The sequence below is a fragment of the Nocardia sp. NPDC004123 genome (assembly GCF_053603795.1).
The window spans coordinates 57546-114463 of the sequence record NZ_JBSGGG010000031.1; the positions used below are offsets into that span (position 1 = coordinate 57546).

General features: G+C 68.9%; 51 protein-coding genes (2 of these 51 cut by a window edge). 19 read left to right on the forward strand and 32 right to left on the reverse strand.

From position 1 onward, the window contains the following. On the forward strand, positions 1-2440 hold the 3' portion of the coding sequence (locus tag ACWEQQ_RS36570) for an FAD-binding and (Fe-S)-binding domain-containing protein (protein ID WP_452351448.1). The gene continues 338 nt to the left of window position 1, outside the view; 2440 of the gene's 2778 nt are visible here — the last part of the coding sequence; its start codon lies off the left edge, out of view; it ends in the stop codon at positions 2438-2440. Positions 2441-2770: 330 nt separating this feature from the next. Further along, entirely contained in the window at positions 2771-3688 is a 918-nt protein-coding gene (locus ACWEQQ_RS36575) for a DNA-3-methyladenine glycosylase family protein (protein ID WP_452351484.1), read from the forward strand. A gap of 7 nt (positions 3689-3695) precedes the next feature. Here ACWEQQ_RS36575 and ACWEQQ_RS36580 read toward each other — a convergent pair whose 3' ends face one another. Genes ACWEQQ_RS36580 through ACWEQQ_RS36590 form a run of 3 tightly spaced genes read right to left on the reverse strand, consistent with a single transcriptional unit; the run spans position 3696 to position 6689 of the window. Continuing rightward, the gene (locus ACWEQQ_RS36580; protein ID WP_452351485.1) at positions 3696-4970 is read right to left on the reverse strand and encodes an extracellular solute-binding protein; all 1275 of its coding nucleotides are present in this window, start codon (positions 4968-4970) and stop codon (positions 3696-3698) included. Between the two features lie 11 nt (positions 4971-4981). Beyond that, complete coding sequence (locus ACWEQQ_RS36585; protein WP_452351449.1) at positions 4982-5812, reverse strand: carbohydrate ABC transporter permease; 831 nt, start codon at positions 5810-5812, stop codon at positions 4982-4984. Beyond that, positions 5802-6689 carry a carbohydrate ABC transporter permease gene (locus ACWEQQ_RS36590; protein WP_452351450.1) on the reverse strand — a complete coding sequence of 296 codons (888 nt, stop codon included), beginning with the start codon at positions 6687-6689 and terminating at the stop codon, positions 5802-5804. The genes ACWEQQ_RS36585 and ACWEQQ_RS36590 overlap by 11 nt, the downstream gene beginning before the upstream one ends. Positions 6690-6884: 195 nt before the next feature. Here ACWEQQ_RS36590 and ACWEQQ_RS36595 point away from each other — a divergent pair, with 195 nt between their 5' ends. Genes ACWEQQ_RS36595 through ACWEQQ_RS36610 form a run of 4 tightly spaced genes read left to right on the forward strand, consistent with a single transcriptional unit; the run spans position 6885 to position 11736 of the window. Then, the gene (locus tag ACWEQQ_RS36595) at positions 6885-8765 is read left to right on the forward strand and encodes an SCO2524 family protein (RefSeq protein WP_452351451.1); all 1881 of its coding nucleotides are present in this window, start codon (positions 6885-6887) and stop codon (positions 8763-8765) included. Beyond that, entirely contained in the window at positions 8762-9694 is a 933-nt protein-coding gene (locus tag ACWEQQ_RS36600; RefSeq protein WP_452340948.1) for an SCO2523 family variant P-loop protein, read from the forward strand. The genes ACWEQQ_RS36595 and ACWEQQ_RS36600 overlap by 4 nt, the downstream gene beginning before the upstream one ends. Beyond that, positions 9691-10740 (forward strand): SCO2522 family protein, encoded by a 1050-nt coding sequence (locus ACWEQQ_RS36605; protein WP_452340949.1) that lies wholly within the window; start codon positions 9691-9693, stop codon positions 10738-10740. The genes ACWEQQ_RS36600 and ACWEQQ_RS36605 overlap by 4 nt, the downstream gene beginning before the upstream one ends. Positions 10741-10752: 12 nt before the next feature. Then, on the forward strand, positions 10753-11736 hold the full coding sequence (locus ACWEQQ_RS36610; RefSeq protein ID WP_452351452.1) for an SCO2521 family protein: 984 nt from the start codon (positions 10753-10755) through the stop codon (positions 11734-11736). A gap of 30 nt (positions 11737-11766) precedes the next feature. Here ACWEQQ_RS36610 and ACWEQQ_RS36615 read toward each other — a convergent pair whose 3' ends face one another. From ACWEQQ_RS36615 to ACWEQQ_RS36630, 4 genes are all read right to left on the reverse strand, one after another. Next, positions 11767-12594, reverse strand: coding sequence for a hypothetical protein (locus tag ACWEQQ_RS36615; protein ID WP_452351453.1), 828 nt, complete (start codon positions 12592-12594; stop codon positions 11767-11769). 35 nt (positions 12595-12629) lie between these two features. After that, entirely contained in the window at positions 12630-13100 is a 471-nt protein-coding gene (locus tag ACWEQQ_RS36620; RefSeq protein WP_452351454.1) for a GNAT family N-acetyltransferase, read from the reverse strand. Positions 13101-13255: 155 nt separating this feature from the next. Continuing rightward, positions 13256-13486, reverse strand: a complete 231-nt coding sequence (locus ACWEQQ_RS36625) for a hypothetical protein (RefSeq protein ID WP_452351455.1) — start codon at positions 13484-13486, stop codon at positions 13256-13258. After that, positions 13456-13659: a hypothetical protein gene (locus tag ACWEQQ_RS36630; protein WP_040862491.1), complete on the reverse strand. Its 204-nt coding sequence runs from the start codon at positions 13657-13659 to the stop codon at positions 13456-13458. Before ACWEQQ_RS36630 ends, ACWEQQ_RS36625 begins: the two co-directional genes overlap by 31 nt. Before the next feature lie 263 nt (positions 13660-13922). Between ACWEQQ_RS36630 and ACWEQQ_RS36635 the strand changes: the two genes are divergently transcribed. Both ACWEQQ_RS36635 and ACWEQQ_RS36640 read left to right on the forward strand, forming a co-directional pair. Beyond that, positions 13923-14843, forward strand: coding sequence for a helix-turn-helix domain-containing protein (locus tag ACWEQQ_RS36635; protein WP_452351456.1), 921 nt, complete (start codon positions 13923-13925; stop codon positions 14841-14843). A gap of 38 nt (positions 14844-14881) precedes the next feature. Then, positions 14882-15085 (forward strand): DUF397 domain-containing protein, encoded by a 204-nt coding sequence (locus ACWEQQ_RS36640; protein ID WP_452351457.1) that lies wholly within the window; start codon positions 14882-14884, stop codon positions 15083-15085. A gap of 46 nt (positions 15086-15131) precedes the next feature. Here ACWEQQ_RS36640 and ACWEQQ_RS36645 read toward each other — a convergent pair whose 3' ends face one another. From ACWEQQ_RS36645 to ACWEQQ_RS36660, 4 genes are all read right to left on the reverse strand, one after another. Beyond that, on the reverse strand, positions 15132-15287 hold the full coding sequence (locus ACWEQQ_RS36645) for a hypothetical protein (RefSeq protein ID WP_354840902.1): 156 nt from the start codon (positions 15285-15287) through the stop codon (positions 15132-15134). A 130-nt stretch (positions 15288-15417) separates the two neighbouring features. Continuing rightward, entirely contained in the window at positions 15418-16164 is a 747-nt protein-coding gene (locus ACWEQQ_RS36650; protein WP_379384410.1) for a succinate dehydrogenase/fumarate reductase iron-sulfur subunit, read from the reverse strand. Positions 16165-16166: 2 nt separating this feature from the next. Beyond that, the gene (locus tag ACWEQQ_RS36655) at positions 16167-18098 is read right to left on the reverse strand and encodes a fumarate reductase/succinate dehydrogenase flavoprotein subunit (RefSeq protein WP_452340955.1); all 1932 of its coding nucleotides are present in this window, start codon (positions 18096-18098) and stop codon (positions 16167-16169) included. A gap of 40 nt (positions 18099-18138) precedes the next feature. Then, positions 18139-18972, reverse strand: coding sequence for a hypothetical protein (locus ACWEQQ_RS36660; RefSeq protein ID WP_379400718.1), 834 nt, complete (start codon positions 18970-18972; stop codon positions 18139-18141). Positions 18973-19308: 336 nt separating this feature from the next. On the opposite strand from ACWEQQ_RS36660, the gene ACWEQQ_RS36665 reads away from it, so the two are divergent. Continuing rightward, a complete protein-coding gene (locus ACWEQQ_RS36665; protein WP_452351458.1) occupies positions 19309-20610 on the forward strand; it encodes a thiolase family protein in 1302 nt (433 codons plus the stop codon). Positions 20611-20983: 373 nt separating this feature from the next. Here ACWEQQ_RS36665 and ACWEQQ_RS36670 read toward each other — a convergent pair whose 3' ends face one another. From ACWEQQ_RS36670 to ACWEQQ_RS36685, 4 genes are all read right to left on the reverse strand, one after another. Beyond that, entirely contained in the window at positions 20984-21271 is a 288-nt protein-coding gene (locus ACWEQQ_RS36670; protein ID WP_452351459.1) for a hypothetical protein, read from the reverse strand. Between the two features lie 182 nt (positions 21272-21453). Beyond that, positions 21454-22440, reverse strand: a complete 987-nt coding sequence (locus ACWEQQ_RS36675) for an alpha/beta fold hydrolase (protein ID WP_452351460.1) — start codon at positions 22438-22440, stop codon at positions 21454-21456. A 361-nt stretch (positions 22441-22801) separates the two neighbouring features. Beyond that, on the reverse strand, positions 22802-24757 hold the full coding sequence (locus ACWEQQ_RS36680; protein WP_452340958.1) for an acyl-CoA dehydrogenase family protein: 1956 nt from the start codon (positions 24755-24757) through the stop codon (positions 22802-22804). 127 nt (positions 24758-24884) lie between these two features. Further along, a complete protein-coding gene (locus tag ACWEQQ_RS36685) occupies positions 24885-26069 on the reverse strand; it encodes an AAA family ATPase (RefSeq protein WP_452351461.1) in 1185 nt (394 codons plus the stop codon). Between the two features lie 188 nt (positions 26070-26257). Between ACWEQQ_RS36685 and ACWEQQ_RS36690 the strand changes: the two genes are divergently transcribed. From ACWEQQ_RS36690 to ACWEQQ_RS36700, 3 genes are all read left to right on the forward strand, one after another. Continuing rightward, on the forward strand, positions 26258-26515 hold the full coding sequence (locus ACWEQQ_RS36690; protein ID WP_354840935.1) for a hypothetical protein: 258 nt from the start codon (positions 26258-26260) through the stop codon (positions 26513-26515). 220 nt (positions 26516-26735) lie between these two features. Then, on the forward strand, positions 26736-27407 hold the full coding sequence (locus tag ACWEQQ_RS36695; protein WP_452340960.1) for a C40 family peptidase: 672 nt from the start codon (positions 26736-26738) through the stop codon (positions 27405-27407). A gap of 42 nt (positions 27408-27449) precedes the next feature. Next, complete coding sequence (locus tag ACWEQQ_RS36700; protein WP_452351462.1) at positions 27450-27872, forward strand: RNA-binding S4 domain-containing protein; 423 nt, start codon at positions 27450-27452, stop codon at positions 27870-27872. Positions 27873-27960: 88 nt separating this feature from the next. Here ACWEQQ_RS36700 and ACWEQQ_RS36705 read toward each other — a convergent pair whose 3' ends face one another. The 5 genes from ACWEQQ_RS36705 to ACWEQQ_RS36725 form a co-directional block, all read right to left on the reverse strand. Then, entirely contained in the window at positions 27961-29124 is a 1164-nt protein-coding gene (locus tag ACWEQQ_RS36705; protein ID WP_452351463.1) for a cation:proton antiporter, read from the reverse strand. Between the two features lie 27 nt (positions 29125-29151). Continuing rightward, a complete protein-coding gene (locus ACWEQQ_RS36710) occupies positions 29152-29541 on the reverse strand; it encodes a hypothetical protein (protein ID WP_452340963.1) in 390 nt (129 codons plus the stop codon). A 79-nt stretch (positions 29542-29620) separates the two neighbouring features. Then, a complete protein-coding gene (locus ACWEQQ_RS36715; RefSeq protein ID WP_452351464.1) occupies positions 29621-32263 on the reverse strand; it encodes an acyltransferase domain-containing protein in 2643 nt (880 codons plus the stop codon). A gap of 222 nt (positions 32264-32485) precedes the next feature. After that, a complete protein-coding gene (locus tag ACWEQQ_RS36720; RefSeq protein ID WP_354840953.1) occupies positions 32486-32659 on the reverse strand; it encodes a type II toxin-antitoxin system VapB family antitoxin in 174 nt (57 codons plus the stop codon). Between the two features lie 143 nt (positions 32660-32802). Beyond that, positions 32803-33777, reverse strand: coding sequence for an NAD(P)H-dependent flavin oxidoreductase (locus ACWEQQ_RS36725; RefSeq protein ID WP_354840956.1), 975 nt, complete (start codon positions 33775-33777; stop codon positions 32803-32805). 284 nt (positions 33778-34061) lie between these two features. Here ACWEQQ_RS36725 and fadD5 point away from each other — a divergent pair, with 284 nt between their 5' ends. Next, a complete protein-coding gene (gene fadD5 / locus ACWEQQ_RS36730) occupies positions 34062-35627 on the forward strand; it encodes a fatty-acid--CoA ligase FadD5 (RefSeq protein WP_452351465.1) in 1566 nt (521 codons plus the stop codon). Here the strand turns inward: fadD5 and ACWEQQ_RS36735 are convergent. Then, a complete protein-coding gene (locus tag ACWEQQ_RS36735; RefSeq protein WP_452351466.1) occupies positions 35624-38080 on the reverse strand; it encodes a flippase-like domain-containing protein in 2457 nt (818 codons plus the stop codon). The two genes, fadD5 and ACWEQQ_RS36735, sit on opposite strands and share 4 nt — an antisense overlap. 340 nt (positions 38081-38420) lie before the next feature. Here ACWEQQ_RS36735 and ACWEQQ_RS36740 point away from each other — a divergent pair, with 340 nt between their 5' ends. Continuing rightward, complete coding sequence (locus ACWEQQ_RS36740) at positions 38421-39047, forward strand: GDSL-type esterase/lipase family protein (RefSeq protein WP_452340967.1); 627 nt, start codon at positions 38421-38423, stop codon at positions 39045-39047. Here ACWEQQ_RS36740 and ACWEQQ_RS36745 read toward each other — a convergent pair. Continuing rightward, a complete protein-coding gene (locus tag ACWEQQ_RS36745; RefSeq protein WP_452351467.1) occupies positions 38993-40492 on the reverse strand; it encodes a threonine/serine ThrE exporter family protein in 1500 nt (499 codons plus the stop codon). The two genes, ACWEQQ_RS36740 and ACWEQQ_RS36745, sit on opposite strands and share 55 nt — an antisense overlap. Positions 40493-40674: 182 nt before the next feature. On the opposite strand from ACWEQQ_RS36745, the gene ACWEQQ_RS36750 reads away from it, so the two are divergent. Next, entirely contained in the window at positions 40675-41592 is a 918-nt protein-coding gene (locus ACWEQQ_RS36750) for a LysR family transcriptional regulator (RefSeq protein WP_452340969.1), read from the forward strand. A gap of 28 nt (positions 41593-41620) precedes the next feature. After that, positions 41621-42265: a class I SAM-dependent methyltransferase gene (locus tag ACWEQQ_RS36755; RefSeq protein ID WP_452340970.1), complete on the forward strand. Its 645-nt coding sequence runs from the start codon at positions 41621-41623 to the stop codon at positions 42263-42265. Here ACWEQQ_RS36755 and ACWEQQ_RS36760 read toward each other — a convergent pair. Beyond that, positions 42240-43139: an NmrA family NAD(P)-binding protein gene (locus tag ACWEQQ_RS36760; RefSeq protein WP_452340971.1), complete on the reverse strand. Its 900-nt coding sequence runs from the start codon at positions 43137-43139 to the stop codon at positions 42240-42242. The genes ACWEQQ_RS36755 and ACWEQQ_RS36760 overlap by 26 nt on opposite strands. 87 nt (positions 43140-43226) lie before the next feature. Here ACWEQQ_RS36760 and ACWEQQ_RS36765 point away from each other — a divergent pair, with 87 nt between their 5' ends. After that, complete coding sequence (locus ACWEQQ_RS36765; RefSeq protein WP_379400700.1) at positions 43227-43643, forward strand: winged helix-turn-helix transcriptional regulator; 417 nt, start codon at positions 43227-43229, stop codon at positions 43641-43643. A 39-nt stretch (positions 43644-43682) separates the two neighbouring features. Here ACWEQQ_RS36765 and ACWEQQ_RS36770 read toward each other — a convergent pair whose 3' ends face one another. The 3 genes from ACWEQQ_RS36770 to ACWEQQ_RS36780 all read right to left on the reverse strand — a co-directional run bounded on the left by ACWEQQ_RS36770 (position 43683) and on the right by ACWEQQ_RS36780 (position 47961). Beyond that, positions 43683-45236, reverse strand: coding sequence for a phytoene desaturase family protein (locus ACWEQQ_RS36770; protein ID WP_452351468.1), 1554 nt, complete (start codon positions 45234-45236; stop codon positions 43683-43685). A gap of 197 nt (positions 45237-45433) precedes the next feature. Next, positions 45434-46969 carry an FAD-binding protein gene (locus tag ACWEQQ_RS36775; RefSeq protein ID WP_452351469.1) on the reverse strand — a complete coding sequence of 512 codons (1536 nt, stop codon included), beginning with the start codon at positions 46967-46969 and terminating at the stop codon, positions 45434-45436. 89 nt (positions 46970-47058) lie between these two features. After that, positions 47059-47961, reverse strand: coding sequence for an NADP-dependent oxidoreductase (locus ACWEQQ_RS36780; RefSeq protein WP_452351470.1), 903 nt, complete (start codon positions 47959-47961; stop codon positions 47059-47061). Between the two features lie 66 nt (positions 47962-48027). On the opposite strand from ACWEQQ_RS36780, the gene ACWEQQ_RS36785 reads away from it, so the two are divergent. Beyond that, complete coding sequence (locus ACWEQQ_RS36785) at positions 48028-48450, forward strand: winged helix-turn-helix transcriptional regulator (protein WP_452340975.1); 423 nt, start codon at positions 48028-48030, stop codon at positions 48448-48450. A gap of 12 nt (positions 48451-48462) precedes the next feature. On the opposite strand, the gene ACWEQQ_RS36790 is transcribed toward ACWEQQ_RS36785, so the two are convergent. The 4 genes from ACWEQQ_RS36790 to ACWEQQ_RS36805 all read right to left on the reverse strand — a co-directional run bounded on the left by ACWEQQ_RS36790 (position 48463) and on the right by ACWEQQ_RS36805 (position 53521). Continuing rightward, positions 48463-49101, reverse strand: coding sequence for a class I SAM-dependent DNA methyltransferase (locus ACWEQQ_RS36790; protein ID WP_452351471.1), 639 nt, complete (start codon positions 49099-49101; stop codon positions 48463-48465). A 9-nt stretch (positions 49102-49110) separates the two neighbouring features. After that, positions 49111-51054 carry a DUF6301 family protein gene (locus tag ACWEQQ_RS36795; protein WP_452351472.1) on the reverse strand — a complete coding sequence of 648 codons (1944 nt, stop codon included), beginning with the start codon at positions 51052-51054 and terminating at the stop codon, positions 49111-49113. Positions 51055-51189: 135 nt separating this feature from the next. Then, positions 51190-53121: a CocE/NonD family hydrolase gene (locus tag ACWEQQ_RS36800; RefSeq protein WP_452351473.1), complete on the reverse strand. Its 1932-nt coding sequence runs from the start codon at positions 53119-53121 to the stop codon at positions 51190-51192. A 31-nt stretch (positions 53122-53152) separates the two neighbouring features. Next, positions 53153-53521 (reverse strand): MerR family transcriptional regulator, encoded by a 369-nt coding sequence (locus ACWEQQ_RS36805; RefSeq protein WP_452351474.1) that lies wholly within the window; start codon positions 53519-53521, stop codon positions 53153-53155. 84 nt (positions 53522-53605) lie between these two features. Here ACWEQQ_RS36805 and ACWEQQ_RS36810 point away from each other — a divergent pair, with 84 nt between their 5' ends. Beyond that, the gene (locus ACWEQQ_RS36810; RefSeq protein WP_452351475.1) at positions 53606-54391 is read left to right on the forward strand and encodes an amidohydrolase family protein; all 786 of its coding nucleotides are present in this window, start codon (positions 53606-53608) and stop codon (positions 54389-54391) included. 163 nt (positions 54392-54554) lie between these two features. Here ACWEQQ_RS36810 and ACWEQQ_RS36815 read toward each other — a convergent pair whose 3' ends face one another. Then, positions 54555-56066 carry an LAGLIDADG family homing endonuclease gene (locus tag ACWEQQ_RS36815; protein ID WP_452351476.1) on the reverse strand — a complete coding sequence of 504 codons (1512 nt, stop codon included), beginning with the start codon at positions 56064-56066 and terminating at the stop codon, positions 54555-54557. A 422-nt stretch (positions 56067-56488) separates the two neighbouring features. Next, positions 56489-56918, reverse strand: the 3' portion of a protein-coding gene (locus ACWEQQ_RS36820; RefSeq protein WP_452351477.1) for a hypothetical protein. 332 nt of this gene lie beyond the right edge of the window; the window shows 430 of its 762 coding nt (coding positions 333-762); its start codon lies off the right edge, out of view; its stop codon occupies positions 56489-56491.

Here is a 56918-nt window from a genome sequence, read left to right on the forward strand (position 1 = left end):
GCTGCAGCGGCGCGCGGGCGCGCACGGGCTGCGCTTCGGCCCGGACCCGTCCACCCAGAACCGGTGCACGCTGGGCGGGATGATCGGCAACAATGCCTGCGGTCCGCGCGCGGTGGCCTGGGGCCGCACCTCGGATACGGTGCGCGAGTTGCGGATTCTCGACGGGATGGGCATCGAGCGCACCCTGGGCGCGGACCTGTCCGTACTCGCGGGCCTGCCCGAATTCACCCGCACCCACCTGGCGCTCATCCGCACCGAGCTGGGCCGGTTCGAGCGGCAGGCGTCCGGATACGCGCTGGAACATCTACTGCCGGAACGCGGTTCGTCGGTGGCCAGGGCCTTCGTCGGCACCGAGGGCACCTGCGGGCTGTTGCTGGACGCCACCGTCGGGCTGGTTCCGGTGCCCGCGGCGACCGTGCTGGTGGCGCTCGGCTACCCGGATATGCCGGCGGCGGCGGACGATATCGCCGCCGTCATGGCGGTGCGGCCCATTGCCGTGGAGGGCATGGACGCGCGCCTGGTCGACGTGGTGCGTGCCCATCGCGGCGGGGTGCCCGATCTGCCGCGCGGCGGCGGCTGGCTGTTGATCGAAATCGACGGTGAGACAAGCGAACAGGCACGGGACAAGGCGGAGCTGCTGCGCGGGAGCGCGCACGCGCTGGATTCCCGCGTGGTCACCGACCCGGCCGAGGCGCAGGCGCTGTGGGGCATCCGAGCCGACGGCGCCGGCCTGGCCGGCCGCACCCCGGACGGCCGTCCGGCCTGGCCGGGCTGGGAGGACGCCGCCGTGCCGCCCGACCGGCTCGGCGACTACCTGCGCGAGTTCGAGGCGCTCCTCCGGGACCACGGCCTGGACGGCCTGCTCTACGGTCATTTCGGCGACGGCTGTATCCATGTGCGCCTGGATCTGCCGATAGCCGATGCGCCGCAACGCTTCCGGTCCTTCCTCGAGGAGGCGGCGCGGCAGGTGGTGCGGTTCGGCGGCTCGCTCTCGGGTGAGCACGGCGACGGCCGGGCGCGCTCGGATCTGTTGCGGTTCATGTACTCCCGGGCGGCCCTCGACGCCTTCGCGGGCTTCAAGGCGCTGTTCGACCCCGACGCCGTGCTGAATCCCGGTGTGCTCGTGCATCCCCGCCCGATCGATGCCGACCTGCGCCTGGCCGGGCTGCGCCCGCTGCCCACGACCGGTGGTTTCGCTTTTCCCGCCGACGGCGATCTGGCCACGGCCGTGCATCGCTGCGTCGGAGTCGGCAAGTGCCGGGCCGACACCCACGCCGCGGGCGGGTTCATGTGCCCGTCGTATCTGGCCACCGCCGACGAGAAGGACAGCACCCGCGGCCGGGCCCGGGTGCTGCAGGAGGTGGTCCGGGGCGCGCTGGATTGGCGGTCGGACGCCGTCGCCGAGTCGCTGGATCTCTGCCTGTCCTGCAAGGCATGCCATTCCGACTGCCCCGCCGGCGTCGACATGGCGACCTACAAGTCGGAGACCCTGTACCGCCGCTATCGGCACAGGCCGCGCCCGATCGACCACTACACCCTGGGCCGCCTGCCGCGCTGGCTCGGACCGGCGACGCGGCTCCCCCGGCTGGTGAACGCGCTCGGTGCGGCGGGACCGCTGCGCCGCCTCGGCCTGCGGTTGTCCGGAATGGATCCGCGTCGCGAGGTGCCCACGGTGGCGCACAGGAGTTTTCGGCGTTCCTGGCGGCAGCCGGTGCGCCCCGGCGACTCCGCACCCGGGGTGATGGTGATGCTGTGGATCGACACCTTCACCGACGCCTTCGATCCCGAGATCGCCGGTGCCGCCGTGGAATTGATCGAGTCACTGGGCCATCGCGTGCGCATCCCCGACTCCCGGGTCTGCTGCGGTCTCACCTGGATCAGCACCGGTCAGCTGGACGGCGCGCGGAAGCGGCTGCGCGCCACCGTCGACGCCCTGGCCGCGCATGTCGGTGCGGGTGGGGTGGTGGTCGGGCTGGAACCGTCGTGCACGGCCGCGCTGCGCGAGGATCTCCCGCGCCTGCTGCCCGAGGATCCGCGGGCGGCCGCCGTGGCGGGCGCGGTGCGCACCCTGTCGGAATTTCTGGAGGGCGAGCCCGGCTGGCGGCCGCCGGACCGCAGTGGCCACACCGTGCTGGTGCAGCCGCACTGCCATCAGCATGCCGTGCTGGGGTTCGCGGCCGATCGCCGAATACTGCGCGGCACCGGTGCGAAAGTGATCGAGATCACCGGATGCTGTGGGCTTGCTGGAAATTTCGGAATGCAGCGCGGCCACTACGACGTATCGGTCGCGGTCGCCGAGAACGGCCTGCTCCCGGCACTGCGTGCGGCGCCCGTGAATTCGATCCTGATCGCCGACGGTTTCTCCTGCCGGACCCAGGCCGCACAGCTGGCCGGCCGCCCGTCCCGGCACCTGGCCCAGTTCCTCCTGGATCGGCCGTAATCGGCACGGACCGGCCATGATCGGCACGTTCCGGCCCTGACCGGCGCAGACGAAGGGGCGCCCGCCGTGGCGGGTGCCCCTTCCCTCATCGTCAGCTGCCGAACGGCAGCATGCCGGGCGCAAGCTGGTAACCGCTACTACCGGCGAACACGTTTCCCCAAACGCCGAGCAGGAAATTGATCAGGTTGGTGATCATGCCGAGTACCTCCAGTGCCGGATGCCATTAGTTTGCTGAGCAACCAAGACAATCGGAATGAACATCGCCACCGTCGATCTTCGCGTTAACAATAGAATGGCGCGGTGACTTCAGCGCCGCCCGGAATCGATCGGATGACGGTCGAGCGCGCCCGCACCCTCCGTTCGGATCGGCCGCTGGATCTGGCCGCCACCATCTCCCCGCTGCGCCGCGGCTTCGGCGATCCCTGTCATCGCGAAACTCCCGACGGCTCGCACTGGCACGCCTCCCGCCTGCCCTCGGGGGAGGTCACCTACCGGCTGCGGCAACTCGATCGGCAGACGGTCGACGCCCGCGCGTGGGGTCCGGGCGCGGAGGAGTTCCTGGCGGGGCTCCCCGCCATGCTCTGCCTGGACGAGGACCTCAGCGATTTCGCCCCCGAGCATCCCAAGGTCGCCGAGGCGCACCGCCGCAATCCGGGGCTGCGCATGCTGCGCACCGGCCTGGTGTGGGAGGCGCTGGTGCCGGCGGTGCTGGAGCAGAAGGTGCACACCAGGACCGCCCACGACTCCTGGCGGAAACTGGTGTGGCGCTACGGAACTCCCGCCCCCGGTCCGGCCCCGCAGGGCCTGCGGGTCATGCCCGACGCCGAGACCTGGCGGCACATCCCGTCCTGGGTCTACCATCGCGCCAATGTCGGCCCGCAGCGTTCGAAAACCATTGTGCTGGCGGCGCGTATCGCACCGAAGCTGGAGCAGGCGGCCGGGCTGAGCCACGCCGACGCCGCGCAGCGGCTGCGCACGGTGCCCGGGATCGGGGTGTGGACGGCCGCCGAGATCGCCCAGCGCGCCTTCGGTGATCCGGATGCCCTCTCGGTGGGCGATTTTCATCTCGCGGCCACCGTCGGCTGGACGCTGCTCGATCGTCCGATCGACGACGACGAGATGGTCGAGTACCTGGAACCCCTGCGCCCGCACCGATATCGCGCCGTGCGGCTGCTCGGCCTGGCCGGGTTCGCGCGCAAACCGAAGTTCGGCCCGCGCACGCCCTACACCGATCACAGTCGCATCTGAGCGCCGATCACCGCTGGGCGGCGGCCGCGTCGGCCTCCCGCTGCGCCCGGGCCAGCGCGTCCGGGACGGGGATGCGGCCCAGGTACATCTCGTCGAAGATCGGCGTCATCGCCTCCAGCGCGGCCGGGAATCCCGCGCCCCCGCCCGCCGCGATCTCCTGGTCTCGCAACACATCGAAGAACGGTGACACGTCGACCCCGTGCCGGGCCCAGTAGTCCCGATACACCTGTTGTTCGGATACCACGGCCGGAATCGTCGCCCCGTCGATGCCGAGGTAGCGGTTGCCCGCCGCACTGCCCAGCCAGGCCAGCACCCGCCGCACCGCCGCGGGGTGCGGGGTGGCGGCATTGCCCGCGAGGCCGATGGCATTGTTGGCGCTCACCCGCCCGGCCGGGCCCGCGGGAATCATGGCCAATCCCCAGTGGAATCCGGCATTCTGGGCAATCGTGGCCAGATTGAAGGTGCCCGACTGGAGCAGCGCCATCCGGCCCTGCAGGAAGGCGTTCTTGGCGAAGTCGCCGCTGGTATTGGTGTCCGCGGCCGAGGGGGAGAGCCGGTCGGCGACCAGCCCCACCGTGTAGCCGAAGGCGTCCCGTCCCTGCGGGGAATCGAAGGCGAACCGGCCGTCGCGCTGGAGCTGCCCACCGGCCGAGCCCAGATACGGCAGGGTGATGGATTGAAAGTCGTTGGCGGCGTTGTACGGCCACTCCGATGCCGGGGCCAACCGTCGCAGCAGCGGCCGGAAGGTATCCCGCGCCGGGTCGGGGCTCCAGCGCGCCGTCGTGACCTCGTCCGGGTCGACCCCGGCCTGTGCCAGCAGGTCCCGGTTGACGTACACGGCGGTCCCGCCGTCCACGAATTGCGGTACCGCCCACAGCGTTCCGGCGCGCGTGTACTGCGTGACGGCCTGCGGGTCCCAGGCTCGGGTCGCCTGCGGTCCCAGTGCCGCACCGATATCCATCAGGTGACCGCTGTCGGCGTAGTCCTCGTAGAGGTTGGTCCAGAACAGGTCGTCGGCGATTCCGCCCGCGACATCCAGCCGTAGCTTCTGCGCGTAGGAAGCCCACGGCACCAGCGTGATTCGCACCTCGACATCGGGGTTGGCGCGCTGGAACTCGTCCAGCGAGGCCCGATACGCGGAGACGAAACTCTGATCCCAGATCCGCAGCCGCACCACCGTGCGCCCGCCGCTCGCCGTATCGCGGCCCAGCCACAGGGCCGCGGCCACCAGCAGCACGCAGACCACGACCAGCCCGAGCAGGGCCAGGGTCGAATCTTTGATCCGGATCCCTGTCATTTGATCCCCGTCACCGCGATGGAGGCCAGGACCTGCCGCTGGAACACCACGAACAACAGCACCAGTGGAACGATCGCCAGCGTGGTGGCGGCCATGATCAGCGTCCATTGCGCGTTGTACTGGGTCTGCATGGTCGCCGTGGCCACGGTCAGCACCTGCCATTTCGGGCCGGACGCGGCGACCAGCGGCCACATGAAGCTGTTCCACTGCGAGACCACGGTGATGACGGCGAGCGTGGCCAGGATCGGCCTGCTCATCGGCACCACGACGCTCACCAGGATGTCGAGGGTCGAGGCCCCGTCCATCCGCGCCGCGTCGATGATCTCCCCCGGAATGGCCCGGAAGTACTGGCGCAGCAGGAAGATCGCGTACGGCGAGCCGAACAGGAATGGCAGCACCAGCGCCCAGAAGCTGTTGAGCCAGCCCAGCTTCGCGAACATCAGGTACAGCGGCACCAGGGTGACCGCGCTGGGTACCATCATGGTCCCGAGATACACCCAGAACAGCAGGTCACGACCGGGAAAACTGGTGCGCGCGAAGGCATATGCCGCCATGGCCGAGGTGACCAGCTGCCCGCAGGTGATGCAGACCGTCATCAGGGCGGTGACCGCGACCGCCCGCCCCAGCCCCTGGTCCAGCACGGTGCGGAAGTTGTCCAGCGTGGCGGGATGCGGTGTGGCCAGGGCGGATTCGCTCGCGAACTGCTTCGGCGTCTTGACCGCGGTCAGGGCGCTGAGCACCAGCGGAGCCACCGTCAGCAGCGCCCCGAGGATCAGCACCGCGTACGCCGCGACGGCCCGGGCCGCCACCCGTGGTTCAGTACTCATGACTGGTCCGATCCCGGAAGTATCGGTGCTGCACCACCGTGATCACGAACATGACCGCGAAAACCACCACCGCCATGACCGCGGCCCGCCCCGGATGCGCGGCCTCGAACGCCTCCGAATACATCCGCATGGCAACCACATCGGTGTGGTGGTCGGGCCCGCCCCGGGTGAGCGCGTACACCGCGTCGAAGGTCTGGAAGACGCTCAGCACTCCGGTGACCAGGACGAAGAACATGGTCGGGCGCAGCAGCGGCAGGATCAGCCAGCGAATGCGCCGCCGGCCGGTGGCCCCGTCCAGCGCGCCCGCGTCCAGGATCTCCCCGGGTATGGCCCTGATCCCGGCCACGAAGAACAAGGCCACGTAACCGACATTCATCCACACGATCACAGCGGCCACCGCCGGCAGCGCCAGCGTCGGTGAGCTCAGCCATTCCACCCGCCGTCCCAGCAGCGCATTCAATGCGCCGCCCGTGGGTGCGAAGATCCACTGCCACACCACCCCCACCGCCACCGGCGCACACATCCACGGCAGCGCGTACACCACCCGCAGCACGGTCCCGCCCCGCCCGCGCCGCGCCAGCACGGCCGCCACCGCGAACCCCAGCGCCGTCTGCACCGGCACCACCAGCGCCGTCAACGCCAGCGTCACCAGCAGCGAATGCCCGAACTGCCGATCCCCCAGCACCGACCGCCAGTTGCTCGCCCCGGTGAATTCGATGGGCCCCAGCAGATTCCAGCTGTGCACACTCAGCCACAACACCACCGCGATCGGCACCAGCAGGAAACACCCGACCCCGATCAGGCTCGGCAGCAGCAGCGCATAGCCCACCGCCGCCTGTCTGCGCCGGGCCGAACCGCGGCGAACCGTCCGATCCATGAGCAGCGACGCTACCGGGCCGCTGCCGGCGGCAGCGCTCTCCCACGTCCGATCTGCCCGATATTGCCCTGTGCGCGATGCGATTTCGAGACGGCGTCCCACCCGGTGCCGGGCGACGGCGCATGATAGTTTGTGCCGCGCTCGTTCATAGCTATGACGGCGAGGCTGGCCACGACAGGGCAGGGGACGGCGTCGATGAGAATCAAGCCACGGGAACAGATCCTCGGAGTCTGGCGGTCGCTGCTGACCGCGTGTTATCGGGATGGCGAGTGGGTGTGGGACGGCCGCAACGGCTCCAACTCCATCAGCGACGCCGAACAGCTGCTGTGCCTGCTGTACCCGGCGACCGAGATCGACGGCTTCGGGCTGGAGCATCCCGACGAGATCGCCGACGACATCCGCGAGGTGCTCTCCCCCCTCGGCGACAATGGCCTGCGCATCGGCGAGCGCGTGGTCTGGCTGCTCGAGCAGTACATCGACCGCCACACCGACCGCGACCCCGACTCCGACGCCGCCCTGCCGAATTTCGCCGCGGGCAGCTACCTGGCCACCTCCGACGGCGCCGAGCCGACCCCGGCGCAGCGCACGCTCGAGGTCGTCGACTCCTATTCCATGTCACTGACCCTATGCCTGGCCGCGCTGAAATTCCTGCGCGGATTCAGCGGCCCGGTAGCCGAACTGGCCGTGGGCCGGCGGATCAAGCTCGCCGTGGACCTGGGCCCGCGCATCGAGGCGCTCGACGTGCTCATCAATGTCCGGCTCACCGCCGCCATGGTGGGCCTGATCCGCAGCTTCGTCGTGAATACGGTCTCGCCCAAATCCGCCGCGGGGCAGGCCATGCTGTCGATGCTCAACCAGACCGGCGGCTCCCCCGACGCGGTGGTGCACGCCGTGCAGCAGCGCCTGGACCGGGTGCGGATCCGGCTGCGCAACGACGCCACCCTCAGCCAGGTGGAGGGCGTCGACCTGGACAGCGGCGACATGCTGTTCGAATGTGGTTGGAGCTGGGCCATAGTGCGCAAGGCCGCGTCCATCGACTTCGTGGACATGCCCATCGCGGATCAGCCCGGTCATGCCGTCGCCCGGCCCTACCTGCACTTCACCGTGGTGGCGCTGGACGGCATCAACGACCTCACCTCGGTGCGCACCCGTGAACTCGACCTGCTCAACGGCGAGCAGCGCCGCCTGGCCGAGGCCCTGCAGCTGCGCTGGGATCTGGCCCAGCGCTACTGGGCGGCGGTGGCCCGCTTCGGCACCGGGCGCTGGCCGCTCGAGGACATTCCGTGGCGTACCTCCGACGGCGAGGAATCGGACTACTTCAGTCTCGTCGTCTCCGCGGTGCTCATGCAGGATCTGCTCAACCGCGAGGCCAACGACGACGATCTGGACCGCGCCGCAACGATTTTCGACGAGCTGGCCCGCCGCGGCCGCATCGTGCGCCGCTTCACCGCCGACGATCCGGCCCGCACCATGCACACGCCGGGCGTGAGTCTGCGCCTGCTGGGCAGCGAGGCGCTGGACGGCCCGCTGCTGCTGTGGACGGTCTCCGATTACGCCACCGTCCTTTTGAAACGCACCCTGCAGGCCGCGCGGCTCTCCGGCACCATCGAGACCCGCGACCAGCTGATGACGCTGGCCCAGGCCACCATGGACCACCTCGACCTGCGCGCCTTCCGCGAAGGACCGGCCACCGGCCTGTGGGACGATCCCAGCCGCATCTTCGGCGGCCCCGAAAACCACCTGCCCTCCTGGTATCTCACCGAGCGCGTGGTCGAGTGCATGGTGACCGCCGCGCGCCTGTACCGGGAACCGCCGCTGCGGGCGCCGACCTCGGTGACCCGGGCCATGGAGCTGCTGACCGAGGCCGAACACCTGCTCAACCGGGAGATGCTGGAGCTGAGCGAGACCGACGTGTCGGCCGGCCGCACCGCCCTGGCCCTGGCCGAGCAGCGCCTGGAACGGGCCCGCACGCTGATCGACGAGCGCCCCGGCACCGCAGTCAGTCTCGCCTCGCAGGCCCTCTTGGAACTGGACGAGCTCGCCTACGCCCGGTTCGACGCCACCAGGAGCGTGTGATCGTGCTCGTGTTCTCCTCTTCGGACAAGGGCGGCACCGGACGCTCGGTCACCAGCTGCAATATGGCCTACTGGCTGAGCATGAAGGGGTACAAGGTCGCCTATCTGGACTTCGATTTCGGATCCCCCACCGCGGGTGGCACTTTCGAGATCAGCCGGATCGACAACGGGGTCCGGGACGGGACCGGCCTGCACGCCTATCTGCTCGACGAGAACGGAACGCCGGCGCGGCTGAGTGTGCGCTCCGAGACCGACCGGATGGAACTGAGCCGGTCCCGGCATCCTTCCGGCCGCCTGGTGCTGTTTCCCGGCGATCTCGGCGGCTCCGAGTTCACCACGCTCGACGAGCGCATGATCGATCGCTGCGCCGCGCTGTTCGCCACCTGCGAGCAGGAATTCAATGTCACCTTCGTCGATCTGAGCGCGGGCCGATCCATCGCCCTGGCCCTCGCGCTCAGCGCGACCCGGCACCCGCAGCTGTCCCGCGCGGTGTGCCGCTGGCTCATCTTCCACCGCTGGACCCGCCAGCACATCGCGGCCGCCCGCGGCCTGGTGCACGACGAGCACGGCGTGCTGGCCGTCGGCGAGACCTGGGGACACGACCGGGCCGAGCTGCTGAATTCGCTGCGCTTCGTCCGCACCGCGGTGCCCGAACTCAACCTGACCGCCGGCCTCCGCCCGGCCCAGGCCGCCTGGCTGCAGGAACAACACAACACCCTGACCCGCGCGGCCAACCGGCACGGCATGGGCGAGAGCGGGATACTGGGCAAGATCCCGGTGGAACCGATGCTGCAGTGCCGGGAACAGGTGATCCTGGATGTGGATGTGGCCGCCCACGTCGCCAATGCCGAGACCGTGGCCGCATTCCGCCTGCTCACCGAGAAACTCATGAACGACGCCGTCTGGGAACAGGTGGAGGTGCGCCGATGAGCTCCGCGACCGACTACAGCGAGGCGGGCGAACGCAATCGCGTGGCCGGCCAGCCGCTCTCGCATCTGTCCATCGAGGTCGGGCACTTCTATATGGACGAGCTGGTCGACGGCGTCGACCGGATCCACGCCCAGCTGCGCAAGGTGGCGCCCATCGTCCAGACCCAGATCGCCGCTGCCGAAGCGGAATTCGGGGCGGGCGCCCGGGTCAGCACCTGCTTCCTGGTCGACGACTACTTCTGGACCCGCACCGCCAACCGCCCGCGCGATGCCCGGCGCACCGCCGACCCGCGCCACGTGCTGGAGCAGCTGCTGGCCGCCGCGGAGGAATGCGGTGTGCGCATCGACTATCTGGCGCGCGAGGCGGGCTGCGCCGAGGTGCCGTCGTTCCAGGATGGTGAACCGGTCGGCGAGCCGGTGCGGCTGGCGGAGATGATGGCCGCCCGCATCGTCGCCGAACCCGAGCGCGACAGCACCGGCCGCCGCCCGCCCACCGTCGAGTCGGGCTGGCTCTGCAATGGCCGCCGATCCTCGGAATTCGATGCGGGACAGGCCATGCGCATCTCGCGCTACCGGCCGCCGGAGGAATTCGGCGCGCGCAATCACTCCATCTTCCTGGATGTGCAGCTGTGGAGCCGCCGCCTGGAGGAAGAGGGCGATCAACAGGTGGAGCGCATACTCTGGTCCTGCCCCTTCCTGGCCGCCATCTGGCAGTTGCTGCGGCTGGGCCTGATTCGCAACGAGGGCGCCATGGTGGCGGCCCCGGTGCCCTGGGAGGAGCCGTGGCCCGGCGACTGGTCCCGGCTGCCCGCGGTGGTGAAACTGAATCCGAAGGCCAAGCCCTTCGCGGCCTATCGGGCGCTGTCGGTGCTGCCCTACAGCTATCTGGGCATCGAGCACGCCGTGCGGGTCATCCTCGACCATCTGCAACTCGATGACGATGTGCAGGCGAAGCTCGCCGAACGCGGTGCGGGCGAACGAATTCCGGTGCAGGTGCCGCGCCGGGCCACCCACCGGTTGAACCATATCTTCCTGGGTGACGTCTGAGGTGGCCGCCCGGTGAACGAGCCGCTGGTGCTGCTGGGGGAGGTACGCACGGCCCTGCTGCCCAATGCGGGTGGACTGGCCGCGCGGGAGGCGACAGCGCTGCTGTCCCTGCTGCCCGGGCAGCGGGTATTGATGCGGGAACGACCGCTGGCCCTGGCGATTTCGCCGGGTTCCGCCGTCGGGGTGGACTGCAAGCTGGCCACGGTGTCCGGATCGGACAGCCGCGCCATCGGGACGGTGGCGGCGCACGCGATCCTGGTGGGCGGCCGGGTGATGCAGAGTTCGGCCTGTTCCACGGTGGTGCGGACGGCCGACAAGAACCGGCGGCCCTGGTCGCACTACCTGGATCAGGTCGGGACGCTGGAGGTGTGGCACCGCATCGCCGACGACGCCGCGGCCGCCGTCGATCTCACCGAGGGGTTCCTGGAGGGCTCCGGCGCCACCACCCTGGACCTGGGGTCGGTCAGCGACCGGCTGCTCACCCGCGTGCGCACCGATCCCCGCCTGGATCAGCAGCCGCCGGTGCGCTCCAGCGCCACCCGGCTGCGCTGGGCCGCGCGGGTCGCGCCGCCGGTAGGCGGCGCCGTGCGCGGGCGCACCCTGTTCGCCTTCCGGCTCGAGGACGAGCACACCCGGTCGGTGCGGATCATGGTGCCGACCGCCCGGGATCTCGGTGCGGTGCAACGCTTCTGCGAGGACCTGGCCGTGCACGACTGGCTGCTGTCCACCCTGGGCGCGGCACTGTCCGAGGCGGATCGTCCCATGCCCGAACGCGATCCGTCCGCCGAGCTGGCGCCGCTGCTCGAACAGCTGGTGCACCTGTGGATGCCGGGCGCCCACACCCCGCCCCGGCTGCGCGAACTGTGGACGCGGCTGGAGTCCGATCCGGGCTTCACCCGGCAGTGGACCGCGCAGGTCGGACATCTGCGCGACCGGCTGGCGGTGGCGACCCTGGCGGCGCTGCGCAGCGCCAAGATCAGCACCGTCCAGTGGTGACCGGCGGATCCGACCGGCGGCGCGACCGGATCAGAGCCGGAACCAGCGGCGCACCAGCAGCGCGAAGAATACCGACATGGTGACCGCGCCCAGATAGCTCTCGAGCACGAACACCGCCCGCCCGCCGACCCGCAGGTTGTCGGTATCCCCGACGCCCAGCGGATTCAGGTAGTTCATGAACACCTGGTACACGGTGATGGCCGGCGGCTGATCCGACCGCAACGTGACCGCCACCACGAAGACCAGCAGCTGGAACGCCACGAACCACAGCATGCGGAAGGGCCGGTAACCGTAGCCGCAGATGAGATCCGGGACCAGGCCGCCGGCGCGCCGCCAGGCCGCCGGCTGCGCCAGCCGCCGCGCCCGGGCCAGTGCCAGGCCGCAGCGATCCTCGGCATCGGTGTCCTCGTCGATGCGGTAGAGACTCCCGGCCCGGCGGTAGGCCAGGGCGGCGTGCGCGGGCAGTCCGGCCTGCACCAGTGGGCGGCCCAGCCGCTCGTAGGCCTCGGCCAGCAGCCGATTCTGGGTGCGGCTCAGGCGCAGTGGCCCGCGGAACTCCACCTCCGCGGCGATCAGGGCCGCGAGCAGCTGGTTGACCGCCATCGGCTGCGGCGCCGCGGTGGCGGTGTGTTCGAGGACCGGTGCGTAGAGGTGGGCGAAGACGAGACTGTCACCGGCCCTGCGGATTCCGGGCGGATCGTACGTCGCCACCACCGCCTCGGTGTGCCGGGTGAACAGGTCCAGCAGCGGCTGTTCGGTGGCGCGGCGGCGCAGGCCGTGCGGCTGCTCCAGGAATTCGGTGACGTTGTCGGCGTAGGTGTCGGCGTGGCGCTCGACGCGCATGCTCATATCCGTCACGAACGGCGACGATGGAGCGCTTTTCTCGAGCATGATCAATGATAGATCCTGTGCACCAGCACATCTCGCGGCTCGTCCGCGCCGAAGTAGGCGGCCTCGTGGTCGGCCCACACGAAGCCGACCTCCTTGTAGAGGTGGTAGGCGACCCGATTGCCCGGCTTCACCGTGACGAAGACCTGTTCAGCGCGGGCCCGATGGCATTGGGCCAGAGCGGCTTCCAGCAGTGCCCGGCCGTGGCCGCGGCCCCGGCACTCGGATGCCACCGCGAAGCCGAGAAACCAGGCCGTGCGCTCTCCATCGAGGGCGGTGAGCACGTAGCCGCAGAGCTCCCCCGCGTCCTCGGCAACCGTCCAGTTTGCTCCGTGTAGCTCGAAGAGCTGCCGGAGTACGAAATACGGATACGCGAGATGCTCGAATTCGACCACCTCGAGTGCGCGGATCGCGTCCAGATCCGACAGTGACGCGATCCGGCACGCCGGATCTTCCGGCAATTCGAAGGCCGACAACGGTGTTCCCCTCCACCCCGGGCACAAGTGCGATGGATTCCAGGGTAAGCGTCACACCGAATCTTGGGTGCGGTTCGGCCGCCGGCTGTCTGCGGAGCGGGCGGCCGAACCGCGCTGCAGCACGCGGCGGGGACTGCGCCACCGCTGCCCGCAGGTTAGGCGCGGGGCGCTCGAAAGCGCTGTGCGGCAGCGTTCATCGCGGCCGGGGGCCTTTCCCGGTTCACCCCGGGCCGCGAAATCCTGGTGTAGACGTGTGCCTTCTGGTGGCGGAGCTGTGCCGTCCGGGCGTCGAGCAGTAGCCACAGCATCCGGTGGACGAACCGGTCGTAGCCGGTCGGTACGGGATCGGGGCCGGTCATGGCAGTGCCCGCTCGTCGAGCACGCACCGTCCCTCCTCGACCAGCGTTGCCCGTGCTCGTCGGCGTACCTTGCAGGTCTGCACCGTGCAATCGAGGTGCAATTGCATTGCGGCGTGCGCTTGTTCGACGGTCATCACACCCGGATCACGGCGGCAGCGCGACAGACCGGCAATGTGCATGTTGAGGGACGTCAGTTGCATGTCCAGACCACTCCTCGTTCCCGCTGGTTCCTGAAGTGCCCGGAGGTTCAGGAAAGGAAAGGGGTCTAGCTACACCGCTCCGGGCACATCTCCAGCACACCACGAGCAGACGCCAGGCGGGCGAATTTCGAGCAGGAGAACGCAAAATTGCGCGAATTCCCAGCAGTGAATCCACCTGGGGGAGGACGATTCTCCAAAGTGGACGAAGCCCTCGCCCGCCGTCGAGCCCCGATCCATGCCCGCGACCGCGAATGGAGCGTGTTGTGTCCGAAGGTCCCGCGTCATCCACCCTGCCCCGCCGTCAGCTCGGTCGCTATCTACGGGACTGGCGCATCCAGGCAGGATTGACCATCGCCGAAGCCGCCAAGCTGATGGAGTGGGGCGCGAGCACCTTGCAGCGGCTCGAGAAGGGCAACGCGGACCGCATCCGCACCATCGACATCCAGGAGCTGTGCCGCATCTACGGGATCCCCGCCGAAATCGCCGAGGGGCTCAAGGGTTTGGCGCAGCAGGCGGCGGTCAAGAGCTGGTGGCACTCCTACGGCGACCTGATTCCCGAGAACTTCGACGTCTACGTCGGCCTGGAGGCATCCGCGCAGCAGTTGTCCTGCTATCAATCGGAATTGGTGCCGGGCCTGCTGCAGACGGTCGAGTACGCAAGGGCCCTGAACCGGCTGGGATACCCGGAAGAGACCGTGGTGGAGGTGGATCGGCGCGTTCAGCTGCGTATGCAACGGCAGGCCATGATCACCCGCCGCATGCATCCGGCGACCATCGCCATGGTGTTGCACGAATCGGTATTGCGCCGCCTGGTGGGAGGTGCAAGGGTGATGGCGGCGCAAGTGCGACACTTGGCGGAACTGAGTACCCGGTCCAATGTCGCGCTGCGTATCCTGCCCTTCGCCGCCGGTGTCCCCCTGGGACTTTCGACCGGACCGTTCGTGATTCTGGAATTCGGATGCGACAGCAAGGGGCAACCGGTGGAGCCCCCGGTGGTCTACGTGGAGGGGTTCACCGGCGATCTGTATCTCGAGAGACAGGGCGACGTTCAGCGTTATCGCCGGGCCCAAGCGGGCCTGGAACGCTGCGCGCTGGACGTTCAGAACAGCAGAAACCTGCTCCGGCAGGTGGCGAAGGAGTATGCCGCCTGGGCGGTCGAGCCCGGAGGCGGTAGCGGAGCGTAACCATGTAGGGCTCCGCACAGGCGATGAAAGGACAGAGCATGAGTGTGGATTTTTCCGGGGCCCGCTGGTTCAAGAGCAGCCGCAGCGGGGCCGGTAAGGAGTGCGTCGAAGTGGCGTTCCTGCCCGCGGGCCGAGTGGGCGTGCGGGACAGCAAGAATCCGCAGGGCCCGGCGCTGGTGTTCGGCGCGGCGGAATGGGGATCCTTCACCGTGGGCCTCGAAAACGGGGTCTTCGACCGGTGATTCGCTGAACGAGGGTCCACGGGCCCCGGCCCGTGAACCCTCGGTATCAGAGGATTGCGACCACACCCATGGCGACGGCGGCGACCAGTACGCCGATCGCGACGGCGGGCATCAGTGCGCCGGTGAGTACGTATACGCCCATCGCCGATACCGCGAAGAGCATCCCTACGATCAGCCGTTCGACCCAGTCATCGGGACCCATTTTCCGGTACCGGGGACGCGCATTCTTGAGTCCTCGGTCCACGAATAGTTGGATACCCATGCTTAGCCGTCGCAAACATACTTCCGTTGCCAAACGGCAGCCGTTTCGTGATCAACAACCAGCTCGGCCATCAGCGCCGGAAGAGCTTGTTGCCCAGCCAGACGATCGGGTCGTACTGCCTGTCCACCACGCGTTCCTTGAGCGGGATCAGCGCGTTATCGGTGATCTTGATGTGTTCCGGGCACACTTCCGTACAGCACTTGGTGATGTTGCAGAAGCCCAGGCCCGCATCCTCTTGCGCCAGTTCCCGGCGGTCGGCCACATCCAAGGGATGCATTTCGAGTTCGGCAATGCGCATCAGGTATCGCGGACCGGAGAATGCGTGCTTGTTGTCCTCGTGATCACGGACCACGTGACAGGTGTTCTGGCACAGGAAGCATTCGATGCACTTGCGGAATTCCTGCGACCGTTCCACATCGGTCTGCTGCATCCGGTACTCGCCCGGCTTCAGATCCACGGGCGGCGTGAAAGACGGTACTTCGCGGGCCTTCTGGTAGTTGAACGACACATCCGTGACCAGGTCGCGAATAACCGGGAAGGTGCGCATGGGCGTCACCGTCACCACTTCTTCCTGGGTGAACGTCGACATGCGGGTCATGCACAGCAGCCGCGGCCGCCCGTTCACCTCGGCCGAGCACGAACCGCACTTGCCCGCCTTGCAGTTCCAGCGCACCGCCAGATCGGGCGCCTGGGTGGCCTGCAGCCGGTGGATGATGTCGAGCACCACCTCGCCCTCGTTCACCTCGACGGTGAAGTCCTGCAGGCCGCCGCCCTCGGTGTCACCGCGCCACACCTTGAACTTCGCCTCGTAACCCATGGCTATTCCGCCTTTCCGGCGTCGTCCCGCAACTCTGCGAGATCGGCGGGGGTGTAGTACTTTTCGAGCTCCGCCAGGTCGAACAACCGGAGCAGGTCGGTGCGCATGGGCACCTGGGCCTCGGGCGTGACGGTCACCGACGGCACCGAGAACCCGACCTCGTCCGGGTCGATGGTGCAGACCAGCAGCTTGTTGCGCCACACCGGATCCATGCCCGGATGGTCGTCGCGGGTGTGGCCGCCGCGGCTCTCGGTGCGCAGCAGTGCGGCCTGGGCGACGCATTCGCTGATGAGCAGCATGTTGCGCATGTCCAGGGCCAGATGCCAGCCCGGATTGAACTGCCGGTGGCCCTCCACGGTGACGTGGTCGTAGCGGTCGCGCAGCTCGGAGAGATGCGCGACCGCCTGCTTCAGTTCGTGTTCCTTGCGGATGATGCCGACCAGATCGTTCATGGTCTGCTGCAGGTCCATGTGCAGCGTGTACGGGTTCTCGCCCGGGCCGCCCTCGGTGGGCGGATCGAACGGCGTCACAGCCGATTTCGCGGCCGCGGCGATATCGGTGTCGGCGATCGTGGGCCGTGCGGCCAGCTGCTCGACATAGGTGGCCGCGCCCAGTCCGGCGCGCCGGCCGAACACCAGCAGGTCCGACAGCGAGTTGCCGCCCAGCCGGTTGGAGCCGTGCAGGCCGCCGGCGCATTCACCGGCCGCGAACAGGCCGGGCACCGTGGCCGCCTGGGTATCCGGATCGACCTCGATGCCACCCATCACGTAGTGGCAGGTCGGCCCGACCTCCATCGGCTCCTTCGTAATGTCCACGTCCGCCAGCTCTTTGAACTGGTGGTGCATGGACGGCAGCCGCTTGATGATCTGGTCGGCGGGCAGGCGGGAGGAGATATCCAGATAGACGCCGCCGTGCGGGGTGCCGCGCCCGGCCTTCACCTCTTCGTTGATGGCCCGCGCGACCTCGTCACGCGGCAGCAGATCCGGTGTGCGCCTGGCGGAATCGTTGTCCTTCAGCCACTGGTCCGCCTCCTCGATGGTTTCGGCGTACTGGCCCTTGAACACCGGCGGGATGTAATCGAACATGAACCGCTTGCCGTCGGAGTTCTGGAGCACCCCGCCGTCACCGCGCACGCCCTCGGTGACCAGGATGCCCTTCACCGACGGCGGCCAGACCATGCCGGTCGGATGGAACTGCAGGAACTCCATATTGATCAGCGACGCCCCGGCCCGCAGCGCGAGCGCGTGCCCGTCGCCGGTGTACTCCCAGGAGTTCGAGGTCACCTTGTACGACTTGCCGACGCCACCGGTGGCGATCACCACCGCGGGCGTCTCGAACAGAATGAAGCGCCCGGACTCCCGCCAGTACCCGAAGGCCCCGGCGATCCGGTCGCCGTCCTTGAGCAGCTCGGTGATGGTGCATTCGGCGAAGATCTTGATGCGCGCCTCGTAGTCACCGGTCTGCGCGTAATCCTCCTGCTGCAGCGAGACGATCTTCTGCTGCATGGTGCGGATGATCTCGAGCCCGGTGCGGTCGCCGACGTGCGCCAGCCGCGGATAGGTGTGGCCGCCGAAGTTGCGCTGGCTGATCCGGCCGTCCTTGGTCCGATCGAACAGCGCCCCATAGGTTTCCAGCTCCCACACCCGGTCGGGGGCCTCCTGGGCGTGCAGCTCGGCCATGCGCCAGTTGTTGAGGAACTTGCCCCCGCGCATGGTGTCCTTGAAATGGGTCTGCCAGTTGTCCTTCTCGTTGGCATTGCCCATGGCGGCCGCGCAGCCGCCCTCGGCCATGACGGTGTGCGCCTTGCCGAACAGGGACTTGCAGACCACCGCCACGGACAGCCCGTGCTCACGGGCCTCGATGACCGCACGCAGGCCGGCACCGCCGGCACCGATCACGACGACGTCGTACTTGTGCCGCTCGACTTCAGGCATGGAACCGAATACTCCTGGGAGACAGAGGAATAGAGGACTGTCAGCCGATGAGGCGAGGATCGGAGATGGTTCCGCTCGCCACCAGCATGACGTAGAAATCGGTGAGGACCAGCGTGCCCAGCGTGGTCCAGGCCAGCTGCATGTGCCGGGTGTTCAGCTTCGACACCACGGTCCAGAAGCGGTAGCGCACTGGGTGCTGCGAGAAGTGCTTGAGCCGTCCGCCCGCGATGTGGCGGCAGGAGTGGCACGACAGCGTGTACGCCCACAGCAGCAGTGCGTTGCCGGTGATGATCAGCGTCCCCAGGCCGATGCCGAAGCCGCCGCCCTTGGCGTGGAAGGAGATCACCGCGTCATAGGTGTTGATCACCGAGATGATGATCGCGACGTAGAAGAAGTAGCGGTGCGCGTTCTGGATGATCAGCGGAAGCCGCGTCTCCCCCGAGTATTTCGCGTGCGGCTCGGCCACCGCGCAGGCCGGCGGCGACATCCACACCGACCGGTAGTAGGCCTTGCGGTAGTAGTAACAGGTGAGCCGGAACAGCAGCAGGAACGGCAGCACCAGGAAGCCCAGTGGAATCCACATGGGCAGGTGGCCGACCGGCGTGCCGAAATGGCTGGAGCCCTCGACGCACGAGGCGCTCAGGCAGGGCGAATAGAACGGTGTCAGATAGTGGAAGTCCGGCACCCAATACGCGCTGCGCACAAAGGATCTGATGGTCGCGTAGATGACGAAGGCCGCGAGCCCCAGCACCGTCGCGGCCGGCGGCACCCACCACCGGTCGGTGCGGAGCGTGCGTGCCGAAATGGCAGCCCGTCCCCTACTGAAAACCCCGGTAGTGCTCGATTCAGAAGCCTTGACTGGTGCGGCGCTCACTGCTGGATGCCTCGCTGCTCTACCCCGTGGAACGTCATCGTTACCTCCGGCATCGAATGTGATGGTGAGCACCTTACGACAGGGGTGCTATCACTCGAGCTCGCAACAGCTATTTCGTGATCCCGTGATTTGCGCCACATTTCCTGTAGCCCTCAGTGATTCGTTTGCTTGGTGAACAAACGGCAATCTCGCGAACTCGCCGGGCTGTCAGAGTGTTTCGGATTCCGGCCCGTGCGCAGGTCGGGCGGCTCGTCCGCGGCGGTTACCGGCCGTCATATGACAGCAACAACCGTGTGGTGGCCTGTCGGTCTGCTGAGGGTTCGAAGGGAGCCGGTAATGAGACGCGCCGCCATCGTCATGCCGATGCGCACGCCCGTGGGTCTGCCCGGCGGAGCACTCGCCGCGGTGCCGCCGAACCGGCTGGTCGGCACTGTCATCGCGGCGGTGCTCGGCCGCTCGGGCATCGATCCCGCGCGGGTCGAACAGCTGGTCACCGCCGTCCCCGAGGCCGAGGCCATCCGCTCGGCGCTGCCGCAGTGCGGACTGTCGCCGGAGCTGGGTGACTTCGCCCTGGGCGAGGGTCCCGGCAGTGGACTGCGCGCCCTGATCACCGCCGCCATGATGGTGCGCACCGGCGCGGCCGACGTGGTGCTGGCGGTGGGCGCCGAATGCTCCAGCGCCGCAGGGGGATTCGACGCGCAATCCGCCAGCGTCCCGCCGCTGCCCGGCGTCCGCCCAGGGCCCGCGGCCGGCGACGGACCCACCACCGACCAGCAGATCGCGATCTGGTCCGCCGAACCCGCACGCGGACAAGCGGATTCGGACCTTGCTGAACAGCTGGCCCGCGACCACGAGCTGGGCCGGGCCGCCGCCGACGACTTCGCCGCGGTCAGCCACCGCCGGGCCGCGCGCGCCCATCGCCAGGGTGTGTTCGGCGCGGAGACCGCGCCCGTCGTGGTGTGCGCGCGTCCCGGCGATCCCACTTCCGCGGTGGTGCGCCTGGTCGACCGCGACGAGGGGTTGCGCGACGATGTCTCACACCGCGCCTTCGCGGCGCTGTCCCCCTTCCGGCCCGACGGCGTGACCACGGCCGGAAACAGCAGCAGCCGCGGCCTGGCCGCCGCGGCCTGCCTGGTGGTGGCCGAGGACCGGCTGGTGGATCTCGGCCTGGAGCCGATGGGCTACCTGCTCGACTGGGTCAGCACCACCGCTCCCCCCGGCGTCCCGGTGCCCGCCGCCACCTCCGCGGTCGCGAAAGCGCTGTTGCGCGCCGGTTTCGAACTGTCCGACCTGGAGCTGCTCGAGGTGGAGGAGACCTCCGCCGTCGAGGTGCTGGCCCTGGCCCGCACCCTGGGCCTCGGGGGCGACACCGCGGAGCGCCTGAACGTGCACGGCGGCGCGATCGCCCTCGGTGACCCGGGCGGCGCGGCGGGTCTGCGCATGGTCACCACCATGCTGCACGAACTGGCCCGCCGCGACGGCGGTCTCGGCCTGGCCGTGACCCCCGCGGGCCCCGGCAGCGCCCTGGCCGCGATCTTCGAATCCCCCGATCTGGAACCGGTTTCGCAGGCCCCGCGCGGCGCCCGCTTCCGCGGCGTCGGCGGCCGGCGCTCCGGCCGGGGCCGGCACCGCCACTGAGAACCGGTCAACCGCCGCCGAGGACTGGTCGCGCGGGCGGAGCCGGACGACCGCCGTGCCCCGGGCGAAGGCCGCCGCCAGCTCCTCCCGGTTGACGCTGCCGTCCGAATTCAGGCTGATGCGAACTGGGCGCGGTCTACCGGGAACGCAGCCGCGATCTCGACCTGGGTCCGCATCGTGCGGTGGACGCCGTGGTCTCCTACCTGTCGGCCCGGGGCGTCGAGGCCGGAGATCTGCGGCTCTGCTGCTGGTCGGCGCGGCTCATCAGCGCGCCCTGCAGCGGCAGCTGAGCCCGCCCGCCGCGCTCGCCGAATTGCCCAGCCCCGACGCCATTGTCGAGGTGGCCCTCCCGCTGTTCGAAACGAAGGATCAGTTACTTGGTGCGGGGGCGGGAGTGGAAGCCCAGGCCCTCGTCCTGCGCGCCCATCCAGGCCGCCTCATCGTGCTTGGCGTCGGGGACGTAGATCGTCTCCTGCTTGGCCTGCGGTGTTTCCGGCGGCGGCGCCTGTTCGAACTCGTCGGTGTCGATGACGAGCCTTTCCAGATCGTTCTCCAGCCGGCGGACCGTGCCCGCGTCTCCGTAATGCGAACGCAGTGCGGTGACGCACTGCCGGAGCTGGCCGACCGCGTAGCGGAGTTCCGCAATCTCGCTGCGTGTCATCGAAACCCTCCTCGAGCCGTGTGACAGACCACACATCGTGATCTACAACACAGTACGTGATCGTGCGGGATTCGTCTCGTCGGCAATCAATATTCGCAGCTAGAGGGCCTGTCACCGGGTGCGGAATTGGGGCGGCGGACGTTTCAGATCTTCGAAACCGCCCGTCGCGGATGATCTTCTGGCTACCCGGCGATGGCGTACTCCGGCCCGCAGTCGGGACCGCAGTCCGGGTCCGCGCCGCGTACCGCCGCGGTCGCCCGGGCCACCAGCGCCACCACCGCGGCGGCCACCTCCTCGGCCCGCTCCAGGATCACGCTGTGCCCGGCGCCATCCAGCCGCACCAGCTCGGCGTCGGTGACCTGGGAGGCCAGCACCACCGAGTGCGCGAACGGAATCATGAGGTCCGCGGACCCGGCCAGCACCAGTACCGGAATCGAGCCCAGCCGGTGCAGGGTCGCGGTCTCGTCGAAGCGGATCAACGACTCCAGGAAGCTGGCCATGGTCAGCAGCGAGGTGTCGTTGAGCATGGCCGTCGCCACCGCCAGCATGCGCGGGCTCACCTTGCGGGTGCCCAGGGTGGCGTCCCGCAGGATGGGCTCGAAGATGCGGCGGCTCAGGTGTTTCGAGGCCTGCATGGCCCGCGGCGCGCGCCGCACCGCCACCCGCAGCGAGTTCACCGCCGGTGCGCTCAGCAGCCGCCCCAGCCCCACCCGGGTCACCCCGTTAGCGGCGCTGGAGAGCAGGCCGACGCCGACCACCCGGGTCCCGATCGTCTCCGGATACAGCCGGGCGTGGGCCAGCACGGTCATGGCGCCCATCGAATGACCCACCAGGACAACGGGTCCGGCCGGCACCACGGCCCGCAGCACCGCGTCCAGATCCCGGGCCAGCTGCTCGATGGTGTACGTGGAAGGGTCGGCATTGCCGGAATCCCCGTGTCCGCGATGGTCGTAGAACACCATGTGGGTGTCGTCGCCCCAGGTCTGCAGCAGGTGCCCGCGCATGAACGCCCACGATTCGGCGCGCAGGCAGTGCCCGTGGACGAACACGACGGTGACGGGGGCGTCGGTGGTGCCGAACTCACGCACCGCGAGTGGCACGCCGTCATCGGCGGACACGGTGATGTGGTGGCCGTCGAAATCGGCCGCGCGGGTGTCGATCGTGGACATGACGTCCTCCTGAAGAGTGCGCCTTCTTGCCCGGTTGTCGATAGAAATAACCCCTGCGTTAACCCCCCACACCAGGCGTTATGGACAAGTTGTCCAACTGTCTCCGCTGATCTATGCACGACTGTCGGGGGATCTATCGGAGTCTCGCCACATTGCAAGACCCGTGTAGAAATCCCTGTACGTCCGGTCGGCGTGGGCAATTTCTACTCAAATCTAGTGAATGGACTAGACAAAAGTGGATTCATATCGCATCGACAGTGACCGGGGTCCGATACCGCATCGTCACATTCCGGCTGTCATCACAATCTGCCGCTCTCTAGCAATCGGACTAGAGAGCGGCAGATTTCTGTGCGGAGCTTGGCTACGTGGCCACCCCCGTCTTCGTGGACGGGAGGAACGGGCGCAACAGGTTCTGTTCCACCGACGGCCCGAACTGCCATTCGGCGATCCAGGGGCCGGTGCCCTCGCTCGGATCCAGTGCGCCGCCCTCGAGCCAGCGGTAGCGCCCGTCGAGGATGCCGCGGGTGAGGTCGGTGTCGGCGTCATCGGTGTTGGACCAGAGATCGTCGAAGAGCTTCTCGACCCGCAGGCGGGCCTGGCGGCAGAAGACCTCGGCGAGTTCCTCGGCCGCCACGCCGTCGGGATTGCCGTCGACCCGCAGGGACTGGGCGCGCACGCAGGCCGCGGCCATGGCGAACAGTTCCGCGCCGATGTCGACGATGCGGCCCAGGAAGCCCTGCTTGTATTCGAGCTTGGCCTGCCAGCGCGCCATGCCGTACATGAGGGCGCGGGCCTGCTTGCGTGACATCCGCTCGACGAAGCGCATGTGCCGGGCCAGCGGCCCGAATTCGCCGTAGCCGACCGGCGCGGTGCCGGCGCCGACGGTCAGCTGCGGGAACCATTTGGCATAGAAGCCGCTCGCCCCGACCGCCGCCTTGGCCTTGTCCTTGAGCTCGGCATTGCGATCCACCAGCGCCCCGGCCGCGGCCATGTGGGCATCGGCCATCTCGCGGGCGATGAGCAGCCGCATGATCTCGCTGGAACCCTCGAAGATGCGGTTGATGCGCAGATCGCGCACCAATTGCTCGGCGCCGACGGCTCTTTCGCCGCGGGCCCGCAGCGAGGCCGCGGTCTCGTAGCCGCGGCCGCCGCGGATCTGCACCAGTTCGTCGGCGATCCGGCACGCCATCTCCGAGGCCCACAGCTTGGCCAGCGCGGCCTCGATGCGGATGTCGTTGCGGTTCTCGTCGCACATGGTGCCCGACAGATCGAGCACCGACTCCAGCGCGAAAGTCGTTGCCGCGATGTAGGAGAGCTTCGCGCCGACCGCGCCGTGCTCGCCGACCGGTCGGCCCCACTGCACGCGGGTGGCCGACCATTCCCGCGCGATCTTGAGCGACCACTTGGCCGCGGCCGTGCACATGGCCGGGATGGCGAGGCGACCGGCATTGAGGGTGGTGAGCGCGATCTTGAGCCCGTCGCCCTCGCGGCCCACCAGATTCCGCTTGGGTACGCGCACCTTGTCCATCCGGGTGACACCGTTCTCGATGCCGCGCAGGCCCATGAACGCATTGCGCCGCTCCACCGTGATGCCGGGGCTGTCGGCCTCCACGATGAACGCGGAGATGCCGCCGCGATGGCCCTCGCTCTTGGGCACCCGCGCCATGACCACGAGCAGTTCGGCGACAACGCCATTGGTGGTCCACAGCTTCACGCCGCTGATCTCGTAGGCCTCCCCGTCCGCGGTCGGGGTCGCGGTGGAGGCCATGCGTGCCGGGTCGGAGCCCACATCGGGTTCGGTGAGCAGGAACGCGCTCACCGCGCCCTTGGCGCAGCGCGGCAGGAACTCTCGCTTCTGTTCGGGGGTGCCGGCCAGCTTGAGCGGCTCGGGCACGCCGATGGACTGGTGCGCGGAGAGCAGGACGCCGAGGCTGGCGTGTGCGGAGCCGACCAGCATGAGGGACTTGTTGTAGCCCACCTGCGACAGCCCGACCCCGCCGTACTCCTCGGGAATCTTGAGGCCGAAGCAGCCGAGTTCGGCCAGCCCGCGCACGTATTCGTCGGGGACGCGGCCCTCGGCCTCGATGCGCTGGCCGTCGATGGTCTCGCAGAAGGCCCGCAGCCGGGTCAGATAGGCCTCGGTCTTGGCGGCGTCCGCGGCGTCGGGGCGCGGAAATGGATGGATGAGGTCGAGCCGGAACCGGCCGAGGAACATCTCCTTGGCGAAGGACGGCTTGGCCCAGGTGGTTTCGCGGGATTCCTCGACCAGTGCCCGGGCTTGTTCTTCGGTGGCGTCGACTTTGGCGGCAGTCGCCATGATGTCCTCCTCGACCGTGATGAGAATCACATTCGAGTGTAGGAGTCTTTGTTACCCGCCGGTAGGGGCTGGCAAAGATCAAAAAGCCTTGTCACAAGATGATCTTGATCAGCTCGCTAATCTTTGGTTATTGAACGCCGCGCAGGTATCGGCCGAAATGCGGCACCGTGAAACCGATGGTTCCGCGCTCGGCCGAGTAGATCAGACCCTTCTTGATCAAGCCGTCGCGCGCCGGGGACAACGAGGCGGGTTTGCGTCCCAGCTCGAGCGCCACCGCCGAGGTGGCCACCGGTCCGTCGTCGCCGGACAGGTCGGCCATGGCGCGCATGTATTCGCGCTCGGCCGGCGTCGCTCGCTCGTAGCGGGAGCCAAAGAAACCAACCGCCAGCTCTTCTTCGGCCGCAGGCGACGCCACTGCCACATCCTCGGCCGAGATCGGGCTCTGCGCCGCCGCGTCCCAGGCGGCCTTGCCGTACGCCTGCACGAAATACGGGTACCCGTCGGCCTTCCGGTACAGCGCGTCCAGCGCCTCCTCGGAGAACTTGACGTCCTCCCGCTCGGCCGGCGCGATGAGCGCCTGGTCGGCCGACTCCCGATCGAGCCGATCGATGCGATGGTAGGAGAACAGGCGCTCGGAGTAGCTCTTGGACGCGGTCAGCACCGCGGGCAGGTGCGGCAGACCCGCCCCGACCACGATCAAAGGCGCGGCGTCCTGGCTCAATTCGTGGCAGGCCCCGCAGATGGCCGAGATGTCGGCCGCCCCGAGATCCTGCATCTCGTCGATGAACACCGCGATGCCGATGCCCAGATCACGCACCAGCGCCGCCGCCTCCATGAGCAGCTCCACCAGATCGATCTCGATATCGCCGGAGTCGGCCCGCCCGGTCACCGCGGGCACATCGATGCCCGGGTTCCAGCGTTCCCGCATGCCCTTGCCGTCGGTGGAGCGCAGTGCGAAAGCCTTGAGAATCCCCAGGAAATCGTCCACCTGCTCCGGATTGCGGTGTGTCACAGCGATCGAACGCACCGCCATGTGCAGCGCCGAGGCCAGCGGCCGCCGCAGTTCCTGATCGGGGCGGGCCTCCAGCTTCCCGGTGCCCCAGCCGCGCGAGCGGGCCGCCGAGCGAAGCTGGTTGAGCAGCACCGTCTTTCCGACGCCGCGCAAACCGGTGAGCATGACGCTGCGTTCCGGCCGTCCGCGCGCCACCCGCTCCAGCACGATGTCGAAGGCGTCGAGCTGCCGGTCCCGGCCCGCGAGCTCGGGCGGTCGCTGCCCCGCGCCGGGTGCGTAGGGATTCCTGACGGGGTCCATGCGGCCCAACCGTAGCGCGGTCGTCGCGGATTATCCGGGCATCTATCGAGGACACTAGAGACAGCTATCGACCGGCATACCGGCTCGGCCGATTCGCGATCGGCGGAAGTCGATACAGCGAGTCCGCGGTGTCCTCGGGGGTCTCTACCCTTATGCCTGATTCGTTGGGATCCAGCGCAGGAGGGTTCATGTCGGAAGAAGCCGTACCCACGCCCACCGTCGCGGAGGTGGTCGAATCCTGGAACGTGCCCGCCGAGGCGATCGTGGCCGCGCGCATCCGCAACAACATCCTGGTGGCCATCGAGCGCGGGTACGACGATCCGCAGCTGGTAGCCGATCTCGCGGTGGGTCCGCTGGTCATGGCGCTGGGGCAGTTGGAAGTCGATCTCGCGGACGCTCGCCGGCGGATTGCCGAGCTGGAGCGGGCGATCGAGGCGAAGGATTGATAACGGGCGTATTGACCACGTATATCGTCTCGTGATCCACGGCCCTATACCCCGAATTACTTGTTCAGCGGGGCATTTTCGTAAAGATGCGACGCGCCTATCGTGTCGGGTGGACAACACGGCGGCCTAGTCGTAATCTTCTCGTGACTTAGCGGAGTCTGTTGCTTCATCGGAGAGGCAGCCCGCGACGTTACAGCAGCAAGATCGGAGATGCGGCTCAGTGGGTAAGCACAGCTTGCAGCAGGAATCTCGGCTTCCGAATTCCGTGAAGGGCGCCATCGTCATGGGTGCGATGGCCGCGACGACTACCGGCGTGTTCCCGGCGATCACCGCCACCGCCGCCACCGTCGAGATCCCGGGCATCGGAAACTTCGACGTGCCGGACGATTTCGCGCCCCAGGTGCAGCAGTTCAACCAGACGGTCAAGGACGCCGAGACGGCGCTGCAGACCCCGGGCGGACTGGGCGGCGGCGCTCAGGTCGGCGTCCCGGCTGCTCCCGCTCCGCAGTTCCAGCTGCCCAGCATCTTCCAGAAGTCCAGCTCCGTCGGCGACATCGCGCTGCACGCCGCCGAGACCAAGGTCGGCGCCCAGTACTCCTGGGGCGCGACCGGTCCCTACAGCTTCGACTGCTCCGGCCTCGTGCAGTGGGCCTACAAGCAGGCCGGAGTCGAGCTGCCCCGCACCAGCTTCGAGCAGTCCAACGTCGGCGCCCCGGTCGCCTTCGAGGACCTGCAGCCCGGCGACATCGTCATCACCAACGGCGGCGGCCACGTCGGCATCTACGCCGGCGACGGCAAGCTGCTGAACGCCGTGCAGACCGGCACCCCGGTCTCCTACACCAACCTGCACGCCAGCCAGGTCGTCACCGCGCGCCGCATCATCAACGCCTGACGCACATATGATCGTCAACGCCCGACGCAGTATCGTCGACGTGTGACCACTGCTCCACTGAGCACCACGGCTCAGGCCCGAGTTGATTCTTGGACCTGGGCCGTCCGCATTTTCAAGACCCGCTCCGCGGCCGCTGCGGCCTGCCGGTCCGGGCACGTGCGGGTCAACGGCGTACCGGTCAAGCCCGCGCACCAGCTGAAGCCCGGTGACGAGATCCGCGTCCGCGTCCATGGTTCCGAACGCATCGTCATCGTCGAGCAGCTCATCACCAAGCGCGTCGGCGCGGCCGTGGCCGGGCAGTGCATGATCGACAAGAGCCCGCCCCCGCCCGACCCGCAGCTGACCGCCCTCCTGCCGCGCCGTGATCGCGGCGCCGGCCGCCCGACCAAGCGCGAGCGCCGCGAGACGGACCGGTTGCTGGGGCGCGACCTCCCCGGCCTCCCCGGGGCTTCAGCGGACGGCTAGGAGCCGTCGACAGCCTTGCGCCCGTGCCGAAGCTTGGGTGCCAACCCGATTTCGGACGTGCCCGGCGAGTTACCCCCGACTCACGAAATCAGTTGTCTCGCTGGGATATTGCGGCATCGCCCGGCGTGCCCGTGCCCGTGGACGCCGCCCGCGCTCCCCACGCGGCGGCGGCGATGGTGACCAGCGCGCCGAGCATGAGCGCGGCCGGTTCGCCCGGCTTCAGCACGTGCAGCTGGGTGCCCACCGTGACCGCCGCGACCGGCACGCCGATCTGCGCGGAAGCGATGGCCCCGAGCGGAATCGGCTGACCCAGGAACCGCATGAGGACGTGGGCCAGTACCGCGCCCGCGCCCAGTGCCAGGCCCAGCAGGATCAGGTGCGGGTGGTCGCCGAATTCGCGCAGGTTCAGCCGTGCGCCGAGCCAGACGAAGAACAACGGTGCGAGGAAGCCGTCGCTGATGGCGAAGAGCTGCTTGGCGACTCGGCGCGGTTCCCCGATGGCCGCCACCACCAGGCCGAGTGCGAAGCCCGCCAGCATGATCGAGACGTGACTGCGGGTGGCGAGCGCGCCGAGGGCGAACAGCAGGGCGAGGCTGACCCGCAGTTCCAGCGCGAACTGCCGATCCTCGGAGATCTTGTGCAGCCGATGCCGGATGCCGGAGTCCTCGAGCCAGCGCAGGAAGAAGTACGCGACCACCGCCGCCCCGGCCACCAGTAGCGCCCCGAGCGCGGCCCGGCTCGCATTGTGCGGATCGATCACCAGCGGCAGCGCCACCACCGCGGCCGCGTCGGCGATGGCGACCTGAGCGGTCATCTCCAGCACGGGTTTTCCGCTCAGCCCCTGGGAATCGATGATGGGCAGCACGATGGCCGCCGAGGAGGAGGCGAGCAGAACGGCGTAGAGCAGTCCGTGTCCGGTGTCGAACCAGGCCGCGATGCCCTGCCCGGCGATCACCGAGAGCACGCCCACCAGCACCGCGCGCAGCGCGCCCCGCCCCAGCGCCGAGCGAATGGCCGCGTCCCGCACCGGCACGTGGGTGCCGGCCACGAACATGACCACCGCGAAGCCGACATCGGCGATGAAGGCGAAGGTCGGGTCCTCCGGGTGCAGCAGGCCGAAGCCGGTGGTGCCGAAGACGATTCCGGCCAGCAGTTCACCCAGGATGACCGGCAGGTGCCAGGACTGCCGCCAGGCCAGCCAGGGCCCGGCCAGGCCGAGCAGGGTGATGAGGGTGAGGGTCTGGAAGGTCACGGCGTCGTCGTCTCGGCATTCACGCGGTCAGGGCAGGGAGGCGATCTTCACCGGGATCGCGATGTTCTCGTCGGTGTAGTAGATGGCGCAGACCCGGTGGTAGCCGTCCACGATCTGCATGGGCACGGCCTTGCGGAAGTCCCCGCGCACCACCAGGATCGGCGAGAGCGCCAGGCCGGCCGTGATCTTGGCGAGGTCGCGGCGGACGAAGGGGTTGTAGGTCGGCAGGATCTCCAGCTGGGAGGCGCGCAGCAGGTCCTTCGCCTTCTTGTGCACCACGGGGGCGTCGCGCAGCTTCTGGATGACCTTGTCGACGATGTCCGGCTCCGCCAGCATGTCGAGGTAGTCCGCGGCGGCCGGGTAGTCGTGCTCGTCCGGCTCCTTCTTCCACTTGACCGTGATCTCGGGGTCCGCCATGGAGCCATCATTCCCGTGCGACCGACCGGTCGCCTATGGACACGCGGATTCGGTCCCAATTGACCGTTTTGCCCGGCTGTCAGGCTGCGGGGCCGACCACCCACTCCACGCAGATGACCCGCCGATCCACCTGCGCCGCCGCCAGTTCCCGCACCGCACCCGGCTCGGCCGCACTGGGTACGCAGGTCAGCAGCACGGTGAAATCGGTGGGATCCGCCGCCGTCAACTCCAGCAGATTCGCCGCCGCCACCAGCCGCGTCTCCCCCGACGCGTGCACCACGCCCCGGACGGCCGGCCCGCACTCGCGAATGTCCTGCAGCGCCGTCGCCAGATCGGTGCGATCGGCGCAGTCGCACCGCATCACCACGATCCGCTCCTCCATCCCCGTCAACCCCGCCGGCAGCGGGCGCGGCGTGCGGGTCAGCACCACCACGTCCCGCGCCCCCGCCTCCAGCAGCCAGCGCACCGCGACCTCGCCCTGCGGGCCCAGCCCGCCCGCGACCAGATACGTCCCGTCCGGCCGGATGTCGACGGCCGGAAAGGCCGGTGCCGGCGGCTGCCCGGCCGGGTACGCCGCGCCGAAGCCGCCGTCGCGCCACCGGCGCCGCGCACCGGAATCCGTTCTGCGCCATTGCCGTTGCGGTGGAGCGGCCGTCAGCGAGCCGAGGGCCGTCCAGTCCACGGCGCACCCGTCCAGATAGCGCCGCGCGATGGTGTGCAGGAAACTCTCCGCCTCGTCGTCGCGGGACAGCACGGCCTGCGCGCCCTCCCGGAACGGGGCGCGCTCCCGCAACCCCGGGGTCAGCACCGGCTGCGGCCCGATCTCGAGAATCCTCGAAATCCCGTCGGCGGCAGCGGATTCCAGCGCCGCGGCCAAGTGGATCGGATGCCACGCATTGGCAGCCCAGTAGGCGGCGTCCGTGCGCAGATCGTCCGCCGTGGCGGGCGGTGCCGTGGTGCGCGCGGTCTCGTCCCCGGTGGCCCGGGTGTCCGGCATCCGGGGCACCGGGCCGGGCCGGGTGGTCGAGTAGAACGGCAGCTGCGGCGGATTCGCCTCGAGATCGATGAGTTCACCGTGCAATTCGGCGGCGCGGTCGCGGATCGCCGGCAGGTGCGCGGCGGCGGGTATTGCGTCGGCCGGGAGGCGCTGGGCGAAGATGGTGCGGCGATGGGCCCGCCGCACCAGGGCGTCGACATAGCGGGGCTCGCCCGCCACGGTGATGGCGGTCGGACCGTCCACCGCGGCGACGGCGACATCGGCGCGCATGGGCTCGACCAGCCGGGTCACCTCCGCGAGGGTCGCCTCGAGCACGGCCGCGGCTCCACCCCCACCGGCCCGCTCGAGCAGCCGCGCCCGCGCCACCGCCACCCGTGCCCCGTCGTCCAGCGACAGCGCGCCGCTCGCGACCGCGGCGGCCACCTCACCGGCGCCGTGCCCGGCCACCGCATCCGCGTGCAACCCCACCGACTCGAGCAATTCGGCCAGTGCGACCTGAAAGGCGAACAATGCCGAATGCTCGAATACGATGCCGCGCGCGCCGGATTCGCCCGAAGTGTCGCCCTCGCAGCCGAATTCGCGCGCGCGATCGGGCCCGTGCTCGCCGCCTCGACCCGTAGGGGTCATTCGGTGGAATCCATTGCGTGGCGTCCAGACTCGTGGGCCGCCGGCCGCTGCCACGGCGTCCACTGCCGCGGTCAATGCCGCCGCGAAGACCGGGTACCGGGCCGCGAGCGCGCGTCCCATGCGCGGGAGGCCGCCGGTTCCGGGGAAGAGGAAGAGCGTGCCGCCGTCGTGATCGGTGCGGACCGGGTCGAAGATGCCGGTCGCCGCGCGTGGGAGGGGTGCGGGCGCGACCGTCCCCGTGGTGCGGGCGATCGCGGGCGTGGTGTCGATGCGGCGGGCCAGCGTGCGCAGGTGGGCCGCGGCCTCGGCGCTGTCGCGGGCGAGAACCCCGGCGCGGGTGGGTTCGGGTATCAGCCGGGCAGTGGCGGAGGCGAATTCGCGCAGTGAGCGATAGGACCCGATCGCGACGGCCCAGCGCAGCGCGAGGGCGTGGATGGCGGCCGGGTCGCGTCCGGTGAGGGGCAGGAGAACCGGGGGTTCGTCGCCGCGGTCGAGGGCGGGGGTCCCACCCGGTCGCGCGGGGTCGTCCAGGGCGATGTGTGCGTCGGGGCTGTCCGCCTCGGGGAATCCGATGGCGGGCCCGCCGATATCGGCGTAGCGGCGGGTTCGGGTCCGGAGCGCGTCGGTCGTGCGCTGCAGCACCAGGACGGTGCAGATGCCATTGCCGCCGCCGGCGCCGGTGCCGCGATTCCTGGGCACCGGTATCCGAAGGTCCGAAATGTCGGGTAGCAGAGCGAGATCCACACCGCCCGCGATGACGAAGGGCACGGCTTCGTCGGCCAGCAGACGTACGCCCATATCCACGGCGACCAGTGGTGAGGCGCGCCGGCTGTCCACGGTGAGGCTGGGACCGCGCAGGTCCAGGGCACGCGACAGGTGGTGGGCGCTATTGGTGCCGCCGACCGCGCCGAAGACCACCGCCGCATTGGACGCCGGTGCCAGACAGCCCAATCCGGAGTCGTCCAGTGCTTCCACGGCGACCTCGAGGTTGGTGCGCTGGCGCGGGGTGAGCCCGGCGGCCGCGAGGCGATCCATGCCGAACCACTCGTGATCGAACTCCAGACCCGTCGACCGGCAGCCGACGCCAACGATCGACACCCGGGGGAACGGGGTGGGATCGGTCGATGCTCTCGTACTCTGCCGCACAGGAATGCCCTCCCGTGTCCGCGCGCTGTCGGCCGTCGAGGTACCACCGGCGATTCTGCCAAGAATTCGCCGCGGCCAGAAGAGCTTTTGCGCAGGCGAATTCGTCAGCCGGCGCTGTGCAGGTCAGCGCCTATCCGATCGCCCCGAAGGCCTCGGGGTCATCGTTGCGCATGATTACGAGGCCGTGGCCGTCCGCCCCTGGAAGGGATGGTCGAAATCCTCGGCGGTGGCATGGGAACTGAAGAACCGCAGTGCTAGGTTCACCGCGTCCTGTTCGGTATTCACACCAGAGATGGCCATGGTCCGGCGCAGCGCGTCGTCGTCGAGATAGATTCGAGTGATGGCCATTTCAGGCACCTCCGCCGCATCCGTCGTGTCCTCAAAGCATGACGGATCCAACAGGCGCCGATAGCCGGAATGGCCAGAGCCCTTGGCAGGAAATGCCAAGGGCTCTGTCGTAATTGTCTGGGACGTACGGACTTTCGCCGGAATTATCCGATCATGCCCGCGAGCCGCTGCTGGATCAGCGCCTCCGCCTCGGTGACCATCCGGGAGACCAGCTCACCGCAGGTCGGGATGTCGTCGATGAGGCCCTGCACCTGACCGGCCGACCAGATGCCGGCGTCCAGGTCGCCGTCCTCGAACACCCGGCGGCCGCGCGCGCCCGCCACCAGATCCTTGACATCCTCGAACTTGCCGCCGGCCTTCTCGATCTCGACGACCTTGCGGCTGATCTCGTTGTCCGCCACGCGGGCGGTGTTGTGCATGGTGCGGAAGATGAGCTGGGTGGCCCGCTCGGAGTTGGCGACGATCTGCTCCTTGACCGTCTGGTGGATCGCCGACTCCTGGGTGCACATGAAGCGGGTGCCCATGTTCACGCCGTCCGCGCCCAGCGCCAGCGCCGCGACCAGGCCGCGGGCGTCGGCGATACCGCCGGAGGCGATGACCGGGATGTCGAGGGCCCGGGTGGCGGCCGGAATCAGGATCAGGCCCGGCACATCGTCCTCGCCCGGGTGCCCGGCGCATTCGAAGCCGTCGATGGACACGCCGTCCACGCCGATCTTCTGCGCCTTGAGCGCGTGCCGCACGCTGGTGCACTTGTGCAGCACCTTGATGCCGGCTTCCTTGTAGTACGGCAGGAAGGGCTCCGGATTGGATCCGGCGGTCTCCACGATTTTCACGCCGGACTCGATGATCGCCTGCACGTACTCCTGGTACGGCGGCGGGTTGATCGACGGCAGGATGGTGACGTTCACGCCGAAGGGCTTGTCGGTGAGCTCACGCGCGCGGTCGATCTCGCGGCGTAGATCGTCGGGGGTGGGCTGGGTGAGCGCGGTGATGATGCCGAGACCACCCGCCTCGGAGACGGCAGCGGCCAGTTCGGCGCGGCCGACCCACATCATGCCGCCCTGGACGATGGGGTGCTCGACCCCGAAGGTCTCGGTGAATCTGGTCTTCAGTGCCATGGGCGCTGTCCTCTCCCTGCCTCTCGCAAACTGCCCCGATACTCGCATAGTTGCATATGGAGCGACAACCCTGATGTGAGTCAGAGTTTGCACCTGACCAGGGCTTTGACCAGTGCACCCGGGACTGGCCGCTTCTGGATGCGGGTGCCTACCAGGCTCGAATCTGTGCTCTGAACTGCTGAATGAAGCGGTGAGAACTTATTGGTGAAACCTTCTCTGTAACCCTTGTCACGTCAGAAAGTTAAGCGTTATTCTCACAGGCGATCAGCGTGAAAGGACACCGCATGACCTTCCAGCCGCTAGACGAGCCGATTCGGTCGCGTCGCAACCACTGGGTGAACCAGGTCGCGACCCACGCGGCCATGCGGCCCGGTCAGGTCGCCTTCAGGTACAAGGGCGTGGACACCACCTGGAAGCAGTTGCACGAGCGGTCGGAGCGGTTCGCCGACGCGCTGTCCCGTCGAGGGGTCGGGTTCGGCGATCGTGTGCTCATCCTGGCGCTGAACTACACCGAGTACATCGAGGCCGTCATGGGCATCAATGCGCTCGGGGCCATTGCGGTGCCGGTGAACTTCCGGCTCACCCCGCCCGAGGTCGCCTACATCGTGGCCGACTCCGGGGCCAAGGCCATCGTCACCGACTCGGTGCTGCAGCCGCTGGCCGTGGGCGTCGCCGGGCAGGCCCCGGACCCGTCCACGATCGTGGTCATCAACGGGCAGACCGGCGCGGGCGTCATCGGCTACGACGACTTCCTGGCCGAGCCGGGTGAACCGCATGCGCCACTGGACATTCCGGAAGAGACCCCCTGCCTGATCATGTACACCTCGGGCACCACCGGCAGCCCGAAGGGTGCGGTGCTCACCCACGCGAACATGAGCGCGCAGGCGCTGACCTGTATCCGGGCCATGGAGATCACCCCGGACTCCATCGGCCTCTGCAGCTCACCGTTGTTCCACATCGCCGGGTTGGGCTCGCTCACCCCGTATTTCATGCTCGGCGGCAAAACGGTGCTGCATCCGCTGGGTGCGTTCGATGCCACCGAATTCCTCGACGCCGTCGAGGCCGAGCAGGCCACCGCCGCCTTCTGCGTGCCGGTGCAGTGGCAGCTCATCTGCGAGGAGCCGACCGTCAAGCAGCGCAACCTCGCGCTGCAGGCGCTGTGCTGGGGTGCGGCCCCCGCGTCGGACACGGTGCTGCGCGCCATGGCCGACTGCTTCCCGAACGCCTTCAACGTGGCGGTGTTCGGCCAGACCGAGATGTCACCCATCACCTGTGTGCTCGAGGGCAAGGACGCGCTGCGCAAGATCGGCTCGGTCGGCCTGCCCATCCCCACCATCCAGGCCCGCGTGGTCGACGACGAGATGAACGATGTCGCACCCGGTACGGTCGGCGAGATCGTCTATCGCGGACCGACTCTCATGCAGGGCTACTGGAACAAGCCCGAGGCCACCGCGGAGGCCTTCCACGGCGGCTGGTTCCACTCCGGGGACCTGGTCCGCCAGGACGAGGAGGGCTTCATCTACGTGGTGGACCGCAAGAAGGACATGATCATCTCCGGCGGCGAGAACATCTACTGCGCCGAGATCGAGAACGTGCTCTTCGCGCACCCCAAGATCCACGAGGCCGCCGTCGTGGGCCGCGCGCACGAGAAGTGGGGCGAGGTGCCGGTCGCGGTGGTCGCGCTCATCGACGGCGTCGACGACCTGACCCTCGAAGAGCTGGAACCGTTCCTGAACGAGTCCCTGGCCCGCTACAAGCACCCCAAGCACCTCGTGGTCGTGCCCGAGCTGCCCCGCAATGCCAGCGGCAAGGTCGTGAAGGTCGAACTGCGCAAGGCGTATTCGGCCTAGATCATGTCCTTGGCGGTGAGCCAGCGCATGATCGGCCAGCCGCAGAACACCGGCAGCCAGCAGGTCAGCACCCGGTAGAGCAGGACGGCGGGGACCGCGATCCCCGCCGAGACACCGAAGGCGGCCAGACCACCGATGAGGGCGGCCTCCACCGCGCCCACCCCGCCGGGGGTCGGGGCGGCCGAGGCCAGGGTGCCGCCGATCATGGTGACGATGGTGACGGTCACGAAAGTCGTACTGCCGCCGAAGGCTTCGATGCTGGCCCACAGCGCCAGCGCCATGCCCAGGGTGGTGGTGGCGCAGCCGCCCACGATCATGGCCAGCCGGCCGGGCCGCCGGGCCAGATCCTTCAGCTGGCCCACCACCTCCGCCAGCTGCGGGCGCACCTCGTTGAGCAGCCACTTGCGGACCTTGGGGACGAACATGGTCACGCCCAGCAGGCCCAGCAGGGCGCCCGCCACCAGGTACAGCACCGTGGCACTGGGCACGAAATGCGACAGGTTGGTGGAGGTTCCGGCCAGCGCGCCGAAGATCAGCAGCAGCACCACGTGGGTCACCACCTGCACCGTCTGCTGCAGAGCCACCACCGCGGTGGCCCGCACCGCACCCAGGCCGCCCTTCTGCAGGAACCGCACGCTCAGCGCCAGCCCGCCCACGCCGGCCGGGGTGGTGGTCGCGGCGAAGGTGTTGGCGATCTGCATGAGCAGCAGGTTGCCGAACCTGACGGCCTCGGAGGCGCACGCCCACAACGCCATTGCCGCACCCACATAGGTGAGGGCGGACACGGTCAGCCCCAGCAGCGCCCAGCCCCAGTTCAGATTGCGCAGCTCCGAGGCGAAGGTGGGCACCGCGCTGATGTACGGGTAGGCCACGTACACCAGGCCGATGAGCAGCACCAGCTGGATGATCTGGTTGCGCGAGAAGCGGGTGATCTGCGCGGCCTCGATCTTGTCCTGCCCGGTCTGCGCGGCCACCTCCGCGCGGATGTCCTTCATCAGCTCGCCCGCGTCCGGCACCGCCTTGCGGAGGTGGGTGGGCACCGCGGTCTTGGTGAGCCGGGCCGAGGCGTCCAGCACCGCCTGCTTGTCCAGTACTTCGAGCGCGGTGCGCACGGCCGGGCCGACACCGAACAGATGCGCGGAGGACAGCAGCAGCTGGGCCACGTCGGAGTCGAAACGTGCCTGGTACGCGCCGAATTCGGATTGCACGAACCCGCCGAACAGCACGGTGCCGTCGTCGAGGACCCGGATCTCCTCGGCGTGCAGTTCGCCGTGCGAGATCTGGGCCTGGTGCATGCTGTGCAGCGCCTGCCACACCCGGGTCAGCACCGGCTCCCCGTCGGCGGCGGCCAGCGGCCGGCCCTGGGGCACGGTGTGCGCGTACACCATCCAGCCGCGGTCCAGCGCCGCCACGGTGAGCGGCTTGTTGCTGGCCAGGCCCAGATCGGCGATGGCGAAACCCATCAGGGCGCGATGCTCGACCGCGCGGCGCATGGAGGCGAACGGCGCCGGGTACTCGCCGCTGCGAATCGTGAGCCAGCGCTTGAGCTGCTGCAGCATGCCGCGGCTGCGCTGGTTCGCGCCGTACATCTCGATGATCAATTCATTGTCCGGTGAACGGGATTCACCGGACTCCGCCGCGGTCCCGGCCACGGCGGGCGCGCCGTTGGGTGAGGCGCCCAGTTCCGGCTGCGGCACCGTGCTCGCCGAAAGCACCAGTGGCCCACGGGCGGCCGGGCGCAGCACCTTGAAGGCGGTCACCCGGAACCCGCGCTGGGCCAGCACCCGCACCGCCGCGTCGAGCGGCACCTCGAGCGCGGGCGTGCCTACCACCAGCACGATGACCGCGCCCACCAGCCAGCCCACCACCAGGCCCAGCGCGGCCCGGGCGGGCACCACCAGCGAGACGAACAGGTGGATCGGCACGAAGGCCAGCAGCAGCGTCCACCACCAGCGTCGCGCCCGTGCGGGCAGCCACGGGCTGGCCACCGTGAGCGTCGCCGCCAGCATGGCGATCCAGCGCGGATCGTCGAGGAACTGCGACAGGAAGGTGTTGACCTGTCCCGGTTCCGACAGATGCCAGCGCGGTGCGGAGAAGCCGGTGCCGGTGATGGAGAACAGGCCCAGCGCGATCAGGCCCGCGGAGACGAAGCCCGCCAGCAGTTTCCACTGCCCGCGCAGCACCAGCCGCACCAGAATGGCGAAGGGCAGCGCGAGAATGGCGATGCCGTAGACGATGTAGACCAGGTTCGACTGTTCCGGGGTCAGGAACCCCACGATGCCGGAGACCGAGCGTTCCAGCGCCTCCCACTGCGGCCTGGTGATCAGCGATCCGGCGATGACGATGGCCACCGACAGCGCGGACAGCACAACGCGCAGAATGTCACTGGTCCGGCGGATCCGCGGCTGCAGCAGGCTGCCGGAGACGGGAATCTCCCGCCCGTCGACTCGCATGTCCTATTCGCGCTTTCGGATCGTGGGAACGGCTGTGGTCCCAAGGTCGGCTCGGTGTGAGTATGCGGCAGTCGACGGCATCACCGACCACCCAACACGCCGTAACCGTAACAGTGTCTGATTCGCCCCTCTGCTCCGCTCCGGGGCGGGTTCGCGGCCCCCGAGGTCTCGATTCTTCCCTCCTCCGCTTCGCTCCCCCGCTGCAAGGCGGAGGTCTATTCCAGCCGCGGTCCAGCATCGAGACGGGCCGCGACCGCCTCCACCTCCCTGCGGCTTCCCTGTTATTCCTGCTTGATGCGAGTCTTTGAAGGATCGCGAACGGGCGTGCGAGGATCGGGCCGTGGTGCTCGATCTCCGTGTCTGTTTCGTCGGTGAGTCCTTCGTCGCGGGAGTCGGTGATCAGCGATGCCTGGGCTGGGCAGGCCGGCTGGCGGCCCGGGCCACGGCGGCCGGACAGCCGCTGACCTGCTACAACCTCGGCATCCGGCGGGAGAACAGCACCGAGCTGCGGGCCCGCTGGGAGGCCGAGTGCACGCCCCGGCTACCCGCGGGTGCGGACTGCCGGGTGGTGATCTCCACCGGTGTCAACGACACCCAGCTCGAGGACGGCCGTCCCCGGGTCGATCCCGGTGAGTCGGAGCGCAATCTGGCCGACATCCTCCGCCGGGCGCGGGAAAAGGGCTGGCAGACAATGGTGGTCGCGCCGCCGCCCAATGTCGACGACGACCACAATGCCCGGCTGCTGGCGCTGGACGCCCGCTTCGCCGACCTGTGCGACGAGGCCGCGGTGCCCTACCTGCGCGCGCATCAGCCGTTGCGCGAGAACCAGATCTGGATGCGCGATGTCGCGGCCGGCGATGGCTTCCATCCGGGCGCGACCGGCTACGACGAGTTCGCCGCCCTGCTCGCGCCTCACTGGCTGCTCTGGCTGGCCGATCCGGGCTCGGAACTCCCGGTGGTGCGCTGAGTTTCGGTTCCGGGTCCCAGCCAGTCCTCGACCATGCCCTGGAGCCGCGGCTCCCGGGCCGAGGTCACCAGGCCCGAGCCGACCAGCACGCCCAGCGCGATGGCGAGCACGGTGAGCACCGCGGTGACCAGGATGTGCAGGCCGTTGGGGTCGTTCTCGGTGACCAGCGCGGAGATCCCGCTCAGGCTCATGCCACCGGGCACCAGCATCCAGAAGGCGGGCAGGAACACCACCTGTGTCGGCGGGGCGTCCTTGAAGCGCTGCACCAGGTATGCCACCGGCACCGCCACCATGCCGCCGAGGAACGAGCCGAGCAGCCCGCCGCCGAGCTGGGTGCCCAGCTGCTGCCCGCAGAACGCCGCGTACAGCACGATCAGCAGCCAGCCCAGGGATCTCTGCGGTGCGCTGGCCCGCCAGCTGTGGCCCAGTCCGATCAGCAGCACCCCGAGTATCGGTGTCCACCAGCCCAATCCGTGTCCGGCCTGTGGTGACACCGTGGGCAGCGTGCCCAGCAGCTGCAGCCCCACCAGCACCCCGAAGGCCAGCAGCACCAGCTTGTTGAAGCCGTAGATGGTGCGGCTGGCGCCCGCGATCATGGATCCGGTGGCCAGCTCGATGGACCCGTTGGTGAGCATGGCGCCCGGCAGCAGGCTCGACACCGAGGGGATCAGCAGCTGGGAGGGATTGCCGCCGCCGAGCGCGTTGGGAAAACCGAACGACAGCAGGGTGACCACCGCCCCGGCGAGCACCGGCAGGCTGGTGTACAGCAGCCGGAACCGGTCGGCCGCCATGATCAGCAGCTGCACCGCCAGCCCGAGCACGATGTAGCCGAGCAGGGCGGTGGAGGTGGGGTTGAGCATCAGGCCGAGCCCCACGGTGAGCACCACATTGCCGGTCAGCAACCGCCACACCGGTGTCGGCTGCGGCGAGGCGAGGATGTCCTCGAGCGCCGCGGTGGCCTCGGCCGGCGGCGGCAGTTCGCTGGTGATCCGGTCGATGAGTTCGTAGAGCGCGGCGATCTGATCCAGGCGCAGCGTGTCGGAGTCGGCCTCCAGCAGGTCCATCGCCGATCCGCGCGAATCCTGTACGCGCACGAACACTCCCGTGGGCAGCACGAAGAAGTGCACCTCGGTGGCGTCGTAGCGGCGCGCCAGTTCGTCGAGGATGTCCTTTACCCGGCCGGTGGTCTCGCCCGAGCGGATGAGGGCTACGCCCATGTGCCGCAACAGATCCAGCAGGTCGGCGGAGATGGGTGGTTCCTCCGGCGGCGGGGCCTGCTCCGCCGGGGCGACCGCGCCGGGGCCGACCCGCCGCAGCCAGCGATCCATGGATCCGGCGGCCTTGCGGGTGGCCCCGTAGAGGCTGCGCGACAGCGCGCCCCGGCCGCGCGTCGTGCGCCGGTGCGGTGGATGGTGCCGCGACAGACTCGTAGCCCTCGCCTCCATAGATGAGCAACTTCGTAGCAATCAAAATCTAGCGCGCGGCGGGCCCGGATCCGCCGGACGCGAGCCATCTCACTCCCATGCATCCTCGCTCTGAAGCGGAACTGCCGATAGCATCCCGCCCGAATCCCGGCTTCCAAGCCATCGGGTATGCCTACCGGTTGCCCTCTTCCTAACCTGGTGGCATGGATATCGATACGCGACTGCTGCGTTACTTCCTGGCAGTCGCGGACGCGGAGAACCTGCCGCGGGCGGCGCAGCGACTACATGTCGCGCAGCCCGCGCTGGCGACCCAGATCAAACAGCTGGAACAGCAGCTGGGTGTGGAGCTGTTCATTCGTTCCCGCGCGGGCTGGACCCTCACCGCGGCCGGCAAGGTACTCGCCGAGCAGGTGCCGGCGCTGCTGGCGTCCTGGGACCGGATCCTGCGCGACACCAAGAGCGATGCCAGCCGCGCCTCCCGGGTGCTGCGGCTGGGCTGCGTGAACAGCGCTGCCGACGGCCATATTCCGGAGATCATCCGGGTCTTCCACCGGCTGCACCCGGACTGGCAGGTCGATCTGCACCAGGGCGGCTGGACCGACCCGACCGCCGGGCTGGACGAGGGCGACGTCGATGTCGCCCTGCTGCGCCTGCCCTTTCCGGGCCAGGACGAATACCACCTGCGGGAGCTGTTCGCCGAACCACGCTGGATCGCGCTGCCCGAGGACCATCCGCTGGCCCAGCGCGACGACATCGCCTTCCGGGAGCTGTGGGACGAGCCGTACGTCGCCTCGCCCGCGGAAACCGGCTGGTGGCGCGACTATTGGATGGGCCTGGACTCGCGGCCCGCGGACACCGCCATCATCGGGGCCATCGCCCGCAATACCGAGGAATGGCTGCGCGCCATCGCCAATGGCTTCGGCGTGAGCTTCACCCCCGCGTCCACCGCCCGCACCGAGCACCCGGGCGTGGTGTTCCGGCCCGTGCACGGCATCGGCCCCACCCGGGTGGCGGTGGTGTGGCCGGACGCCTCCGAGACCGATCCGGTCATGCGGTATTTCATCCGCTGCTGCTCCGACATCATGGGCCAGCACGGCGCGGACGGCCGTCGCACCTCCTGATCGCCGCCGGTCGGACATGATTGGGGGCATGAGCGACCAGCACGAGCACTGGCAGCGCACCTACCGCACGCATCCGGAGATGTACGGCGACGAGCCGTCGGAGGCCGCCGTGTACGCGGCGCGTCTGTTCCGCGAGCGCGGGGCCCGCGACGTGCTGGAACTGGGCGCGGGCCACGGCCGGGACGCACTCCACCTGGCGCGCCAGGGTTTTCGGGTGACCGCCGCCGACTTCAGTGCCGTCGCGCTGGCGCAATTACGGGAGCGGGCGGACGCCGAAGGCGCGGGCGACCGGGTCCGCACCCTGGAACACGATGTGCGCCAGCCGATTCCGCTGCCCTATCGCAGCGTGGACGCGGTGTACGCGCACATGCTGCTGTGCATGGACCTCAGCACCCAGGAGATCCGCGACCTGGTCGCCGAGATCCGCCGCGTCCTCAAACCCGGCGGCGCGTTCGTCTACACCGTCCGCAATACCGACGACGCCCACTTCGGCAGCGGTAAATCCCTCGGCGACGACATCTACGAGCACGGCGGCTTCGCCGTGCACTTCTTCTCCGCGGAACTCGTCGAGGCCCTCGCCGCCGGATGGGAGCTGCGCGACCGGCATTGCTTCGAGGAGGGCGAGCTGCCCCGCCGCCTGTGGCTCGTCACCCAGCTGCTCCCGGCCCGCTGACCGCCGCCGCGATCTCGGCGCGGATCGGGCGCGGCGCGCCGGACAGCAGGGTGGGCAGATCGCTGTGGGTGGCGTGCAGGAAGCCCGCCTTCAGGTTGGAGAACAGCGACACCGTGTGCCCGATCCGATACGGTTCGAGGCCTGCGCCGACCAGGCTGTCGCGCAGCTCGGTGAGCGGCACGTCCCGGTATTCGACCGGGCGGCCGAGGGATTCGCTCAGCAGTCCGGCGATCTCCGCGCCGCTGACCGAGGTCACACCCTCGAGCTCGTAGGTGCGACCGGCGTGCGCGGTGGACGCTCCGGCGCGCAGGTCGCGCTCGACCTCGGCGGCCACCCGCACCGCGACCTCGGCCAGATCCTCCCGCGATACCCCGGAGATGCGGCCGGTGCCGAACGGTGCGGCGAAAACCCCGGTGGCGGCGGCGGATTCGGCCGCCCCGGCCGCCAGGCCCACCGGCACCTCGCTGTAGAACCCGTTGCGCAGCACCGTCACCTCGAAAGGCGCTGCGGCCAGCTGCTTCTCGGTCCACAGGTGCGGGACGGCGATGGTGGTGTGCCCGGCCGACGCCGAGAGGCTGGTGTAGACGACGTGCCGCACCCCGGCGGCGGCCGCGGCGGCCACCACCGCGCCGTGGCGGGCCGTCACCACATCGTCCTCGGCGTATCCGGCGGAGATGAACACCAGCGTGTCCACGCCGTCGAAGCCGGCGGTCAGGGATGCGGGATCGTCGAAATCGATGCGCCGGGCGGTGTTGTCGCTGTGCTGCGCGGCTGTGGAGCTGGTGCCCGCCACCACCTCCAGATCCGGCCGGGCCCGCAGGCCCGCCAGTACCAGTCCGCCCAGAGCGCCGGAAACGCCGGTCACGAGAATCATTGCGCTACTCCTTGCGTTGCGAAGGTCGTGGACCACGACCTGACCGAGCTTCCGACGACGGTGGCGACCTGGGAAGAAGGCACTTCGGTGTCAGTCACGAACACCGCTGTTACCGACCAGGCCGCAGCCGCTGTTCCCGCCGGGCCGTGTGGCGATGACCACTGCGGCATCCGCGACACCCTGGACCGGATCGGCGACAAATGGACCGTGCAGGTGCTGGTCGAACTGCGCAAGGGCGTGCGCCGGTTCGGCGAGCTGCAGCGCGCGGTGCCGGGTATCTCGCAACGCATGCTGACGCTCACCACGAAAAGGCTGCTGCGCGACGGGTTCCTGGAGCGCACGGCGTACCCGACCATTCCGCCGCAGGTGGAGTACCGGCTCACCGAGATGGGTGAAAGCCTGGCCGGGGTCGCCTTCTACCTGGCCGACTGGTCCCGCGCGCACATGGACGCGGTGGCCGCGGCCCGCGCCCGCTGGGACGCGGAGCACGGCGAACTGGACTGAGCGCCGATTCCGGTCGCTCGGCCCCGCACGCGGATTCGCTCAGCCCGCCTCGAGGACGGCCATGGCGGCATTGTGGCCGCCGATGCCGCTGACGCCGCCGCCGCGGACCGCGCCCGCACCGCACAGCAGGACATTGCGGTGCCCGGTCGCGACGCCCCACCGGGCGGCGGGGCTGTCGTCGGCATCGTCGGCGCGGTAGGGAAAGGACAGGTCCGCGTGGAAGATATGGCCGCCGGGCATGCTGATCTCGCGTTCGAGTTCGACCGGGGTGCGGGCCTCCAGGCACGGGTTGCCCTCGCCGTCCAGGGCGAGACAGTCGCGGATCGGTTCGGCCAGCACCGAATCCAGTTGCGCCAGTGTGGCATCCACCAGCCGCTCCTTGGCGCCGCGCGGATCGTCGGCGAAAAGCCGTGCGGGCGTGTGCAACCCGAACAGAGTGAGGGTGTGGAAGCCGCGCTCGTTCAGCTCCGGCGCTAGGATCGACGGGTCGGTCAGGGTGTGGCAGTAGATCTCCGAGGGCGGGGCCGAGGGCAGCGTGCCCGCCGCCGCCTCCCGGTAGGCGCGCTCGAGCTGACCGGCCGATTCCGCGATGTGGAAGGTGCCGGCGAAGGCGGTGCGCGGATCCACCTGCGGGTCACGGAGTTTCGGTAGTCGCCGCAACAGCATGTTGATCTTCAGTTGCGCGCCCTCGGGTTTCTCGGCCGACTCGCCCAGCAGTCCCGCCAGCACGTAGGGCGCGGCGTTCACCAGCACGTGCCGCGCGCTGGCCACGTGCCCGTGATCACCGTGCAGGTAGTGCACGTCGGCGGTGTCGCCGTAGGGTTCGATGCTGGTGACGGTGCATCCGGTGCTCAGCTCGGCCCCGGCCGTGCGGGCCGCGCCGGCGAGCGCGTCGGTGAGGGCGCCCATGCCGCCGACCGGCACATTCCAGTCGCCGGTACCGCCGCCGATCACGTGGTAGAGGAAGCAGCGGTTCTGCCGCAGCGCCGGATCGTGGGCGTGGGTGAAGGTGCCGATGAGCGCGTCGGTGAGCACCACGCCGCGCACGGTTTCGTCGGCGAAGGCGGCCTCCACCGATTCCCCCAGGGGCCGTTCGAAAATCGTCTCCCAGGCGGTGGAATCGTCCACCGTGCGCTGCAATTCGGCGCGGGTGGGCAGCGGGTGGGTCAGAGTCGGGAAGACGCGCTCTGCCAGTCGCCCGGTCATGGCGTAGAAGCGCTGCCAGGCTTCGTAATCCCGCTCCGATCCGGTGACCTGCGCGAAGCTGGCGCGGGTGGCGGCCTCGGAACCGTTGTCCACCAGTAGCCCGGTGCCACCGATCGGCGTGTACGACGAGATGCGCCGCTTGCGGGTCTCGAAGCTGAGGTCCAGATCCCGCACGATGCGCTCGGGCAGCAGGCTCACCAGGTAGGAGTAGCGCGACAGTCGCGCGTCGAAGCCCGGGAACACCCGCTCGGACACCGCCGCGCCACCGGTGTGGGTCTGGCGTTCCAGCACCAGCACCGAACGCCCGGCCCGGGCCAGGTAGGCGGCGGCGACCAGGCCGTTGTGGCCGCCGCCCACCACGATCACGTCGTATCCCGCTCGCGTCATGCGCCCATCGCATCACACTGTGCTTGATTTGCCTCCGCTTCGCTCCGGCGGGTTCGCGGCGCTGGAGTCTCGTTCTTCCCTCCTCCGCTCCTCCGCTTCCCTCCTCCGCTCCTCCGCTTCGCTCCTCCGCTCCAAGCGCGGGGAGGCGGAGCGCAGTCCAGAACGAGACGCGCCGCGAACCTGGGCGCGGGGCGCGGCTAGCGGCCGCTCATGTCGAGTGCCGCCAGGTGGCTGAACAGGACCGACGCGCCGATCGGATTGCCGCCGCCGGGGTAGACGGTGCCGCTCACCGCCGCCATGGTGTTGCCTGCGGCGTAGAGGCCCGGGATCGGCTCGCCGTCGGTGTCCAGCACCCGCGCGGCGGTGTCGGTGCGCAGCCCGCCCTTGGTGCCCAGATCGGAGATGCCGAAGGCGGCCGCGTGGAACGGGCCCTTCACGATCGGGGTCAGTGGGGGCTCGCCATTGGAGAAGGCGCGGTCGTAGGCCTCGTCGCCGCGGCCGAAGTCCGGATCCACGCCCTGGGCGGCGAATTCGTTGAAGCGGGCCACGGTCGCCACCAGTGCGTCGGCGGGCACACCGATTTCGGCGGCCAGGCCCTCGAGGGTGTCGGCGGTCTTCCACAGGCCCGCCTCGACATAGCGTTCCGCGTCGACCATCGGCACATTGCTGGCCTTGATGGGCGGCACGATGCCCTCGGTGTCGTCGTAGACCATCCAGAACGGAAGCGTCGCCGAGCCGTCGTTCAGGTGCTCGATGATGTCGCGGCCGAGCCGGTCGTAGGGCGCGGACTCGTTGACGAAGCGCTCACCGGCCTGGTTGACGAAGATGCCGCCGGTGAACCACAGCGCGAAAGCGGCGCGCCCGTCCGGGTGCACCAGGCCCGGCGACCACCACGCCTGATCCATCAGGTCGGTGTCGGCGCCCACCGCGATGCCCGCCTCGTGCGCCTTACCCTGATTTCCCCACGGCCCCATGGTGTCCCGGGCCACGCCCGGCACTCCGTAGCGCTGCCGCAGTTCGTCGTTGCCCTCGAAACCGCCGGCGGCCAGCAGCACGCCCTTGCGGGCCCGGATGGCCACCCGCGCACCGTCGCGCTCGACGATCGCCCCGACCACCGCGCCGTCCTCGGTCACCAGCTCGACCAGCGGGGAATTCAGGTACAGCTTGGCGTTGGGGTACTTGGACAGCCCCAGCAGGAACCGGCCGACGAGGGCCCGCCCGCCGATCAGGTAGTCGGGCTGCGGGTCGCCGTGGCGATCGGTCCCGAGCGGCCCGCGCACGGAGTCGCTCAGCTCGCCCAGCTTCGCGGCCCGCAGCGGCGCGGGGATGATGTGCCGCTTGCCGTCCAGCCGCGCCTTGGGCGCCTTGCCGAAATAGTCCGGCCACGGGAACATCTGGAATTCGAAAGCCTCGTCCTGCTCCAGGTATTCGATGACCTTGGCGCCATTGCGGACGTAGGTCTCCTGCAGCTCGGCCGGGGTACGGTCACCGACCACGGACCGGAAGTAGGTGAGCGCGTCCTCGATGGTGTCGTCCACGCCCGCCCGCTGCAGCACCGGATTGCACGGGAACCAGACCCCGCCGCCGCCCGAGAACGAGGTGGTACCGCCGAACTTGTCGGTGGCCTCCACCACCGCCACCGTCAGTCCCTCACGCGCCGCCGTATAGGCCCCGGCCAGGCCGCCGCCCGACCCTGCCACCAGGACATCGACTTCTTCGTTCCAGTCCGTCACCGTTACTCCCTGATCAACGTGGTCTCTCCGCGACGGTATGCGCCGGGAGCGGCCCGTGCATCAAGTATCCCGATGGCCGGAAAGCCGGATCAGTCGTGCCAGGTGGTCAGGACGATCTTGCCGCGCACCCGGCCGGATTCGCTGAGCTTGTGCGCCTCGGCGGCATCGGCCAGGGACATCACCCGATCGATCTCGGCGCGCAGCCGCCCGGCCGCCACCAGGTCCGCGACCGCGCGCAGGTCGGCGCCGGACGGGGTGAACCAGAGACGGTGATAGCGGGGATCGTCGAGCGGCTCCTCGCCCTGGGCGTCGATCATCCGGCCGTGCGGGGTGAGCACCCGCAGCGAGCGGGCCGCATAGTCACCGCCGACCAGATCGAACACGATGTCCACAGCGTTGACGGCGGTGGTGAAATCGGTTGTCGTGTAATCGATCAGCTCGTCGACGCCGAGGCCGCGCAGGAAGTCGTGATTGGCCGCACGGGCGGTGCCGATCACGTAGGCACCGCGCGCCCTGGCGATCTGCACCGCCAGATGCCCCACGCCGCCCGCCGCCGCGTGCACCAGAACCCGTTGTCCCGGTTGGACATCGGTGAACGCCTGCCACGCGGTGAGCACCGCCGTCGGCAGGGCGGCGGCGTGGATGTGGTCGAGCCCGGCGGGCCGGTGGGCGAGGAACTGCGCCGGGGTCACCGCGTATTCGGCGTAGGCGCCGGAAGGGCTGAGCACATTCCCGAAAACCTCGTCACCGGGCCGGAATTCGGTGACCTCCGCGCCGACCGCGGTGACGACACCCGACAGGTCGAAGCCCAGCGTGAACGGCGGCGGGCCCAGTTTGGTGACCGCGCCCGAGCGGAGTTTCCAATCGGCGGCATTGATCGAGGTGGCGGCCACCCGTACCAGCACCTCGCCGGTGCCGGGTCGCGGAACATCGACCTCCACCGTCTCCAGAACATCCGGTCCACCGAGGGTGCGCTGACTGATCGCTTTCATGATCTCGATCCTGCGCCGGATAGTATCTCGGGGGAAGAAGGCACTCTTTTGATCCCGAGGTACCTCATGGATACCGTCTCCGACTGGGAACCATCCGGAAATCTGGTCGACAGCTACCTGCGGCGCTGCCCCGCCCGCGACATCCTCGCGGTGCTGGCCGACAAGTGGGTGCTGCTGGTGCTGGGCACCCTGCGCAACGAGGGCGGGCCGATCCGATTCAACGAACTGCGCCGCCGCCTCGACGGCATCACCCAGAAGGTGCTCACCCGCACCCTGCGGGACCTGGAACGCGACGGGCTGGTCCGGCGCACGGTGTATCCGACCGTGCCGCCCCGGGTGGAGTACGCGCTCACCGACATGGGCGCCGACCTGGGCCGGATCACCCACGCCATGGGACAGTGGGCGCTGCAGCACGCCGAGGAAATCACCGCCGCCCGAACCGAATTCGACGAGCGGGCGGCACGGGAACCGGAACCGATCCGGCCCTGACCACCGGCACTCTCAGACCCTGACCGCGAGCACGGTGGCGTGCGGGGTGTACTCGTCCGGGCGGGCCTCCCGCGACAGCGTGGCGGTGGCCCGGAAACCATGGGCGGCCAGCGCTTCCGCGAAGGTGACCGGCGCCCACCGGTAGGCGGGGGCGACCTTGTGCGCGTAATCCCGCACGCCCGTGGGCTCGTCGGCGGCCTGGAAACCGAACACGGCGTGCCCGCCGGGCCGCACCACCCGCGCGAACTCGGTCAGCACCGCCGGAACCCGGTGCGGCGGAATGTGAATGATCGAGTACCAGGCCACCAGCCCGGCCAGGGCGGCATCGCCATACCGGAGTTGCTCCATCGGACCGACCTCGAACGGAATGTCCGGGTACTCCTCCCGGGCCAGGCGGATCATCTCCGGCGACAGATCGACCCCGGACATCTCCAGCCCCGCCGCCGCCAGATACGAGGTGACCCGGCCCGGCCCGCAGCCGATATCGGCCACCGCGCCATTCCCTTTCTCCCGCACCGCTTCCGCGAAGGCGTCCAGCATCGATCGGTCGAAGATATTGGTGTGCAGCTGCCGGTGGAAGAGCTTGGCGTACAGCTCTGCCACCTCGTCGTAGGCGGCCCGGGTGACGCGCATGTCCTCGCTGTCGATCATGCCTCGACTCTAGGCGTCCGGCACGGCCGCCTGCGCGCCGATCGCGCCCGTCGACGGTGCGCGCACCGCCTGATACTCGCCGTTCAACAGCACGCGCAACCGGGCCTGCGGCGGCATCAGGGTGCGCAGCGGCAGCACCGCCAGCCGGGCCAGCCGGCGCAGATCACGCGGCAGGGCGGGCAGCGGAAGATCGATGTGCCACAGCGGATATCGATGATCGGGATGCTGCCAGCCGTCGCGCAGCATGAATTTCAGGACGCGCGGGGACAATTCGCGGGCGGTCGCGCTGGCCAGTTCCAGCCGCAACAGCTCGTGGCCCCGGTCGTGGTCGAGATTGATCCGGGCGCGATGCGGTTCCCCGGCGTCCACGGTGAGCTGGCCGGATTCGGTGAGATCGGCGATCAGGGCGGCCAATTCCTCATAGCACTGCGCCCATTCGCGATCGTGGGCGCGGAAGGCGGCGCGCTGCTGCTCGATGATGAGGCGGCGGTCGCGTTCGCCCGGCCGCACCAGGTACAGCTCCACCGTGTCCGGCTCGGTGACCAGGCCCACCGTGAGCCGGTCGCCGGGCCAGGCCGGCCCGTGCGCCTGGCCCAGCACCGCATGGCGCGGCGCACCGAACTCGGTGCGGAAGCCGTCCAGGGCGCGGGCCTGCGCGGCGGTGCGCTGCTCACGCACCTCACCGGGCAGGCCCTCGTCGTAGAGGAACGATTCGATGCTGTCGCTGAGGGTGACACAGACCGCCTCCAGCCGGTCACCGTCGAAGCAGAAGCGGGCGCGCGGCTCGTCCACGCCCAATTCGGTGTCCGCCCACACCGTGCGCTCGCCGGTATCGCTGTCGTGCAGCGGTTTCCAGCCCACCGCGGCCGCGAAGCCGTCCAGATCGGCGCGCGTCCAGGTCCAGTCGAAAGCCCGTGCCGCGCGCGCTATCTCGACACCGGCGGGCACGTCCACCCGCAGCGGCCCGGCATCGAAGTCGGAGAGGGCGTGGCGGCGCAGGAATTCGGCGCGCTGGCTGCGGGAGGTGGGATGCGGGGGGACGCCCAGCGGCGTCACGTCCAGATCCGCGCCGCCCTCCACCCAGGCGTCGGCCACCAGCTCGGTGGGCGCGGTGACACCGACCGTGCGCAGCGTGTCGGCGGTGCGCAGTGCCAGCCCGCTCATGGCCACGGTGCCCGCGCGCCGGGACAGGGTGCGCGTCCAGTTGTCCTCGCGCGGCGGCGTCCAGCCCAGGTCGATCAGCCGCTGCTCGGTCTCCGGGCCGTAATACCAGGTGGGGTCGATGAATTCGGCGCGGGCCAGTTCGCCGGTCAGCTGCTCCGGCCCGGCGTCGAACTGCACGAAGCGGCTGCCGGGCGCGGTGATCAGCAGGCGCGCGTCCACCGGCAGCGTCTCCACGAAGCCCGCCAGGTTCTCGGCGAAGCGGGTCCAGGCGCCCGCGGCGGCGCGGCGGCGGGCGGTCTCGTGCCGGCGTTCCATCCAGTACCGCTGCGCGGTCGGGTTCACCAGCAGCAGATCGACGGTGTCCACACCGATGGTGAGGCCCGCGAACACGGTCGGGAAACGCCAGGCCGGACCCTCGGCCGGGCCCGCGGCCGGGCTCTCCGGATCGCCCCAGTGCTCGGTGAACAGGGCCGCCGTGCGGGCCAGCGCCGCGTCCAGGAGTTCCCGGCTGCCGAACTCCGCGGGGGCCGGGCAGTCGGAGATGGTCACGCGCACATGGTCGAGGCCGCGGTCGCTGCCCCAGAACATGGCCGAGTCCCACCACACCGACAGCCCGGTCCGGGAGAAGACCGGGCCGGTACGCAGTGTGCCCACCGGCTGCGGACTACTCCATCCGACCAGCCGGGCGAATTCGGAGACATTGCCGGAGCCCCAGCGCCAGCCGAACCCCGCTGCCGCTCTCACGATCTCGACCGCACCCGCGGTATCGACACGCACCTCGAAAGCCACCCAGCGACACTAACCCGCCCCGGCCGTGCCGGGGGCCTTCGCGATCGCGATTAGTCTGTAGGCGGCCGGTGCTTCCCGCACGGGGCGGACAATCCACGGGAAGCCCGGCCACGGTCATGATCGGGGGCGAATATGTCAGTGCGCCAGCGGGAAACGTGAACTTCCCGCGTCGCCCGCCGGAATGATCGGCAACACCAACGCCGACGGGTGATCCTGGTCGTGATACACGGTCTGCGTCGCGATCTGCGTATTCGTGTTCTGCCCGAACGGGTCACCGGTATTCGGATTCGGTGCGAACTGCGGGAAATCGCTGCTCGACACCTCCACCCGGATCGCCGATCCGGCTTTGACCAGATAGCTGGTCGGCCACACATCGATCGTGAACCGATACGGCTGACCCGGCACGATCGGCGACGGATGATCGAGCGAATCGCGGAACGCGGCGCGCACGATCCCGTTGTTGAGATTCACCGTCGAGCCGTCCGGGGCCACCGCCACCAGCTTCGCGGTGAAATCGGTGTCGGTCGCGGTCGAGGACGCCCACAGCGTCACGCGAATCGGGCCGGTGAGTTCGGTGTCGGAGGACATCGGCGCGGTCGTGTACGTCAGCACATCCGAACGCTGCTCCACCACGAACTGATCCACCGGACCCTGCGGTCCCGTCGACGCACCACAGCAGGAGTGCCCGCCGGCGCTGGGCACCGGATTGAGCGGGTCGTAGTCGTAGCGATCCGGCTGCTGCGCGTCCTGCGGGGCATCGGTGGTGAGCAGCCCGGCCCGGCCCTGAATCCCATTGCCGCCATTGCCGGACAGGTAATAGGTGGTCCACCGGGTATTCGGCAGCGGCCAGGCCGAGGCCGACTTCCACCTGTTCGCACCCATCAGGAAGTAGTCGACCACCGGCTGCCCGGACACCTTGTTGTCCTTGCCCTTCAGGAAATGGTCGTACCAGGCCAGCATGAGGTCGTTGATCGGACTGTCGCCCGCCGCACCGCTCGCCGCCAGCATCGGGGTCTCCACCTTGCTGCCCGGACGTCCCCAGCCGACGTGATCCCACGGGCCCAGCACCAGCCGCTGCCCCGCACGAGCCTCCGGCGTGCCGCCACCGGCGACCATGCCGGAGAAATTCTGCACCCCGCCGGCGAGGAAGGCGTCGTACCAACCCTCCACATCCAGCACCGGGACCTTCACGTTCGCGTACCGATCGCGAATGCTCCACCGCTTCCAATAGTCGTCGCGGGTGGAATGCGAGATCCAGTCGTAGAACCACGGCGCGACCACCGGATCATCCGGGTGCAGTGGCGGAAACTGCTGATACGGGCGGAAACCCAGCCAGCGCGTGTAGTCCGCGCCATCGACCCCCAGCTGCTTGGCGGTGGCGGTGTCACCGCGATTGAGGGCCGCGCTCGCGCCGATGGTCTCCATGGCCCACGGCTCCACGAACGCCAGCCGGAACGCACCGCCCTCATAGGTCCAGTCGTCGTAATAATCCGAGGCGGTATTGGCGGGCACGATGGTCGTCAGATGCGGCGGCGCGCCGACGGCCGCAAGCCATTGCGTCGCACCGACATACGACGAACCGTACATCCCGACCTTGCCATTCGCACCCGGCAAGGTGGCGGCCCACTCCACCGAGTCGTAGCCGTCGTTGGTGTCATTCGCGAACTCGGTGAAGGTGCCGCCCGACTGCCCCTGACCCCGAATATCCTGCACCACAACCAGATAGCAGTGCGAGGCGAACCAGTCCGGGGTCTGGTAGCGAAACGGCTGGACCTGCGCGGCCGCCTTCCCGTACTGCGTCCGCATCAGAATCACCGGCACCGGATCCGCCGACACGGGCCGATACACATCCGCTTTCAGCACCACGCCGTCGCGCATGGTCGCGGGAACATTCTCCTGCTTGTCGACCGCGCACGACCCGCGCCCGTCCGACGGCGGCCAGCTCGCCGCCCCCTGCGGCGCCGACCCGTTCCCCCCGCTCCCACAGCCCGCGACCACCAGCGCGATCGCCCCGGCCACCGCCCCCACTCGAGCGATACGACCGCGCCCTCTCCCACTACGGCTCATTGGTCGACCGTAACCCCGGTCCCACGCCCACTCACCGGCAATCGGGCAAAGCAGGCCGATCCCACCGCGCGACCTCCGCGGCCAGCATGGCCCGCGCCCGCGTGATGGCCACCAGCGACCGGTCCAGATCCGCGATCCGATCGGTCAGCCGGCGCCGCGCCCGCTCACACCCGCCCAGCTGTCCGTCCGCGGCGAAGCACGGCAGCAGCTCCGCGACCCCCGACAGCTCGAGACCCACCTCGAGCAGCGTCCGAATCCGGCGCACCCGTTCGACACTCGACTCCGGGAAGTCGCGGTAACCATTGGACCGCCGCCCGGCCTCCAGCAGGCCGCTGCGGTCGTAGTGCCGCAGTGCGCGGGCGCTCACCCCACTGCGCTGCGACAGCTCGCTGATCAGCATCCATGTCCTCCGGCTTGACCTTGACCCCAGTGTCAACGTTTAGCGTCGAGCCGCTGCCGCCCATTCCCCGCCGGAGGAAACGCCATGGTCACCGATGTCCACGCCCACATCACCACCGACCCCGCCGCACAGCTGGCGCGCGCGACGCAGGCCGGCGTGGATCGCACGGTGCTGCTGTCCACCCGGGTCCACCCCGAACGCGCCCGCACACTCGGCGAGGTGCGGGCCGAATTCGCCAGGCTGACAGCCGTTATCGGCGGTGCGGACGCGGCGGCGGACGAGGTGCGGGTCGCCATGGACGAGGTGCTGCGCGCGCTGGACGCACACCCCGACACCACCCTCGCCTTCGCGAGCCTGCCCTCGCTTCTGCCCGCCGAGCGCCTCGGCGAATGGTTCGAGCCCTACCTGACCCGCCCCGGCATCGTGGGCATCGGCGAGGTCACCCCGCCGCCCGGCCACGCCGCGCGCATCGAACCGGTGCTGGCCGTCAGCGCCGACCACGGCGGGATACCCGTACTGGTCCACGGCTTCGCACCCAACACCCTCGACGATCTCCGCACCTATGCGGCACTGGCCGCCCGCTATCCGTCGGTACCCCTGATCGTCGGCGCCCTGGGAGGATTCCACGCCCTGGATCTGGTGGAGCTGGCCGCCGACCGGCCCAACCTGCACATCGATCTGTCGAGCGCGCTACAGGTATTCGCGGTCGCCGCCGCCGCACGCGAAGTCCCCGATCAGTGCCTGTTCGGCTCGAACACACCCTACGGCGACGTGGTCGCCGCGCGACACACCGTCGAGGCCGCCATCGCGGATCCAGCAGTGCGAACCCTGCTCCTGGAGGACAACTTTCAACGAATTCTCCGCCCCTGACCTGCGAGTACACCCCAATCCCCAAGATTGTCGCTAATTTTCAGCAACGAATCCTCCGGGGCGGACGATAGCCACATCGAGCGAGCGTGACGGCGGGAACTGCCCCCGCCGTCACGCCCGCTTACGTCCGGAGCTCAGAGCTCGCGATGAGTCGAGCCTGGTGTCAGAGTCCCGCGTAGACCGAAACACCCTGTGCGATGAGGTTTTCGGTGCCCGGGACCGTGGCGGCAAACACCTCTTGCTCGCCGAGATCGCTGATCTCCGTAATGCGATCCCAGAAAATATCGTTGGTACAAAGCATGGCCAGTTCGGGAGCATCCAGGATGTCTGCAGCTCGGGCCAGATGCGGGCGGCTGGGCGAGTGCTTCCACATGGTGGACCCACAGAACTTGGTTCCCATCGCAGATTGGAACTCTCGATGGGTCATTCCTCGGGCCTGCAAGAGTGCTCGAACGGTGTCCCAGATCTCCTTCGGGATCGTGTCAACGTTGGTGTTCGAAGTCATCGCATCGAGCTTGACCAAGCATTCCTCTGCGATCACGCCGCGTGCTCCGTGTACACCGATGTCCTCGATGAAGGCGCTCTGGTTGTCGACACCATCGATTCGGACATGCCAGCAGTCGCGGTATCCGGCCTTCTGGATCTTCTTGATGCGTCCATGCACTCCGAGACGGAGCAGCAGACAGGCGACATCCTCAATAAGTCTCAGGCTTGTTGACGCGTAATAGATCTGGGCTTGATGGCCCTGCTCGTTCCAGCGCACGGAACCGTCGGTGGCCCACAGATGTCTAATAAAAAGTGTCAACAGATCGGTGGGCAGGGTGAAGACCGGCCCCGGAATGAACTTGTCGTAGCTGCGCAGTCCGAAGAGGCCGAGCCCATCGAGCCATGCCGCAATCGGGTTGTGTTTTCCGCGAGCGAGCCGGTACGGAGCCGGCAGTCGGAGTGTGGTGACTCTCGCTGCCGCATAATCATCCCTGACGGCCGTGATGCCGAAGTGGGAGGCAGCCACCGTTACGGCAGCAAGATTCTCCTCGTCGATGCTCGCATAACGGATGGGCTGGCGCTTCACGCAAGAGCCGTTACCGATCATGTGTGCCAACAGGATTATCTCGGCATCCACCATATCTGTGGCGTGTACGGGCTGGGGAATCCAACGGGGGATGGCCGTACGATCGCCAACCGTGAGTGAAGCCAGCTGTTTCCAGCCGTTGATGGTCAGCAGGCGTGCTTCGATCGTCAGATCGATGGAATGGCCGGAGGCAAGATGAAGTCGCATGACTTCGCCACGGCCGCAAGGGAACACATTCTCGAGTGGCATGGTGACAAAGCGCATCTGCTTGTCCAGCGACCATGCAGAAGGCCGCTCACCGCTGTTGATCAAGGTTGCTAGCGATACGGGAATTCCATTGTCGGCGGGTAAGACTCGTGCGGAAGCGGCGAGGCCGCCCAGTCTGCATCGGTCGAAGTGGTTGGTGCGCTTACCGTTTGCTTCATCAGGAGCTTGGTTCTGTAGGGTCTCAAGAGTCGTGGCCAGCCATAACTCTCCGACCTGCGGGTCTTGAAGTTGTCTCACAACTTGGCCACTACGTTCTGTCTCAAAAAGATGGCCATTCTTCAGGATTGGCAAACGGCGTCTGATCTGCCGGTCGAAGCCATCCCATGTGGTGCCCAAAACCTTCTTGCGGCAGGGAATCTCGATCGGGATTAAACGTCACGTGATGGATGTGGCTACCCTTGGAGCTTAGACATAAGGCCTGTTTGTCGAGGCCTGGTGGGCCGCTTTTGGGGAGCACGCCCAGTTCATCCAGATCCGCAAGATCGACCGTGTCTGGGCTACCAGAGCGGCAACGTTTCGTCATACCTCCTCGGCGATTGTGCAATGCGATCGCCCGCCACACCTGATCGGCGTCCGATGTGGACACCGCCTTCGGGGTGATTCACTCATCCCGCCTGCGGAAATATGTGGTGGAGAAGGGATTTCAGCGCGAGTCATTTCCTGGGTTTATGCCGTCGCGGCGGTTGGGTGGCGGGTAGGCCATGGCCGCGCACCCGGAACGGACGTGATCCCCGGGTGCGCGGTTGTGGCGCGGCCTGCTATTTCGCGGGCGCGGCGGGTTGTGCGGGGTCTTTGCAGTAGGCGAGCTCGGGTGGGCAGGGCGAGAGGATGGTGGAGAAGTACTGGATGGCGGCGAACAGGGTGATGGGTCCGCCGGCGACGACGAGCCCGGTCATGGAGCCGACCGCGGCGAGGGTGGCGGCGCCGAGGACACAGCCGGCGACGGCGGCGCCGACGAAGGGTGCGAGCAGGAAGATGACCGGGCTGGTGATCGCGGCACCGACTGCGGCGCCGGTCAGGCAGCCGACGCCGGCGCCGAGGACGGCGCCCAGGACGGCGCTGACGGCGGCGCCGATCGTGAGGCGCTGGGCGAAGGTGCCCAGGGCTTGCGCGTCGCGGGGGTTGACCGATTCCGCGATCTGTTTGGCGGCTTGGTCGGTGGTGATGACCTGGTTGCGGGAGACGGCC

Bases quoted from the DNA above. Each gene is read 5' to 3' on its own strand.
- ACWEQQ_RS36670 (WP_452351459.1), bottom strand. From the start codon at position 21,271: ATGACACGCAGCGAGATTGCGGAACTCCGCTACGCGGTCGGCCAGCTC.
- ACWEQQ_RS36585 (WP_452351449.1), bottom strand. From the start codon at position 5,812: ATGAGTACTGAACCACGGGTGGCGGCCCGGGCCGTCGCGGCGTACGCG.
- ACWEQQ_RS36590 (WP_452351450.1), bottom strand. From the start codon at position 6,689: ATGGATCGGACGGTTCGCCGCGGTTCGGCCCGGCGCAGACAGGCGGCG.
- ACWEQQ_RS36645 (WP_354840902.1), bottom strand. From the start codon at position 15,287: ATGGGTCCCGATGACTGGGTCGAACGGCTGATCGTAGGGATGCTCTTC.
- ACWEQQ_RS36595 (WP_452351451.1), top strand. From the start codon at position 6,885: ATGAGAATCAAGCCACGGGAACAGATCCTCGGAGTCTGGCGGTCGCTG.
- ACWEQQ_RS36805 (WP_452351474.1), bottom strand. From the start codon at position 53,521: ATGCTGATCAGCGAGCTGTCGCAGCGCAGTGGGGTGAGCGCCCGCGCA.
- ACWEQQ_RS36720 (WP_354840953.1), bottom strand. From the start codon at position 32,659: ATGGCCATCACTCGAATCTATCTCGACGACGACGCGCTGCGCCGGACC.
- ACWEQQ_RS36785 (WP_452340975.1), top strand. From the start codon at position 48,028: ATGGATACCGTCTCCGACTGGGAACCATCCGGAAATCTGGTCGACAGC.
- ACWEQQ_RS36725 (WP_354840956.1), bottom strand. From the start codon at position 33,777: ATGGCACTGAAGACCAGATTCACCGAGACCTTCGGGGTCGAGCACCCC.
- ACWEQQ_RS36735 (WP_452351466.1), bottom strand. From the start codon at position 38,080: ATGCGAGTCGACGGGCGGGAGATTCCCGTCTCCGGCAGCCTGCTGCAG.
- ACWEQQ_RS36800 (WP_452351473.1), bottom strand. From the start codon at position 53,121: ATGAGCCGTAGTGGGAGAGGGCGCGGTCGTATCGCTCGAGTGGGGGCG.
- ACWEQQ_RS36760 (WP_452340971.1), bottom strand. From the start codon at position 43,139: ATGATTCTCGTGACCGGCGTTTCCGGCGCTCTGGGCGGACTGGTACTG.
- ACWEQQ_RS36650 (WP_379384410.1), bottom strand. From the start codon at position 16,164: ATGGGTTACGAGGCGAAGTTCAAGGTGTGGCGCGGTGACACCGAGGGC.
- ACWEQQ_RS36745 (WP_452351467.1), bottom strand. From the start codon at position 40,492: ATGGAGGCGAGGGCTACGAGTCTGTCGCGGCACCATCCACCGCACCGG.
- fadD5 (WP_452351465.1), top strand. From the start codon at position 34,062: ATGACCTTCCAGCCGCTAGACGAGCCGATTCGGTCGCGTCGCAACCAC.
- ACWEQQ_RS36780 (WP_452351470.1), bottom strand. From the start codon at position 47,961: ATGAAAGCGATCAGTCAGCGCACCCTCGGTGGACCGGATGTTCTGGAG.
- ACWEQQ_RS36630 (WP_040862491.1), bottom strand. From the start codon at position 13,659: ATGCAACTGACGTCCCTCAACATGCACATTGCCGGTCTGTCGCGCTGC.
- ACWEQQ_RS36755 (WP_452340970.1), top strand. From the start codon at position 41,621: ATGAGCGACCAGCACGAGCACTGGCAGCGCACCTACCGCACGCATCCG.
- ACWEQQ_RS36770 (WP_452351468.1), bottom strand. From the start codon at position 45,236: ATGACGCGAGCGGGATACGACGTGATCGTGGTGGGCGGCGGCCACAAC.
- ACWEQQ_RS36750 (WP_452340969.1), top strand. From the start codon at position 40,675: ATGGATATCGATACGCGACTGCTGCGTTACTTCCTGGCAGTCGCGGAC.
- ACWEQQ_RS36710 (WP_452340963.1), bottom strand. From the start codon at position 29,541: ATGGCGGACCCCGAGATCACGGTCAAGTGGAAGAAGGAGCCGGACGAG.
- ACWEQQ_RS36685 (WP_452351461.1), bottom strand. From the start codon at position 26,069: ATGGACCCCGTCAGGAATCCCTACGCACCCGGCGCGGGGCAGCGACCG.
- ACWEQQ_RS36790 (WP_452351471.1), bottom strand. From the start codon at position 49,101: ATGATCGACAGCGAGGACATGCGCGTCACCCGGGCCGCCTACGACGAG.
- ACWEQQ_RS36675 (WP_452351460.1), bottom strand. From the start codon at position 22,440: ATGTCCACGATCGACACCCGCGCGGCCGATTTCGACGGCCACCACATC.
- ACWEQQ_RS36640 (WP_452351457.1), top strand. From the start codon at position 14,882: ATGAGTGTGGATTTTTCCGGGGCCCGCTGGTTCAAGAGCAGCCGCAGC.
- ACWEQQ_RS36680 (WP_452340958.1), bottom strand. From the start codon at position 24,757: ATGGCGACTGCCGCCAAAGTCGACGCCACCGAAGAACAAGCCCGGGCA.
- ACWEQQ_RS36810 (WP_452351475.1), top strand. From the start codon at position 53,606: ATGGTCACCGATGTCCACGCCCACATCACCACCGACCCCGCCGCACAG.
- ACWEQQ_RS36690 (WP_354840935.1), top strand. From the start codon at position 26,258: ATGTCGGAAGAAGCCGTACCCACGCCCACCGTCGCGGAGGTGGTCGAA.
- ACWEQQ_RS36575 (WP_452351484.1), top strand. From the start codon at position 2,771: ATGACGGTCGAGCGCGCCCGCACCCTCCGTTCGGATCGGCCGCTGGAT.
- ACWEQQ_RS36665 (WP_452351458.1), top strand. From the start codon at position 19,309: ATGAGACGCGCCGCCATCGTCATGCCGATGCGCACGCCCGTGGGTCTG.
- ACWEQQ_RS36605 (WP_452340949.1), top strand. From the start codon at position 9,691: ATGAGCTCCGCGACCGACTACAGCGAGGCGGGCGAACGCAATCGCGTG.
- ACWEQQ_RS36655 (WP_452340955.1), bottom strand. From the start codon at position 18,098: ATGCCTGAAGTCGAGCGGCACAAGTACGACGTCGTCGTGATCGGTGCC.